Genomic DNA, 57,671 nt, shown 5'->3' on the forward strand with positions numbered 1-57,671 from the left:
CGTCGGTCGTGTCGACGAACCTCGGTTTGTCGCGGACCATGGTCAGCGCCCCGGTGTGCCGCTGCGGCACGGCGACCGGGCAGGACGTGATGCGGTCCGCGCCCCTCGGCAGGCTGCACAGCAATCCGGCCGTCGTGCGGAAGAGCCACAGCGTGCCGTCGGCCGTGGCCACCGGATCGCCGAGCGGACCGCCCGCGGCGATCGTCGCACCCGGATCACCGAGCCGGACGATCTGCCCGACATCGCGGTACACCAGGTACGGACCGCCCGGGATTTCCAGCGGATACGGCACTTCCGCGCTCGGCGGCGTGGACGTCGCCTCGACGGAGAGGGTCGACTTGCCGAACTCGGTGATCCGGGACCTGCCCACGACGAAACCGCTGCTGTCGCCCTGCACGACCTGGCTGCCCGCCTCGCCGGGCACCTGGGCCTGCGCGTCGATGTTCGCCGTGGCGCCGTCGAGGTGGAAAGCGGCTTGCAGCACGGAGTTGTAGACCCAGTGGCCCTGCGGCAGGAACTCCAGCCCGGACGGCGACATCGCGGCGCCGGTGACCGCGGCCACCACGCCGGATCCGCAGGCGATCACGAGCAGTATCACCGGAACGCGCTGTCGCCAGGACCGCGTTTTCGACCGCGACGGCCGGGTGCTGCTGGCGACCAGCTTCCGGCGCGGTCTCCCCTCTGTCACGCGGAGGAGGCTAGCGAGCCCGTTCGGGAGCGGTCCCGGACATGGCACCAAACGGCCGTCAGCGGGCGGGTTCGGCCAGCGGCAGGGTCAGTTCGAAGATCGCGCCGCCCTCGTCGGCGTTGTAGACGTCCAGCCGCCCGCCGTGCGCCTGCGCGACCCAGCGCACGATCGACAGCCCGAGCCCGCTCGATCCGGTCGAGCGGAACCGGTCGAGCACCTCGTCGGCCAGTTCGTCCGCCACCCCGGGGCCGTGGTCGGCCACCGTGACGCGGCCGTTCGCGACGGTGATGTGCACGGTCGCGGGCTGGCCGGGCTGGCGCCCGTAACGCAGGGCGTTGTCCAGCAGGTTGGCGATCGCCCGGCGCACCAGCTGCGGGTCGGCCCGCACCAGCGTCGGCGCCGCGGTCACCGTGACGCTTGCGCCCGTGGTGTCGGTGTCGTCGACCAGCACGCCGACGAGCTGGTCGAGCCACACCGGCTGCACGGCCAGCTGGTCGACCCCGGCGGCGAGCCGCGCCCGCACCAGCAGGCTTTCGATGATGTCGCCCATCTGGGCGGCGAGCTGCACCGCGCGCGGCACGAACTCCGCCTGGGTGTCGGGATGGCGCATCGCGGTCTCCGCCACCGCGCGCAGCGAAGCGACCGGCGTGCGCAGATCGTGCGCGGTCTCGGCGAGCAGGACCTCCTGCTGTTCCAGCGCCGCGGCCGCGGGCCGGATCGCCCGGGTGGACAGCACGTGCCCGACCAGGGCCAGGGCGCCGATCAGCAGGACGCAGCCGCCGACCACCAGCCACACGAACCGGACGTGCGCGGCGCGGGCGCTCGCGGTGTCCGCCACCGCGACGATCGCGCCGATGTGCTGCCCGGTGCTGTTGCGGATCGGGTCCGCGCGGACCCGGACCTCCCGGTCGTTGGTGAGCTGCACGGTCCCGTGCTGGGAGAAACCCGTTTCCGCGGCCTTGGCGGCGAGGCCGCCGAGGGTTTCGGCGGGAACTTGGACGCAGGTGCGGGCGCTGTAGTACGGCGCGAACGATCCGGCTCCCGCGGGCAGCACGGCGAACTGCGGGCACTCGTTGCTCGCGGGATCGGAGGGGAGGTACCCGGTGACGAGGGTGCCCTGATCGAGCTGGACCAGCCGGGACGCGACCGCGGTGACCCGCGACAGCTCCCCGTCCAGCTCCGACCAGGTCCGGTCGGAGTTGTTGGCGACGGCCAGCCCCGCGAACACCACCAGCCCCGCCGCGTTGATCGCGGTGAACATCCCGGTCAGCAGCAGCCGGAGCCGGCGGAGCCGGTCCGCCGCGGATCGCCTCATGAGCCCTCCCCGCCGAGCAGGTAGCCCCGGCCGCGCACGGCGTGGATCAGGTTGGGCGCGCCCAGTTTCCGGCGCAGCCGCACGATCACGGCGTCGACGACGTTGGACATCGGATCGGCGTCCTCGTCCCAGCAGTGCTCGATCAGCTCGGTGCGGGTGATGACCCGATCCGGCCGCACGGCGAGATATTCGAGCACGGCGAACTCCCGGTGGGAGAGCATCAGCAACGCGCCCGCCCGCCGGGTTTCCCTTCGGGCGCAGTCGATCTCGAGGTCGGCGTAGCGCAGGATCGGCGGCCTGCCGGGGCCGCTCCGGGTCAGCCTCCGCACCCGCGCGGTCAGCACCGCCATCGGAAACGGCTTGACCAGGTAGTCGTCGGCGCCGACCGCGAAACCGTCGAAGATGTCGCCGCCGGTGTCGCGCGCGGTCAGGAACAGCACCCGCACCGGCCAGCCGTCGCGGCGGCGGGCGCGCACGTAATGCAGGGCGTCGCCGTCGGGCAGCATCCGGTCCAGCACCACGCAGTCGGGGTCGCCCCGGCGCAGGATCGCGTCCGCCGCCGCGAGATCGGCCGCCGCGGCCACCTGGTACCCGGCCGCGCCCAGTTCGGCGCACACCGAAGCGCGCAGGTCGTTGTCGTCCTCGACCACCAGCACCCGCTCCGGACGGCTCGTTGTCATCGAATCCTCATGTTCGTGGTGATGGTATGCGGCTGCGCCGAGCCGCGATCGGGAAAGGAGGTCTACCGGTGTATCCCGAGGTGCCAGGTCCGTACGCTAACGCCAAGCCGGGCGAAGATGAGCCGATCGGGCGAACCTGGCCACAACCGGCCACCCCGGCCCGAGTCCCCGCCCCACCGGTCCTCGTGGTGTCGGCCGCGGCGGCGGCCGCGACGTCCCGGCCGGTCGCGGCGCCCCAGCCGCCCCCGCGGTTTCCCGGGCCACCGCGAACCCCGTTGGCCCGGCCGCCTTCCCCGCCTCCCCCGCCCGCCCCGGTCGCCCTCCCGCACGCGCCCGCTCCGTCGAAGGACCGGCTGGCCGAGTTCGCCGAACGCCTCGGGCTGGTCCAGGTGGTCTGGTGGCAGATCGCGGTGGTGAGCGTCCTGTCCTGCGTGCGGCAGCCGTGGCCGGTGCTGGCGGCCGTGTCCGCCGGTGCGGCCGCGGTGCTCGCGCTGACCGCGGTCCACGTCCGCGGGCACTGGGTGTACGAGCTGGCCGGGCTGCGCGCCCGGTTCCTGCTGCGCGGCCGGCGGCACGACCTGCCCGGCCACGACCAGACCGCGGCGAGGGCGCTGTCGCTGCTGGGCATGCTGCTTCCGGGCACGACCGCCGGGACGCTGGAAACCAACCAGGGCACCGCGCTGACCCTCAGCCATCCGGGCGGGGTGAGCGCGATCCTGCGCCCGCGCGGGACCGGCCCCGTCGCGGCGCTCCCCGGCCCGGCCGCGCTGCTGCCGCGCGGCGACGGCCAGGAGCACGACTTCGCCGTGCAACTGGTGTGCCACACCGGCACGAAACCCGGGACGCCGCCCAAGGTGTGGGTGGCCGTGCAGGCGGTGCGGACCGCCGGCACCCCCGCCGACGACGAACTCGCGCTGGCCCTGCGCAACGGATTGCGCCGCGTCCGGCGGGCCCTGGAGCGGGCGGGGGTGCCGACCGAGCCGCTCGCCGAGGACGCCGCGCTCGGCGCCGTCGCCGCGCTCGCGCACGTCACCGGCGGCCGCGACGAACTGCGCGAGGAATGGGGTTTCTGGCGCGCCGGCCCGGTTTCCCAAGCCTGCTTCACCCTCGAGGGGTGGTCCCGGCTGACCGGGGACCAGGCCGCGCGGCTGACCGCGGACCTGCTCACGCGCACCCCCGGCGTCGCGGTCACGGTGACCCGTCACGCCCGCCCCACCCCGGGTGGCATCCGCTCCGGCGCGGTGCTGCGGCTCGCCGCGACCACCGAATCGGCGGTCGACGTGGCCGCCGCGCACCTGACCCACCTGCTCACCCGCGCGGGCATCCGGCCCGCCCGGCTCGACGGCGACCACCTCCACGGGGTGGCCGCCTCCCTTCCGATCGGAGGTTCCCTGACATGACCGCAATCCTGGAACGCCTGCCGCAGGGCACCGGCGAGTCCGCCTGGTCCGGCGCCGGACCGCAGGCCCTGCTCGCGTCCGCCACCCGCGAAGTCCTGGTGATGACGACCCGCGCGACCGCGCGGCACGACCCGATCGGCACGCCGCGCCCGATCGACCACGAGAACCTGCGCCGCGGTGTCCGGTACCGGATGCTCGCCCCGGACTCGGCGCGCATCGCGCCCGGCGTGGCCCCGCAACTGGCCGGGCTCGCGATGGCGGGCGCGGCGGTGCGGACCGTCGCGAAGGTGCCCGGTGACGTGCTCGTGGTCGACGGGCACACGGTCGTGCTGCCCGTCGGCCGGACCGCGTCGGGCCACGTGTCCGGGGTGGCGAGCTTCCGCCTGCCCAGCGTGGTCGGGATGACCGTGGAACTGTTCGAGCGGACGTGGTCCGGTGGCGTGCCGATGGCGTCGGCGGCACCGGCCGAGGCGGACGAACCCCTTGCGCGGCAACGGCAACTGCTCGCGCTGCTGTCCACCGGGTGCACCGACGCCATGGTCGCCGACCGGCTCGGCCTGTCGGTGCGCACGGTCCGGCGGACGGTGTCCGACCTGATGAACCGGCTCGGCGCGGCGAGCCGGTTCCAGGCCGGGGCGAAGGCCGTCGCCCGCGGCTGGCTCGCGCCGTGACCGCCGCGGCCGCGCCGCGCGTGCTGCTCGTCGAACCCGGCAAGCACGGCGCCTACCCGACCATCGGCGAGGCGGTGTGCGTCGCGCCGGACGACGCCGTCATCTCGGTGGCGGGCGGCAGCTACGAGGAGACCTTCGAACTCCTCGACCGGCGGCTGACCCTGCGGGCGGCCGAGGGCGCCGAGGTGCGGCTCGACGGCTCCGGGGCCGACTGGCCGGTCCTGCGCGCCCGCAACGGATCCCTTACGCTGCAAGGGATCGAGGTAGTCGCCGGGGCCGTAGCCGTGCAGGCGGACGAAGTCGAGCTGACCGTCGACCGGTGCACGCTGAGTTCCCGCGTCGGCCCGGCGATCAGCATCCGCGGCTGCCGCCGGTTCACCGTCGAACGGTGCACGATCGCCGGCGCCGAACTCGGCATCGCGGTGGAGAGTTCCTCCGGCCACCTCGGTTCGACGTCGATCAGCGACATCGCCGGGGACGGGCTGGTGCTCGGGCTCGGCGCCGACCCGGAGGTCCGGGACTGCGCGGTGGACGGCTGCGGGCAGCGCGGGATCTACGTCTACCAGTACGCCCGGCCGGTGATCGAGAACTGCACGGTGGCCCGGACCTCCGCCGCGGGGATCGCCGTGACGCACCGGAGCGTGCCGACGATCCGGCGGACGGCGGTGCACGACGTCAACGGTCCCGGGATCGCGTTCGCCGCGGGTTGCGGCGGCCTGGTGGAGGACTGCGCGCTGGAGAACACCGCCGAGCCCGCGCTGGAACTCGCCGAAGGCGCGACGCCGGCGGTCGTCGCCGCGAAGCCGAAGTCGCCGGTGCGGGAGAAGGGATTGGACGGCTTGCTGGCCGACCTCGACGGCATGGTCGGGCTGCCCGCGGTGAAGGCCGAGGTCCGGTCGGTGGTCGACGAGATCCAGGTCAACGAGTGGCGCCGGAAAGCCGGGCTGAGCGTGGGCGCGGTGAGCCACCACCTGATCTTCGCGGGCGCGCCGGGCACCGGTAAGACCACCGTCGCGCGGACCTACGGCAGGTTGCTCGAGGAGCTCGGCGTGCTCAGCGGCGGCCGGTTCCGCGAGGTGTCGCGGCGCGACCTCGTCGGGCAGTACATCGGGCACACCGCGGAGAAGACGGCGGTGGTGTTCGAGGAGTGCAAGGGCGGCGTGCTGTTCATCGACGAGGCGTACACGCTGTCGCGGCAGGCCGGCAGCGGGGATTTCGGGCAGGAGGCCATCGACACGCTGGTGAAGCTGATGGAGGACCACCGCGACGAGGTGGCCGTGATCGTCGCGGGCTACACCGGTGAGATGGCGGACTTCCTCGCCGCGAATCCCGGCCTGGCGTCCCGGTTCTCCAAGACCATCGAATTCGAGAACTACACCCCGGACGATCTGCTGCGGATCACCGAACGAATGGTCGCCGACGGCGAATACGTGCTCGACACCGAGGCCACGCCGGTATTGCTCGAGCACTTCGCGCGGATCGCGAACACGCCCGGCTTCGGCAACGCCCGCGACGCGAGGCGGCTGTTCGAAGGCGCCCGCAAGGCGCAGTCGCGGCGGCTGCGTGCCCTCGGCCGGATGCCCGACACCACCGAACTTCGCACCCTGCTCGCCGAAGACATCGCCGCGGCCGCCGGGTGAGCTACGCTCGGTACCCGTGCGGGTACTGGTACTGGAGGACGACGCGGACCTGCGCCGCGCGGTCACCCGCTCGCTGCGCGGCGACGGCCTGGCCGTGGACGCCGTGGCGGATCTCGCCGCCGCGGACGAGGCGCTGGCGGTGAACGACTACGACTGCGCGGTGCTCGACCGCAAGGTGCCCGGCGGCGACGCGCTGCACTACGTGCGGGAGCGGCAGAGCCGGGGCTGGACCCTGCCGGTGCTGTTCCTCACCGCGCTGGACGACCAGGGCGACGTCGTGGCCGGGCTGGCGCACGGCGACTACCTGGTCAAGCCGTTCAAAATGGCGGAACTGGTCGCCCGGGTGCGCAGCCTGTCGCGCTGGTCCGCGGCGCCCGCCCGGCTGCCGGTGCTGCGGTGCGGCGACCTGGAACTGGACACCGCCCGGCACGAGGTGCGCCGCGCCGGCGCGCTGCTCACCCTGACCAGGACCGAATTCGCGGTGCTGGAACTGCTCGCCACCCACCAGGGCCGGGTCGTCTCCCGCGAAGCCCTGCTGCGCCACGGCTGGGACGATCCGCCGTCGGCCGACAGCCTGAACTTCGTCATCGGGCGACTGCGCAAGAAACTGCGCGACCCGCCGATGATCGCCACCGAACGCGGCTCCGGCTACCGCCTCCATTCGGCGTAGCGATGCGCGCGGATCCGCGTGGCACGCTGACCGGGTGAACCCGATCCTCACGCAGGTCCTCACCATCGCCGGCGTCCTGCTCGGCTCCACGGCCACGTTCATCGCGACGAGCGCGATAGAACGAACCCGGTGGCGGCGCGCGCACAGCGCGCGCTGGGACGACAAACGCCTGGAGGCGTACACCGAATACGCGAACGCGGTGAAGAAGATGGTCCGGCTGTGCCGCCGCATCGCCGAAACCAAGGACCTGCTCCCCACCGGGCGGCCCATCGACCTCGAGGCCGGATTCGCGGAAATAGCCGAGGCCGAAACCGAACGCGCGCTGAACTGGGAAACCGTTCTGCTGCTCGGGGAACCGGCGACCATCGCCGCCGCACGAGCGTGGCACGAACAGGTCTGGCGGCTGGAAATCCTGCTCCGCCAAGGGGATCCGGACACCTCCTCGTTCGCCGATGCCTACCAGCAATCCATGCGCCTGCGCAACGAGTTCTACGCCCGCGCCCGCGCCGACCTGAACGTCACCAGCGGCCCCCTGCCCGAACTCACCTGGAGTTCCTTCCGCCCCTAGGGTCGTGAGTGTTCCGGCCGGTTCCAACCGGCTTGGTTCCCATACAAGAGACGGTGACCGGTCTGGGCGTGCAGGCGCCGCCTGGCTGCCACCCCGATGCTCGTCGCACTTTGTCGGCCAAGAGGGACCGCAACGAGGCCGTGCTCGTCGGGGCGCCCGGGGGCCTACCGAAATGGGGGAACTCGGAGGACACCAATGTGGCTTTCGGGACGTTGAAGGTACCGAACGCCGCATTGGGTACCTCCGAGCACCACCACCCAGCGCGGTTTCGCACTTTGTCGGCCAAGTGCGGCTCGTCGAACGGAAACGCCAGGTCACCAGTAGGTGACCAAATAAAAGTCCGCTCTAACCGGTCTGAACACTCACGAGTTCAGGTAGGTGAGGACGGCGAGGACGCGGCGGTTGTTGCTGTCGTCGTCGGTGATGCCGAGTTTGCCGAACAGGGACGTGGTGTACTTGCCGATGGCGCTCTCGCTGAGGAAGAGCCGCCGGCCGATGGCCTGATTGGACAGTCCCTCGGCCATCAGGCTGAGCACCGAGTACTCGCGTTCGGTGAGCCGATCCAGGTGCCGGTTCGAGGATCCGCTGGACAGCAGTTTCGCGATGACGGCCGGGTCCATGGCGGTCCCGCCACCGGCGACGCGTTCCAGGGCGTCGACGAACTGATCGGCGTCGAACACGCTCTCCTTGAGGAAGTAGCCGACGCCGCTGGCGCCGTCGGCCAGGAGTTCGCGGGCGTACAGCTGTTCGACGTGCTGGGAAAGGATCAGGACCGGCAGCCCGGGCACTTCGCGGCGGGCCGCGAGCGCCGCCCGCAGGCCCTCGTCCGACTGGGTCGGCGGCATGCGGACGTCGACGATGGAAACATCCGGCCGCCACTTCAGCAGCGCGTCGAGCGTCTCCGGTCCGGTGGTCGCCGTCGCCACCACCTGGTGCCCGTATGCCTCGATGAGGCGGACCATCCCGTCGCGCAGGAGGTAGAGGTCTTCGGCTACAACGATTCGCACGGCACCATCATCCTCGCACGGGTCGGGCCACCGGCCGGGCTGGTGATCTCGAAGGTGCCGTCGAAGACCGCGAGGCGGCGGCGCAGCCCGTCGAGCCCACCGCCGGAGTGCACCTCGGCCCCGCCCCGGCCGTTGTCTTCGACCTCCACCACGAGGCCGGTTTCGTCCCGGGCAAGGGAGATCCGCGCCCGGGTCGCGTGGGCGTGCTTGACCGCGTTGGTCAGCAGTTCGGCGATTCCGAAGTAGACGGCGGTCTCGATCGGCGGGTCCAGGCTCAGCGGAGCGTCGGCGTGGACGGCCGCTTCCAGCGGGCTGTCCAAGGCCAGCGCGCGAACGGCGTCGACCAGCCCGCGCTCGTTCAGCACCGGCGGGTTGATTCCCTGGACCAGTTCGCGGAGTTCGGTCAGGGACGTGGTGGCGCCGGCCCGCGCTTCCCGCAGCAGCGCCTTGGCCTGCTCGGGATCGGTTTCCATCAGCTTCTCCGCGGTCGCCAGCGAGAGCCCGAGCGCGACCAGGCGAGCCTGCGCTCCGTCATGCAGGTCCCGCTCGATCCGGCGGATTTCGGCGGCCTGCGCGATCGTGGTGTCCGCGCGCTGGGCGGTCAGCTCGTCCACCCGGTCCGCCAGCGCCATCGCCGGTGACGCGCGCAGGAAGCGGGCGGCCACCGGCTCGACGGGCCGCCAGGCGTACGGGGCACTGGCGATCGCCACGGCCAAGCCGAGCACCCCGATCAGGCGCGCGGGGAGCCCCGGGTGGGAGAACCCGAGCACCGCCGCCACGACTCCGGCGGGCGGGACGGCCGCGAGCAGGCCCACGGTGACCGGCGCGAGCACCGTGAACCGCAGGTCACGCCAGGTGGCGGGATCGCGCCACCGGATCCGCAACCGCTGGTCCTGCCGGGCATCCCGGCTGGACCGCGAATAGGAGAAACCGTTCCACCAGTACCCGGTGGACATGCGCGTCACCGGCCCGGCCTGCCGGTATCCGGCGGGAATGGCGGTGCCCGTCCACTTCGCGACGAGGGCGCGGAAAATCCGGCAAACCGGCCGGGACAGGGCGAACGTGCCGATAACGGCCCAGATGAACGGCGCTATCCCCGCCCACGGACTTCCCCACCAGATCGTCAGCGCCACGGCGGCCGCCCACACGGCCGGGACCAGCATGCTGACGACCACCAGAACGCACGCCCGCACGAACCCCGCGCAAGCGCTCGCCACCCACTGTCGCATGACCCTTCCTTCGCACCCCGTAACCGGCTTGATGTGTCCACTGTGCACCACGCGGGGCCCGATTCCCGCCGGATCGGCCCCGGAGTGGGTCTAGCCCCACCCACCCGTGTGTCCAGGCCCATACCGGGCTGCCCCGGCGATTCCTAACGTCGACACCACTCCGGACAACACGAAGGGAAGAAAGCGAAATGGCAACCACCAACCACACCACGGCCACCCGCCACGACCACCCGCGCACCCGGCTCGGCAAGGTGCAGAAATTCGTCCTGGCCTACGGCGCGCTCGCCGTCGTGGTCCTCATCGCGGTCGTCCTCCTCTCGATCGCCGGGAAAGAGGTGACTTCGTTCATGTGGGGCCGAACCGGCGGAGTGCTCGCGAGCGCCGTGGCGACCTACTGGCTGACCGTCCTCGCCGCGCGGGGATCACGATCGGCCTTCCTCCGCGTGCGCGTCATCTCGGTCGTCGTGCCGATCGCGATCATCGCCATCGACCTGATCCCCGGTGCCCTCCCGCCGTGGTTCATCGCGCTGCAGATCGCCGGCGCGCTCACCCTCGCCCCGGCCGCCTTCATCGTCAACGGATCCGGCCTGCGCGCCGCCTTCCCGAAACCCCGCTGACCTCGCGGTTCCCCGACCTTTCGCGTTGGCCGGGTTCCGAAACGGGGAACTCGGGCTACCGAAACGGGGAACACACGCGACCAGAACGGGGGACTCGCGGGCGGGCGCGGCCCGCCGCCGCGAGTTGCACACTCAGGCACGCGAGTTGCACGTTCGGGTACGCGAGTTGCACACTCGGGCACGCGAGTTGTCCGCGGGTTCCCGATCGCGGTGGGCGCCGGGAATCCGACCGGTGTCGCGGGTGGTCCCGAGTGTGTATTTCACTTGCCCGAGTGTGGAGTTCACTTGCCCGAGTGTGGAACTCGGCGATCGGAACGGGGGACTCGCGGGCGATCCCGTCGGCATCAACCGCATCGATGCCACAACCCGCAGGTTGGGCCTCAGTTGTCCACTTTGACGTCCATGCGCACGGTGCCGCCGGGGTAGGACTGGAAGTACTGCTGCAGCGGGGCGCTGCTCGCCGTGCATCCGGCGGTGGTCACACCGTCCTCGGAAGTGGTCGGCAGGACGGCGGAACAGCGGGCGAGGAATTCGTTTCTGTCCGGCAACAGAACGTAGAACGTCGCCGACCCGTTGCCCACTCCGCCGTTGTTGCGGAAGACAGCGCTCATCGAGCACGAGGCATAACCACATGGCCCGTCCCATTGCGACGATCGCACGGAGAAATCGGGCCGCGTCGGCCGGGTGCTTTCGGTCGTTTCCGTTGTCTCCGTCGTCTCGGTCGTTTCCGTCGTGGTCGGCGTCGACCGCTCGGTCGATTCCTCCGCCGAAATACGCCAGGTCGCGGTCGTCTCGCTCACCGAAGCCGACGTGGCCGCCGACGTCGAAGAAGGAGAGGTGAGCTCTTTCCACAGATTGAAACCGGTCAAGCTGTTCAGCCCCACCAGGACGCTGACGATCCCGGCGACCATACCGATGCCGACGGCCCATTTCTTGTAGTCGGGCTCATCGTCGGAGTTCCCCGACTTACCCGACTCGTCCGCCATCGGCCCAGTTTACTGGATTGTCCGGTCCCCTGGAACCGGTTCGACCGCCGCGGAGGCCCCGGCCGGGAATGGACTTGATCGCGCGGCCGGTTGCCGGGATCGTGGATCTCGTGACGGCCGTTGACGACTATGCCGGTTCGGCGGGGACCCGCCGGATCCCGGGGTACTGCACGCTCTGCAAATCGCACTGCGGCTCGGTTTCCGTGGTCGACGGTGACCGCCTGCTCGCCGTCGAACCGCTGCCGGGGCATCCGACCGGCGGGGCGCTGTGCGCGAAGGGCAGGGCGATGCCGGAGCTGACCGCCAGCCCGAAACGGCTGCTGCGGCCGCTGCGGCGGACGAACCCGAAGGATGCCGACGATCCGGGCTGGGTGCCGATCAGCTGGGACGCGGCGCTGGACGAGATCGCCGGGCGCCTCGCGGCGATCCGCGCGGAAAGCGGGCCGGAAGCGGTCGCGTTCGCGGTGACCACCCCGAGCGGCACGCCGATGGTCGACGGCAGCGAGTGGGTCAACCGGTTCGTGCACCGGTTCGGCAGCCCGAACATCGTCTACGCGACGGAGATTTGCGGCTGGCACAAGAACTTCGCGCACGCGTTCACCTTCGGCCAGGGGATCGGGACGCCGGACTACCGCGCCGCCGAGCTGATCATCCTGTGGGGCCACAATCCCGCCCGCACCTGGCTCGCCCAGGCGAGCGCCATCGCCGAGGCGCGGCGCGACGGCGCGAAGGTGGTGGTCATCGACCCGAAACGCGGCGGGAGCGGCCAGCAGGCCGACCAGTGGCTGCGGATCCGCCCCGGCGCCGACGCCGTGCTCGCCCTCGGCGCGATCAATCACCTGATCGGCGGCGAATCCTACGATGCCGGCTTCGTCCGCTCCTGGACCAGCGCGCCCCTGCTCGTCGACGACACCGGCGAACTCGTCCGCGAACAAGGCGACTTCCTGGTGTGGGACGGCGGAACCGGGTCGGCACGGCGGTACGACACCACCCGTGCGCTGAGCGAACCGGACGCCGTCGCCCTGCGCGGCCGGTTCCGGTTGCCGGACGGCCGGGCCGTCCGGCCGGTGTTCGACCTGCTCGCCGCGCACGCCGCCGAATGGACGCTGGAGCGGGTCGCCGAGACCACCTGGATCGACCCGTCCGCGGTGCGCGAGTTCTACGCGATGCTGGCGAAATACCGGCGGGTCGCCTACTACTCGTGGACCGGGATCGGCCAGCACACCAACGCCACCCAGACCGAGCGCGCCGTCAGCGTCCTGTACGCGCTGCTCGGCTGTTACGACCAGCCCGGCGCGCTCCGCTGGGTGACCAAGCACCGGCCGAACCCGCTCGGGGACTTCTCGGCCCTGCCCCCGGAGCAGCGGGACAAGGCGCTCGGCAAGCGGGAGATGCCGCTCGGGCCGCCGCTGCAGGGGCATGTGACCGCGCGGGACTTCCGGCGCGCCGCGCTGACCGGCGAGCCGTACCGGGTCCGCGCGCTGGTCGGGTTCGGCGCGAACATGGTCGTCTCCCAGGGCGCCGCGGACGAGAACCGCGAGGCCCTGCGCGCGCTGGAGTTCCAGGTCCAGTGCGACATGTTCGAGAACCCGACCGCGGCGACCGCGGACATCCTGTTGCCGGTGTGCGCGCCACCGGAACGGGAAGGCTTGATGATCGGCTTCGACAACAGCGCGGACGGGGAGGAACTCGTCCAGCTCCGGCCGCGGATGGTGCCGCCGGCCGGGGAATCCCGGTCCGACTACGAGATCGTGTTCGCGCTGGCCGAGCGGCTCGGTATGGCCGAGGCGTTCTTCCACGGCGAACTGGACGCCGGTTGGAACCACCAGCTCGCCCCGCTCGGGGTCACCGTCGAAGAACTGCGGCGCCATCCGGCGGGCTTCCGCATCCCGATCCGGCAGCGGGACCGGAAGTACGCCACCGAGCACGCCGACGGCACGGTCACCGGGTTCGCCACCCGCACCCGCCGCGTCGAGCTGTATTCCGAACTGCTGCGCGAACACGGCCAGCCCGCCCTGCCGACCTTCACCGAACCGGACGACATCGCGCCCGGCGACGGGACGTTCCCCTTCGTCCTCACCACCGCGAAGAACGGGCACTTCACCCATTCCTCGCTGCGCTCGCTGGCCTCGCTGCGACGGCGTTCCCCCGATCCCGGGGTCGACATCAGCCCGGCACTGGCCGCCGAGCGCGGCCTCGCCGAAGGCGACTGGGCGGTGATCCGCACGCCGGAAGGGCAGGCGCGGCTGCGGGTGCGGTTCGACGACAGCCTGCACCCCAAGGTGGTGATCGCCGAACACGGCTGGTGGGACGACACGCCCCCGCCCGCCACCCCCGGCCTGGCCGCGCTGGGCGGGGAAACGAGCAACATCAACGCGGCCCTCTCCGACCGCAGGCGGGACCCGGTCAGCGGATCGGTGCCGCTGCGCGCGGTCGCCTGCGACCTCCGCCGGGACGAGGAGACCTCGGCCGGGAACTGGGCCGGCTGGCGCGCCTTCCGCATCACCGGCCGGTCACCGGTCGAGAACGGGGCGCTGTCGCTGACCCTGCGACCGGTCGACCGCGGCCCGGTGCCCGCCTTCCGGCCGGGACAGCACATCGCGGTCCGCGCCCCCGAACTGGGCACCCACCGGGCGTACTCGCTGACCAACGCCACCGAATCCGGGACCCTGCGGATCGCGGTGAAGAACATCGGCGGCCGCCTGTCCGGGCACCTGCACGCCGCCGCACCGGACGTCCTCGAGCTGAAAGCCCCGGCGGGCACGTTCACCCTCCCGGTCGGCGGGGACCGCACGGTGCTCTGCGTCGGCGGCGGCATCGGCGTGACACCGTTCCTCGGCTACCTGGAAACCCTCGCCCGCGCCCGGCAGGCGCCGCCCTCGGTGCGGCTGGTCTACACCCGGCGCCGGGCGGACACCGCGACCCCCATCGCCGACCGCCTGCTCGAACTGGCCGGGCAACTGCCCCAGGTCGAGGTGCGCCAGCACCTGACCGGCCCGGGCGGCGGCCGGTTCACCGCGGCCGACCTCGAGGAGGAGTTCCTCGCCACCCGCCCCCTGGTCTTCCTGTGCGGCCCCGCGGCCCATGATGTCCGAACTCACCGGCCAGCTCCTCGCCCGCGGCGTCAACCGGTTCGACATCTTCACCGAGGAGTTCTTCACCGAGGTCGACATCCCGGACACCCTGGCACCGGCCACGGTCCGCTTCGCCCGCTCCGGCCGGGAGATCACCTGGACCCCGGAATCGGGCACCCTGCTCGACGCCGCCGAAGCCGCCGGGATCCCGCTCGGCAGCGGCTGCCGCACCGGAGTCTGCGAATCCTGCCGCGTCGACGTGCGCGGCGGCCAGGTCGCCCATTTGTCCACAGTGGACAACACGCCCGGCACCTGCCTGACCTGCCAGGCCATTCCCCTCTCCGACCTCGAACTCGACGGCTGAGCGCGGCTACCAGTACTGGTGCCGCTTTCCGTCGGTGTCGGCGACGAAGATCACCGCGTCGGCGCCGCCCAGCTCCGCCGGGTTCAGCGGGAGGTGGCCGGGCAGGATCGGTGCGCCCGCGCCGATCGACGGGGGAAGCGCGGCGCGCAGGGCCGGTGCCGGGAACAGGGCGCGGCGGGTGGTCGCCCCGGCCAGCACGCCCTGGAGGGTGCCCGGGTCGCTGTCGGGGGCGGCGTCGGTCGCCAGGAACGCGTAGCGCTCGCCGAGGGTCAGCTCGACGAGGGCGCCAGCGCTCCCCCAGCTCACCTCGTCCTCGCCGACCGGCAGGTGGGACCGCGCGGGCTGGAGGTGCGCGTTGTGCGCGAACACCAGGCTCGGCCCGCGGTGCTGCTCCCGCGCGGCGATCGCGAGCAGGTTCTCGGCCATCATCTCGGCGCGCAGGCTGAGCAGGGTCGCGACGCGATCGGGCGCGGGGCCGGCCATGGCCGCGTGATAGCGGAGCAGGCCCTGGGCGGTGCGCGCGTGCGCGACGGCGCGGGCGTAGCCGGTCGGATCGGTGGGGCGCAGGCCGGGCGCCGCGCGGCGCAGCGCGCTGGCGAGGTCGTCGGCGACGACGCGCAGGGCGCGGGCGCGGCCGGAGTCGCCGATGGACGCCGCCGGGTCGAACATGGCCGCCTGGTTCGTCCAGTCCGCGTCCGCGCCGAGCAGCGCGTCGAGCTCGCGCGCCGATCCGGGTCGCAGCGCCGCGGGCAGGTAGTCGTGGACCGGGAACAGCGCGTGCCGCGGGCTCGGCGCGCCGGTGATCTCCAACGGCGCGTCGAAGCCGTGGAAGCGAACCCGGTCCCGCGGTGCGCGGCCGGCGTTGTGCGCGCGGAGCCATTCGACGAGTTCGCGGTTGGACGGCAGGGCGCCGAACCCGTGGCTGAACCCGGTCGCGAGCACCTGGTCGATCTCCGCCGTGCCCCCGCACACGTAGTCGTCCACGACGGACGCGGCGAAGACATCGGTCTCCAGCACGATCGACCGGTATCCCCGCTCGACGAGGTGGCTGAGAAGTTCGTTGCGCAGCAACGGGAACGCCTCGATCCCGTGGGTCGGCTCGCCGAGGGCGAGCAGGGTCGGCGGCTCGGTCCGGGCGGCGAGGAACTCGTCGACGGCACGGCCCAGGCTTGCCGGGTCGTCGAGCTGGCGGCCGATCCCGCGCAGTGCGGTGGCAGTGGACATGGACACCCCTTTTCCGGAAGGCACTGCCCTCGACAGTATCGTTGAAGAATCGAGTGAAACTTCTGCGACTTATCCCTGCACTAGCTGGATTGAAGCCTCAACCGGAGGTGCGAGCTGCGACCCATCGACCTGGCCCGGGAACACGGGTTGTCCGCGCAGGCGGTCCGCAACTACGACGACGCGGGCATCCTCCCGCCGACCGAGCGCAGCGAGACCGGCTACCGGCGCTACACGCCCCTGCACGCGCAGGCCCTGCGCGCCTTCCTCGCGTTGCGCCGCGGCCACGGGCACCAGCAGGCGATGGAGCTCATGCGCGCGGTCCACCGCGGCGACCTCGAGTCCGCCTACCGGCTCATCGACACCGCGCACGTCGCGCTGCTCGCCGAACGCGACACCCGCACCGAGTCCGCGACGGCCCTGGGCACCCTGTCCACCACGACGCCCGCCACGGCCAACGGCCGGCCGCTGACCGTGGGCGAGCTCGCGCGCCGGCTCGGCGTGCACCCGGCGACCTTGCGCACCTGGGAGACCGAGGGCATCCTGCGCCCCAAACGCAACCGGGCGACCGGCTACCGCGAATACGGACCGGACTGCGTGCGCGACGCCGAGATCGCGCGGCAGCTGCGCCGGGGCGGCTACCTGCTGTCCCAGGTCGCCCGGTTCCTCGATTCGCTGCGCGAGGCGGGCGGGGCGGACGCGTTGACCGCCTTCCTCGACTCCTGGCAGGACCGGCTGACCACGCGCAGCCGCAACCTCCTCGCCGGCGCGGCCCAACTCGACGCCTACCTCACCATGCTCGATCGGACGCGGCAGCGGCCGTCGGCGACGTAGTGGGCCCGACCCCGTGCGTTCCCACGGCCTCAGAAGGGACCGGTGAGTTCGCCGAGTTTGTCGGTGAGTTCGACGTTGTGCGAGTAGTCGACCGGCACGGTGACGACCGAGACGCCGTCGTCGGCGAGCGCTTTGCGCAGCGTGGGCAGCAGCTCGTCGGCGGCGGTGATCCGGTAGCCCCGGGCGCCGAAACTCTCCGCGTACTGGACGAAGTCGGGGTTGCCGAAGGCGATGTGGGAACTGCGGCGCAGTTCCAGGTCCATCTTCCAGTCGATCAGCCCGTAGGCGTCGTCCTGCCAGATCAGCACCGTGATCGGGATGTTCTCGCGGACCGCGGTCTCCAGTTCCTGGCTGTTCATCAGGAACGCGCCGTCCCCGGTGGCGGCCAGCACGCGCCGCTCCGGATGGGCCAGTTTGGCCGCGAGCGCGCCCGGCACCCCGAAGCCCATCGCGGACAGCCCGTTGGACACCAGCAGGGTGTTGGGTTCGTAGGTCGGGTACATCCGGGCCAGCCACATCTTCACCGCGCCGGTGTCGGCGAGCACGATGTCGTCGCGGCGCATGGCCTCGCGGATATCGGCGACGATCCGGCGCGGGGACAGCGGAAACCCGTCCTCGGCGCGTCCCTGGTCCAGCTCGTCGCGGATCAGCCCGCGGATCTTCTCCCCGGTGCCCGCGAGGTCGAACCGGCGGGGCACGGCGTCCGCCAGCGCGCGCAACGAGCGGGAGATGTCGCCCTGAATGCCGACATCGACCGGGTAGTGGTTGTCGACCTCGGCGGGGAACTGGTGAATGTGGACGATCCGCTTGTCACCCCGCGGGTTGATCTTGACCGGATCGAACTCCTGCAACTCGTACCCGACCGCGAGAAGCACGTCGGCCTCGTCGAAGCCGAAGTTGACGTAGTCGTGGCGCATGAAGCCGACCGCGCCGAGCGCGTGCGGATGGTCGTCGGGGAAGACGCCCTTGCCGTTGAAGGTGGTGGCGACCGGCAGCCCGAGCCGCTCGGAGAACTCCACCAGCGCCGCGGACGCGCGATCGCGGGTCGCGCCGTGCCCGGCCAGCACGATCGGCCGGGCGGCCGAGGAGAGGATCTCCGCGGCGCGGGCGACCTGGGACGGCGAAGGCTCCTGCGGGCGCACCACGTTGACCGGCAGCGGTTTCAGGTCGCCGGTGACCGGCGCGGCTTCGACGTCCTCCGGGATGGCCAGGTACACCGCGCCGGGCCGCTCGGTCTGGGCGGTCTTGAACGCCTTGCGCACCAGTTCCGGCAGCGCCTCGGCCGCGGGCGCGAGTTCCGCCCATTTCGTGATCGGCCGGAACAACCGCACCAGATCCACCACCTGGTGCGACTCCTTGTAGATCCGGTCCAGGCCGACCTGCGCGGAGATCGCGACGACCGGGGTGCTGTTCGTGGTCGCGTCGGCCACCCCCAGCTGCAGGTTGATCGCGCCGGGCCCCAGGGTGGCCGACGCCACGCCCGCCTTGCCGGTCAGCCGCCCGTAGATCTCGGCCATGAACGCCGCACCCTGCTCATGCCGCACCAGGATGTAGCGGATCGGCGAATCGTTCAGCGCGTCGACGAAATGGATGTTCTCCTCACCGGGGACGCCGAAGACATATTCGACGCCCTCGGCTTCCAGGATCCGGACCAGCAACCGCGCGGCGTTGTCCGGCGAAGCATTGGCAGGCAAGGAAATCCGCTCCCCACAGTCGTGCACCATCCGTACTTCCCATTGTCCGCCGCCGGCTCGGAATCTCCGTCGAATGTGACCGGACAGACTGCTCGGTCGTAACGCGGTTCTCATCGCCCTGGGGGTCGTGAGTGTTCCGACCGGTTGGCACCGGCCTGTCCACTCACGACCCCAGCACCCGGCTCCACGCGTACACAAGGGAACCGGTGTGGGTGGTCGCCTCAATCCCGCGCCAGGCCGACGCGTTCGGCGAGCCGCGCCAGGTAGCCGGTGACCACCTCGGGTTCCGCGTCCGGCAGTCCGAACAGGACTTCGGTCACCCCGGATTCCGCCCAGGCGGCCAGCGTGTCCGGGCCCGGCTTGCCCGCGAGGGCAACCACCTCGGGCGCGCCCTCCCGGCCCGACTCCGCCCAGAGTTCCCGCAACCGGCGGGCTCGCGCACCGATGTCGCGATCGGTGGGGGTGGTCATCCAGCCGTCGGCGTGCCGCGCGATCCAGGCGAGGTTGCGGTCCGTGCCGCCCGCGCCCAGCAACACCGGCACCCGTCCGGCGCGCACCGGCTTCGGCCACGCCCAGCTGGGCCCGAAGCGCACGAACTCGCCGTGGTAGCTCGCCTCCTCCTGGGTCCACAGCGCTCGCATGGCGCCGAGGTACTCGCGCAGCGCGGTCCGGCGCCGGCCGCCCGGAACGCCGTGATCGGCCAGCTCGTCGGTGTTCCAGCCGAACCCCGCGCCGAGCACCACGCGGCCGCCGGAAAGGTGGTCGAGCGAAGCGATCGTCTTCGCCAGCGCGATGGGGTCGTGCTCGGCGGGCAGGGCGACGGCGGTGCACAGCGTGATCCGCCGGGTCACGGCGGCGGCCGTCGCCAGCGCGACCCACGGGTCCAGCGTGCGCAGGTAGCGGTCGTCGGGCAGGTCCCGGGTGCCCGTACCGGGATGCGCCGCCTCGCGCCGCACCGGGATGTGCGTGTGCTCGGGCACCGCGAACGAATGGAAGCCCGCCTCTTCCGCGGCCCGCGCGACCGCCGACGGCGAGATGCCGCGGTCGCTGGTGAACAACACGACGCCGTATCGCACCCGCACTCCTCAGTTCGACGACCCGTCCGCCCACATTAGAACACGTTCTACTTCTTGGCGGAATAGGCGTGCTCAGCGAGTCCGATCGCCATGCCCCGCAGGAAGCGGCGGAGGCGCCATTGGACGAACCACCGCATCCCCCGGCGGGCCAGGTAGGTGCCGTGCCAGTGAATCCTGGTCCCGCCACCGGGCATTTCGTGCAGTTCGATCGCGGCGTGGTAGTCGGTCAGGTACGGGTTTTCCACCCCCTCGTACGCGAACCGGCGTTCGGGAACCAGTGCGGTGATCCGCTCCTTGGTGACGACCTTCCCGGTGCGGAAGGCGCGGGTCGCGCCGACGCCGTCTCGCCCGTCGGGTGCGAGGTCGCGCGACTGACCGGTTTCCAGCGCGTCGATCCGCGACCATTCGGGCCAGCTCCGCGGGTTGAGCAGCAACGTCCACACCGCCGCCGGGGGCGCCGCCGATTCGGCCGTGACGTCGTAGGACTGCATTCCAGGACACCTCACTTCGGGGAGTTCGGGGGAGGGCCGGTCCGCACCTGGCGGAACGCGTCCCTGATCTCGGAAACCAGCAGCTCCGGCTGTTCCAGGCCGGGAAAGTGGCCGCCGCGGTCGAGTTCGTGCCACGAACGGAGATCGTGGTAGCGGCGCTCCGCCCAGCGGCGCGCGGTCGGCCAGGGATCGGCCGGGAACAGCGAGCAGGCGGTGGGGGTGGTCACCGGCTGCGCGTTCTCTTCCTCCGCGCTGCGCGGCACCCACCGCATCGCCTCCCAGTACCAGCGGGCCGTGGCGGCACCGGTGCCGGTCAGCCAGTACAGCGCGATGTTGTCGACCTGCTGGGACACGCTCACCCCGCCACCGACCTCGGGCCGGGTGTCGGCGTAGGCGGCGAACTTCTCACCGAGCCACGCGGCCAGCCCGGCGGGCGAGTCGACCAGCGAGTAGCCGAGCGTCTGCGGGCGCGTGCCCATCAGCAACCCGAAGCCGTAGCCGTCCGCCAGATGCAGGTCACGCCGGTACAGCGCACGCTGTTCGGCCGGGTCCGGGGAGATCCGGTCCTCCGGCAGGGGCGAGGCCAACGGCATCGTCAGGTGCAGGCCCGCGACGCGCTCCGGAGCGAACCGCGCCAGTTCGGTGCTCACGTAGGCGCCCCAATCCCCGCCGTGCGCCCCGAACCGCCGGTAGCCGAGCACGGTCATCAACTCGGCCCAGGCCCGGGCGGTGCGGCCCGGATGCCAGCCCCGCTCCCGGGGACGGTCGCTGAACCCGAACCCGGGCAACGCCGGTACGACCACGTGGAAGGCATCGCGCGCGGAACCACCGTGGGCGACCGGATCGCTGAGCGGCCCGAGCACGTTCTCGAACTCGAGCACCGAGCCGGGCCAGCCGTGTGTCATCAGCAGCGGCAGCGCCGCCGGCTCCGGTGAGCGGACATGCCAGAACGCGATGCCCAATCCGTCCAGGCTTACCCGGTAGTGCGGAATCGCGTTCCACCGGGCTTCGCTCGCGCGCCAGTCGTGCTGTCGCCACGCATCCAGCAACGCCGTCAGGCGCCGCAGCTCGATTCCTTGCGTCGCGTCCGGGACGGTCTCGGGTTCGGGCAGCCGGACACGCTCCAGGCGGGCACGCAGATCGGCCAGCTCGTGCTCGGGGACGTGCGGGGCGAAGGGCTCGATTTCAGGCACCGTCGCCTCGCTCCGCGGAAATGTCGGTCATGGCCAAGACGCTAGGAGCGGATCGGCACTGACCCCATGCCCGAGATTGCGGTGCGGCGATCAGGAATTGCGGTACCCCGAGGGGCGCGCTCCGGTGTGCCGCAGGAAGGCGGCCGACAGGGCGCCGGGGCTGGCGAAGCCGCACCGCGGCGCGATCCGGTCGATCGCGAGGTCGGTGTCGCGCAGCAGCCGTTTGGCCTCCTCGATCCGCAGCCGGGTGAGGAACCGGTACGGCGTCTCCCCGGTCGCGTCCTTGAAGACCCGGACGAGGTGGTAGACGCTGAGGTGCACCTCGTCGGCGATGTCCGCCAAGGTGACCGGATCGGCCAGCCGCTCGCGCATGATCGCCACGGCCGCGCGGACGCGCGCGTCCTCCCGGGCCGGTGCCCGGAGATCCGACGTGCGCGCGTGGCGGGTGAGCAGGTGCACGGCCAGGAAGGCGGCCGCGGACTCGGCATACAGATCGTCGGCCTCGCCCGGGAAGCCGACCGCTCGGACGGCCGCCTCGAGCAGCGGGTCTCCCGCGGTCAGGGACGCGGCCATGGCCTCGAAGTCCACCGCGCGGCCGCCCAACTGCGCCGCGACCGAATCGACGGTGTCCCGCGGGATGTGCACCTGCACGCTCCGCATCGCCCCGTCCCCGCGATAACTACGCACGACGGACTGACCCGGAATCCCCAGCTCGAGCCGCCCCGGCGCCCACGTGGAGCGGCTCCCCCGGCCCCCGGTTCGCGTCTCCAGCACCGCCCGTCCCGCGACCGGCAGCACCAGGTGCAGATCCGCCGCGGCGGGCAACGCCATGTCCTCGGCGACCGGGACGTGCTCGAACCGCTGAACCAGCAGGGACCGCCAGCCACCGTCCTCCCAACTGCAATACGTCCGCCGAACGTAACGAGCCATGTCGAAACCGACATACGGCTGGAGATCGAAACGAGCGGAGTCGAACACCATGGCGTCGAGGTTACCGATTTCGCCCTTGGCGGAACGTGAATCCCGCGGTCTGCCGAGCTGTCTACTGTGGCCTGGCGACCCGGAGGAGACTTATGGAAACCATCACCGGCACCGCGGCGGGCGTGCCGTTCACGGCACTGCCACCGGCCGGCGGCGCCGACGGCCCCGCACCGTTGATCGTGACCTGGCACATGCTGGACGCGCCCCGCACGGACGCGGCCTTCGCGGCCGCGCTGCCGATGAGCCGGGTGCCCGCCTGGCGGGTGCACCTGGGCATGCCGATGTGCGGCGCGCGGATGGTCGACGGCCGCGTCGACGCCGTCCTCGAACTTATCCGCGAGGACCCGTTGCTGGCGTACCTGGCCCCGTTCCTCCGCCAGGCCGCCGAGGAATTCCCGGCCGCACTGGCGGCGCTGCGCGATCAGCTGCCGGTCGACGACGAGCCGGTCGGCGTCCTCGGCGGTTCGCTCGGCGGAGCCGTGGCGCTGGAAGTGCTGACCGCGGGGCGGATTCCGCTCAAGGCGGTCGCCCTGGTCAACCCGGCGGTGCGGATGCGGTCCGCGGTGGAACTGATCGAGGCCGCGTTCGGCCAGGCATACCCGTGGACCGCCGAATCCCGCGAGACCGCCGACGAACTGGACTTCGTCGCCCGCGTCGCCGGAGGCGTCCCGGCACAACCGCCGCTGCTCCTGGTCAGCGGCGAGCTGGACCACCCCGCGTTCCGGGCGGACGCGGCCGCCCTGGTCGGCGCGCTGCGCGAGCGGTACGCGCACCCGGACGACGTCGAGCTGACGAACGTGCCGGGCCTGCCGCACCCGCTGGCCGAGGAACCCGGCCTGGAACCGGCCCCGCAACTGCCCGCGGCCAAGGCGGTCGACGAGATCCTGACCCGGTGGTTCCTCCGGCAGCTCACCGCGACCTGACCGCCCGCCCACATCATCTCTCACTCATATTATATGAGTTGCATATCTTCTCTGCTACGCTGAGGCCATGACAGAGGAGACCCGCAAGGCGCGGAACTACCGCCGGATGGTCAACACCCTCAACAAGGCCATCACCGCACTCCAGCGGCTCGGCATCGCGTTCGGGCCGATGTACCTGCTCACCGTCGCCGGGCGGCGCACCGGGCGGCCGCGCACCTTCCCGATCGCCGTGTTGCCGCTGCACGGCGAGCGCTACCTCGTGCAGGCGTATCCGAAGGCGGCGTGGGTGGCCAACGCGCGCGCCGCGGAGACGGTCGAACTGACCCGCGGCCGGCGCTCGTCGACCGCGCGACTCGTCGAGTTGCCTGCCGAAGAGCGCGCGCCGGTGCTCCGGGAACTCGTCGCCACCAGCCCCGCCAGCGTCGGCAGGCGCTACGTGACCACCGGACTGGCGGACGCGCCGACACCCGACGCGGTGGCCGCGGCCGCGGGCCGGATCGCGGTCTTCCGCGTCGAACCCGCCTGAACCCGCGAACGAAGCCTGATCGGATCGGACCGCGATGATCGGGCGCCGGTGGGGCGCCTTCGGCCAGGGTTGACGTCGAAGGGAGGCCGCATGATCTCGGCACTCAACCGGCTCGGCGATCTCGTCGAAGAGCACCTCACCGAGGAGTTCGACGTCGGCGAACTGGCCAGGGCGCTCGGCACGACCGAATACCACCTGCGCCGGATGTTCTCGTCGCTGGCCGGTATGCCGCTGTCGGAGTACGTGCGCCGGCGCCGGATGACCCTCGCCGCCGCCGACGTCGTCCGCGGCGAGGACGACCTGCTGAGCATCGCCGTCCGGTACGGGTACGGCTCAACCGGGGCGTTCGGACGCGCGTTCCGGGCGGTCCACGGCGCCGGACCCGGTGACGTCCGCCGCGACGGAGGCCCCCTTCGCACACAACCACAGCTCAGGTTCCGCCTGACCGTCGAAGGGAGCATCCCCATGGACACCCGAATCCTCGACCGCCCCGCGTTCCGGCTCGTCGGACACGCGGCCCGGGTTCCGCTCACCCACCAGGGCGCCAACCCGCACATCCAGCAACACATCACCGCACTGCCGCGGCAGGAACATCTCCGGCTGAAGGCCCTCGGCGACACCGAACCCCAGGGCCTGCGCCCCGGTCCCTCGCTCGTCGCGATCCTCGAGCACGCGGACGACTTCACCACCGCGACCACCGCGCTGTGGCTACCCGTCGAACCGGTGTGACCGACCCCGCGGGCGGTTCCGCCGGGAGCGGAACCGCTGCCCCCGGGCGCCGGACCGGTGCCAGGATGGCGGTATGGCGGACATTCTCCCCTTCCACCAGAAGCGAACCCCGACGCCGGATCGTGCGCCGGAACCACTGTGGCGCGAGGTGCTGGGCCGGAGCCTGCGAACGGCCCGGGAGGAGCAGGGCGGCCGCCTCGTCGACATCGCGCAGCGGGCCGGCATCTCGCCGCAGTACCTGTCGGAGATCGAACGCGGCCGCAAGGAGCCGTCCAGCGAGATGATCGCCGCGGTCACCGGTGCGCTCGGGGTCGACCTGGCCGACCTGCTCACCGGCATCGCGGGCGCGATCCGGCTGCGCCACGGCACGGGTCCCGCGGTCGGGCGCCGCCCCGCGGGCCCCGTGCTGATGGCGGCCTGATCAGGTTCGGTATTCCAGGACGCGGTCCGCGAGCCCGTATTCGACGGCGCCCGCCGCGTCGAACACGCGGTCCCGGTCGGTGTCGTGCCGCAGGTCCGCGACCTGGCGACCGGTGTGCGCCGAGAGGATCTCCTCCAGCTGGGTGCGCACCCGCACCACCTCGTCGGCCTGGAGGATGAGGTCCGGGATGGCGCCGCGGCCCTGCGCCGCGGGCTGGTGCAGCACCACCCGGGTGTGCGGCAGCACGAAGCGGTGCCCGGCCTCGCCCGCGGCCAGCAGCACCGCACCGGCCGCGACCGCCTGGCCGACGCACCACGTCGCCACCGGCGCCTTGATGAAGCGCATGGTGTCGTACAGCGCGAGCATCGCGGACGGGTCACCGCCCTCGGAGTTGATGTACAGGTTGATCTCCCGTTCCGGGCTGTCCGCCTCCAGGTACAGCAACTGGGTGATCAACGCGTTCGCCACCCCGGAGTCGATCGCGGTGCCGAGGTAGACGATCCGCTCCGACAGCAGGTGCGAGTAGACGTCCATGATCCGCTCGCCACCCGCGCCGCGCGTGATGACGTTCGGGATGGTGTAGGTGCTCATGCCTTCCCTCCTGTCGCCGAGCCGAGCCCCAGCTGGTGGGTGCGCACGGGCACGACCTGGCCGAGATCGTCGACGATGTGGTCGAGGAAGCCGTACTCGCGTGCCTGCTCGGTAGTGAACCACCGGTCGTGCAGCGAGTCGGCGAAGATCCGGTCGATCGGCTGGCCGGTGTCCTCCGCGATGATCCCGAGCACCGTGTCCCGGGTGTGCCGCAGGTCGTCCGCCTGTACCTCCACCTCGACCGCCGAACCGCTGATCCCCGCCGAGCCCTGGTGCATCAGGATGCGGGCGTGCGGAAGGGCGAAGCGCTTGCCCGGGGTGCCCGCGGACAGCAGGAACTGCCCCGCACTGCAGGCCAGCCCCAGCGCGAGCGTGGCCACGTCGCACGGCACGAGCCGCATCACGTCGCGGATGGCCAGCATCGCGGGAACCGACCCACCCGGCGAGTGGATCCACAACGCGATGTCCTTGCGGGGATCCTCGCCCGCCAGCGACAGCAGTTGAGTCGCGAGCACGGTCCCGTTGTCGTCGTCGAGCGTGCCGTCGAGCACCAGGACCCGCTGGCTGAAGAACCGTTCTCGAAGCCGATGGTCGAACAGCGGCTGCTTCTCGTTGTTGCTCATGCCCCGACCATGCCGCCGCCCCGGAACCGCTCGCCGCTTTCTCTGCTGTGAGCAGATCCGCCCTCAGCAGCCCGGAACCTGTCCCTCCACTGTGGACCGCCTGGTGGCACGCACTGATCGCGCGAACCGCCGAATGTCGTCGGCGAAGAGTTCCGGCTGTTCCAGGGAAGCGAAGTGCCCACCCCGGTCGAACTCGCTCCACTGCGTGATCGAGGGATAGTCGCGCTCGGCGAAGCTCCGCACCGGGGCGAAGTCCGGGGTGAAGACCAGAACTCCTACCGGGACGGGCACCGGGTCGCGCTGGTTGCCGGGTGTGAAGATGTCCTGCATGAAGCCTCGTGCCTCATAAAACAGGTTGGCCGAGGATGCCGCGGTCGAGGTGAGCCAATAGATCGTGACGTTGGCGAGCAGCAGATCCCGGTTCACCGCCTCCTCCGGGAACTCCTTCGAGTCGGTCCACTCCCGGAACTTCTCCACGATCCAGGCGAGCTGCCCTACGGGTGAATCGGTGAGGCCGTAGGAAACCGTCCACGGGCGAGTGGCCTGCACCTTCATGTAGCCGGAAAGCTCGGCGTCGAAACGCACCAGCTTCTCCACTCTGGCCTGGTCGGACGCGGACAGCCCCGCCAGGTCTTCCGGACCGGCCGGAATCGCGTGCAGCATGTTGACGTGCACGCCCCGCACCTGCTCCGGTGCGACGCGGCCGAGCTCAAGGGAGACGTAGGCGCCGTGGTCGCCGCCCTGCGCGACGTAACCGCGGTACCCGAGCCGGCGCATCAGCTCGGCCCAAGCACGGGCGACGCGCCGGTAGTCCCAGCCCGGCTCGGTGATCGGTCCGGAGAACCCGTGGCCCGGGAGCGACGGGATGACCAGGTCGAAGGCGTCGGCCCGATCGGCTCCGTGCGCGGCGGGGTCGGTCAGCGGCTCGATGACGTCCAGGAACTCCACCACCGAGCCAGGCCAGCCGTGTGTCATCACCAGCGGCATGGCGTCCGGCTCCGGCGAACGAACGTGCAGGAAGTGTACGTCCGCGCCATCGATCTGGGTGGTGAACTGCGGGTAGCGGTTCATCCGCCGCTCGGTCGCCCGCCAGTCAAAGGTCGTTCGCCAGTACTCCGCCAGCTCCTTGAGGTAACCGAGTGGCACGCCGCGTGACCAGCCGTCACCGGGCGACTCCACCGGCCAGCGGGTGTCCGCGATCCGTCGATGCAGATCGTCGAGCGCGGCTTGCGGGATCTCGATCCGGAAAGGTTGCATCCCCATGCCTTTCGTCGCGTCAGCCGGCCAGCCGTTCGAGCAGGTGGCCGATCTCGGCCGGAGAAGGTTGTGCGGCGATCTCGTCGGCGATGTTCGCCGCCGCGTCGCCGAACGTGGACGCGTGCAGCAGTTCTCGGCAGCACCGGGCCACCGTCGGCGGATTCATCTCGTGCGACGCCAACCGCAGCCCGGCTCCCGCTTTCACCACCGCGTCGGCGTTGTCGAGCTGGTCGTCGAACTGCGGCAGCACCAACTGCGGCCGGCCCGCTTCGAGCGCGGTCAGCGCGGTGCCCTGGCCACCGTGGTGGATGGCGAGGTCGCAGGCCGTCAGCACCTCGGACAGCGGCATCCGGCCCGCCTGACGAACAGCCCGCGGCAGTGGCGGCCAAGCCTCGGCAACCTCGTCGTCGACGGCCACCACCAGCTCCACGTCCAGCCGGGCGAGGCTGTCCAGGATGGGCAGCACGACCTCGGGGAGCCCTTCGACACCGAGCCGGGGCAGCAGTGTGCCCAAGGTCAGGCAGATCCTCGGCCGTTCGCGCGGCCCCAGCGCCCACTCCGGCACCCGGGCGTCGCCGTTGTAGGGCACGAAACGCATGCTCTGGTGGCCGACGGTGTGAGACAGGCGGAGGCTGGGCGGCCAGGGGTTGAGCACCTGGACCGGGTCCGGCAGGCGATCCAGGCCGAGCCGGGTCAGGTCCGGGTCGAGTTCCGCGCCGGCGCCCAGCCGGTACTCTTCGAGTTCCGCGACCCCCCACTGCAACTCCACACCGGGTAATTCGCGAGCAGCGGCCACGATCGGACCGGCGAACTCCGCGCGTTCGCTCACGACCAGGTCCGGCCGCCAGCCGTCCACCAGGCAAGTGAGGTCAGCGAGGTTGCGGGCGGCGATGCGGCCGAACACGCGCCCGTGCGCATACCGCTGCTCCGCGGGGCTGTGGGTGACCGAGCGGTTGTCCGCGAAGCCGGTGAAGTCGGCTCGCGGTCCGCAGGCCGTGACGGCCAGCCCGGAACGCAGTGCGGTCGGCACGAAATCCGCGGTGGTGGCGATGAGTATGTCGTGGCCGAGGGTGCGGCAAGCCCAGGCCAGCGGCACCAGCGGGAAGAAGTGGCCGGAAAGGGCAGCGGTGGTGAAGAGGATTCGCATCGACGTCTCACCCCGCCTGGCGGGCGGCGTTCTCCGGGACCGTTCGCCGCTCCTCCGCACTGGATCCGGTTTCCGGGCGTGGTCGGCAGTTCCGCAGCACCCGTAGCACGGTCCCCGGACGCATGAGTGCCGGCGGTGGGTCCACGAGCCCGGCCACCCGCATGAAGGCGCCGGTGATCCGGCCTTCGTTCGTGGCCGCGGCCTGCAGCCGGCGCAGGTAGGCGTTCCCCAGCCGGACTTTCGCCGTTCGGCGCCCCTCCACACCCGGCCAGGCGAGGTCACCGCCCGCCGAGATGTCCCACGGCGCGTCGACGACCTTGGCGATGTCCTGGAAGAACCGGCGCGGTTGTGGCGGGCCGTGGCGCAGATGCCGGAGCAGGCTGAGCGATTCCAGGGCGGCAACCGTCATCCCCTGGCCGTAGACGGGGTTGAAGCTGCACACGGCGTCCCCCAGCACCAGCAGTCCGTCGGGGAATCGGATCAGCCGTTCATAACGGCGCCGCACGCTCGCCGGAAATCGAATGGCGGCCGGCCCGCCGATCGGCTCGATATCGCGGATCGCTTGGTAGACATAGGGAATCGGCAGGGTCCGGGCGAACTCGCGGAAACCGTCCAGACCGCTCGCCGGGTGGTCGCCAAGCATGCTGGTCAGCGACACGATGTGCCGGTCGCCGGCCACTCGCCCGAAAAAGGCGCCGCGCGGCTGCTCCGGGGTAGCCAGCGGAATGATCGAGCGATCCCTTTCCAACGGGCTCACCGGAAAACGGTACTGGCAGGTGGTGTACGACAGCCGGATCGTCACCCGTTCCTCGGGCGGTCGCGAGTAGCCGAACGCCTCCAGCCAGGAGGGCGTCCGCGACCCCCGGCCGGTGGCGTCCACGACGAGATCCGCCTCCAAGGTCTCGTCCGCGCTGTTCCGGGCCTGCGGCCGGATACGCACCCCGGTAACCCGGGAATGATCCTTAGTGGTCACCAAGCCGAGAATGTCGCAGCGTTCCCGGAGCCGGACGTTGGACAGCGCGGCAACCCTGGTGCGAATGCGACTCTCCAGATCCGGGCGGGCGACGGTGGCCGCGACCAGGCCGGTCTTCGCGGGCCGTAACCGGCGGCCGTTGAGATACCAGTGCATCTCGGCCATGTCCACCATGGGTATTCCGGCCGTGGCCAGTTCTTTGGTGAGCCCGGGGAACAACTCTTCCAGCACCTGCTGTCCGCGGGCCAGGAGTGCGTGCGCGTGCGCTCCCTGTGGCACCCCCCGCCGCGGCTCGGTCACCCCTTTCACCGGGTCGCGGTCGACCACCGTGACGTCCACATGGGACTCGGCGAGCGCGCGTGCGGCAAGTAGTCCGGCCATGCTGCCGCCGAGCACTACCGCACGACGACCGCTGTGTTCGGCCATTGCGGTCACCTCCCCTGGGCGCCTGCTGGCTTTCCGAAAAGGACAGACCACGAGTAACCACATCGTGCCGCCGTTTCGAATTCCGACAGGAGGATCGTCACACCGGGGCGTTCCGCCGCGCATCTTTACCTGTGCGGTATTCCCCAACCGCAAGGAGAAACAACGGGAAGTGCGTCAGGCTTGGAAAACCGCCTCTGCCGGGTTACCGCTGCGGCCGCATTCGAACCGCTCCGCGAACAGGTCCTCCCCCAGCGCCGCTTTGACCTTGGCGGTGATCCGGTGGACATCATCGGCTTCGGTGGGCGCGAGGGGGGCATTCCCGGAATCCCTTGCCGCGGCCGCGGCACCCAGTAACTCGGCGGCACGAGCGTGGCGCCCGGCCAACGACTCGGCGCCGGCCAGACCTTCCAGATTGAGCGCCACCGGCCGGCGGTCGCCGACCAGGTGCCGCGCCACGGCGAGGCCCTCCTCGTGCAGCGCGCGAGCCGTGGCCGGGTCGCCGCGCTGTTCGGCGAGAAACCCGAGTTCGGCCAGCACGAAACCCAGGGGCAGGGTGTTGCCCAGTTCGAGGTTCTCGCGGGGGAGTTGGTCGAGGACGGTGCGCAGATGTGTCTCGGCGATGTCGAGCTTGCCCTGCCGCCGCGCCGAGATGCCGAGCCCCATCTCGGCGAAGATCTGCCCCGGCTTGTAACTCTGGTCGGTGGCCAGCCGCAGTGCCTGCTCGTGGAAGTCACGAGCCTGCTCGTAGTCGCAATTGAGCATCGCGATCCGGCCGAGCCAGGACAGCCTGCTGGTCGCGTCCGGCCACAGCCCCAGCTCCTCGGCCGTGCGCAGCCCTTCCCAGTGCAGTTGGGTCGCCTGTTCGAAGTCACCGACGACCTCGGCGAGGTATCCGAGCGAGTCGGTGGCCTGCAGTTCGCCCCACCGGTCGCCGAGTTCGCGGAACAACGCGACACTTCGCTCGCCGTTGCGTTTGAGCGCGTCCAGATCGCCCCGGACCATGGCGATCTTCGCCGTGGTGCTCAGCGCCGCCGCCACTCCCCAGCGGTCCCCGAGAGCCCGGAAGCCGACCAGCGCCCGGTCCACCAGGTCCTCGCTCGCGGACAGATCCCCGAGATCGTTGCCGACGAAGCCGAGGAACCACTGCGCCTTGGCACGACCCGCGGTGTCGTCGACGCCCTCGTACAGCTTGAGAACGGAATCGCCCTGTTCCAGCGCGGCGCTGTCGCCCGCCAGCAACCCGATCCCGGCCTGCCAGGCCCTGGCTCTGAGCCGGGCGGTGTCCGACGCCGGACCGGGCGTCTCCAATGCCATCGCCAGCCAGCGGCGCGCTTCCACTATCCGCCCGCGGAGATACCAGTACCACGCGAGCGCATTCACCATCCGCAACGCCTCGTCCGCGGCGGCGCTCCGAACCAGCCCGTCGATCGCGGCGCGGAGGTTGGCGGCTTCGTTGTCCAAGCGCCGCAGCCACTTTCGCTGGCCGTGCCGGTAAAGGTGCGGCTCGGCGAGCTCCGCCAGTTCCAGGTAGTAGCGATGGTGAGCGCACCGGAGCCGGGCGAGGTCGTCCTGTTCGCGCAGACGCTCGACGCAGTACTCCGCGACCGATTCGAGCAGCCGGTACCGGACCCCGTCCCCGACCTCCACCGCGACGACCAGTGAGCGGTCGACGAGCCGGGCGAGCAGGTCGAGCACGTCCGCGCCGTCCACCGTGTCGCCGGCACAGACCCGCTCGGCCGCCTCCAGCGTGCAGCCGTCGGAGTGGATGGCGAGGCGGCGCAGCACGACGCGTTCCGGTTCGGTGAGCAGGCCCCAGCTCCAGTCGATCATCGCGCGCAAGGTCTGCTGCCGCGGCGGCGCGCCTCGATGGCCGGTCGCCAACAGCCGGAATCGGTCGTCCAGACGCGTGAGCAGGCCTTCCACCCCCAGCGCCCGCACCCGGGTGGCGGCCAGCTCCAACGCCAGCGGGATACCGTCCAGCCGTCGGCAGAGCAACCCCACCGCGCGGGCGTTGTCCGCGCTGAGCTTGAAACCGGGCGCCGCGGCGGCCGCCCGCGCGACGAACAGCCGCACCGCGCTGGACTGCCCGAGCACCGCGGGCTGGTCGGCCGCGCGATCGGGCAGTTCCAGTGGCGGAACCGCCCATCGCACCTCGCCGGCCAGCCCCAGCGGCTCGCGGCTGGTCGCCAGCACACGCAGCGCCGGGGCGGTCCGGGTCAGCAGGTCCACCAGCTCGGCGACCTCCGAGACCACGTGCTCGCAGTTGTCGAGCACCAAGAGCAGTTCCTTGTCCCGCAACGCCGCGGCGAGCTGGCCGGCGACCCCGCCCGGTCCTCCGGCCGCGTCTTCCCGGATGCCGAGCACCGCCATCACGGCCTCGGTCAGCGCATCCAGGACGTTCCCTTCACCCGACTGGCCGAGCGCGGCCAGCTCGACCAGCCAAACCCCGCCGGAAAAGCCGGAGACCAGCCGGGTGGCCGTCTCCACGGCAAGCCGGGTCTTGCCGACACCGCCGGGTCCGGTGAGCGTCACCAGCCGGCCCGATCCGAGCAACGTGCACACCGCGGACACCGCGCCATCCCGCCCGATCAGCTCGGTCACCGGGGCGGGCAGGTTCGTGCGTGGCGGTTCCGCCGGAGCGGCGACGCCCGCGGCGGCGTCCAGGGCGGGATCCTGGTTGAGGATCGCCTCGTACAGTCCGGCCAGCGCGGGCCCGGGGTCGACGCCCAGCTCGTCGGCCAGGCGTTCCCGCAGCTCGCGGTAGCTTTCCAGCGCGTCGCCCTGCCGCCCGGCACGGTAGAGCGCGCGCATGTGCGCGGCACGCAGCCTTTCCCGGAGCGGGTACCGGATCACCAGGTCACCGAGCTCACTGGCCAGTCGGCCGTGCTCGCCGAGTGCCAACCGGGCTTCGACCTGCTCCTCCAGGGCGTCCAAGCGTTCATCTTCGAGCCGGGCGGCCAGTGCGCGGGTGAACGGATAGTCGCCGAAGTCCGCGAAGGCCTCGCCCCGCCACAGGGAGAACGCGCTGGACAGCAGCTCCACCCTGGCCCTGGTGTCCGCGGTGCCGCGCGCCCGCTCGACCAGGTCCTGGAACCGTGCCATGTCCACCGAACCGGCCTCCGCCCGCAGCAGGTAGCCGGGTGGCCGCGAGACCACCAGGTCCCTGCCACCCGGCTCGGCGTCCTCCAACACCCGCCGCAGCCGGGAGACCTTGAGCTGCAACACGGCTGCCGGGTTGACCGGTAACTCCTCGCCCCACAGGTCCTCGACCAACCGGTCGGTTGACACGGGATTCCCCGCGTGCGCCAGGAGATCGGCCAGCAGGGCGCGGACCTTCAACTCGGGCACCACGACCTGGTCCCCTTTCGTGGTCCACACGGCCAGTGGGCCCAACACCCCGAAGCGCATACGCAACGATAACGCAGCGGTACGACGCGCACCGCCTCGAAGACTCTCGCGATTCGGCCGATAACCGACCGACAGGAAACCGACAGCGCCGACCGGCAGAGTGGGAATGCAGCGTTTCCGACGGAACCGATCTTCCGCGTTAGGGTCTCCGATGTCTGATACCGACAATCTCCGGATCTTGGTGCTGATCGGCAGCACACGGCATGGCAGATTCGGGCCCAGGGTGGCCGACTGGTTCACCGGACACGCTCGTCGTCGCGCGGAACTTGAGATCGATCGGGTGGACCTGGCCGAAACACGGCTGCCGGAAACCCTGGTCGAGTACGACGAGCCCGCCCCCGCACCGGTAGCCGCCCTCGCCCCGCGATTGGCCGCCGCCGATGGGTTCGTGGTGGTGACACCCGAATACAATCGGAGTTTTCCCGCGCCGCTCAAGACCGCCATCGACTGGTATTCACACGAATGGAACGCGAAACCGGTCACCGTCGTCTCCTACGGCGGCCCGTCCGGCGGTCTGCATGCGGCGAGCCAGCTGCGCGAGGTGTTCAGCGAGGTCCACGCGGTCACCATCCGCGACACCATCAGTCTCCGGAACTACTGGGACTACTTCGACGCGGACGGCAGCTGGCCCAAGGCATCCGCGGAATGCCACTCGATGGTCAAGAGCACTTTGGATCAACTCATCTGGTGGGCGTACGCCCTTCGCGAAGCTCGCGCCAAACGCCCTTACACCGGTTGAGGCGAGCAGCGAACGATCCGCCTGAACGCAAGGAGTCGCACCATGAACCTTCCACCGGTCGTATCAGCGGACGAATGGCGGGTGGCGAGGAACGCCCTGCTCGCCAAGGAGAAGGAATTCACCCACTCGCGTGACGCACTGAACGCCGAGCGGCGCAGCCTGCCGATGGTGAAAGTCGTCAAGGAATACCAATTCGAGCACCCTGACGGCAGGGTTGGCCTGCTCGACCTGTTCGACGGTCGCCGGCAGCTCATCGTCTACCACTTCATGCTGGCACCGGGCACGGATTACCGGTGCTCGGGTTGTTCGATGGTCGTCGACCACATCGGCGAACTCGCCCACCTGCACGCGCGGGACACTTCCCTCGTCGTGGTGTCCCGGGCTCCCCTGGCCGAGATCATGCCGTTCAAGGAACGCATGGGATGGACCGTCCCCTGGGTCTCCTCGGAAGGCAGCGACTTCAATTTCGACTTCGGCGCCACGACGGCAGCTGGAGAGGAGCCGGGGCTGAGCGTGTTCCTCCGGGACGGCACGGAGATCTTCCACACCTACCACACTTCCGGACGCGGGCTGGAACTGCTCGGCAGCACCTGGAGCTACCTCGACCTCACGCCGCTGGGCAGGCAGGAGGACTGGGAGAAGCCACCCGGTCGCGGCAACAGCCCGGCCAGCTCGTGGTGGCGACTGCACGACGAGTACGACACCTGACCGGCACGCGAAACGGCGAACAAAGAGGAAGGATTTCCGATGGACACCACTGGTCCGAACGAATCCGCGGCACCCGCCGGCGGCCGGGAGTGGCTCGGATTGGCCGTGCTGGCCCTACCGACCCTGCTGCTGTCGCTCGACATGAGCGTGATGTACCTGGCGCTCCCGCACATCAGCACGGACCTGGCGACGACCAGCACGGAAACCCTGTGGGTGATGGACATCTACGGGTTCATGATCGCGGGTTTCCTGATCACCATGGGGACGTTGGGCGACCGGATCGGCCGCCGGAAGCTGCTGCTCATCGGGGCGGCCGCGTTCGGCGTCGCTTCGGTGCTCGCCGCGTACTCGGTCAGCGCCGAGATGCTGATAGCGACCAGGGCGCTGCTCGGCATCGCCGGCGCGACGCTCATGCCGTCGACGCTGGCACTGATCAGCAACATGTTCGCCGACCCCAAGCAGCGCGGTCTGGCCGTCGGCGTGTGGATGAGCTGCTTCATGGTGGGCTGGGCGCTCGGCCCCGTGGTCGGTGGCGCCATGCTGGAACTGTTCTGGTGGGGTGCGGTGTTCCTGCTCGGCGTTCCGGTGATGCTGGTGCTGCTCGCCGCCGGGCCGCTGCTGCTGCCGGAGTACCGCGATCCCGAGGGCGGCAGGCTGGATCTGACCAGCGTGAGCCTGTCCCTCGCCGCCATCCTGCCGATCATCTACGGCCTCAAGGAACTGGCCAAGGCCGGACCGGACGCGGTCAACGTCATCGCGATAGTGGCCGGGCTGGCCTTCGGCGTGGTGTTCGTTCTCCGGCAGCGCAAGCTGGCCAGCCCATTGCTGGACCTCCGGCTGTTCAGCAACCGCACGGTGCGGTCCGCGCTGGCGATTTCACTGCTGGCCACGGTCACCATGGGCGGCACGACGCTGCTGGTCAACATGTACCTGCAGGAGGTCGCCGGCCTGTCCCCCTTGCAGGCGGGCCTGTGGATCGTGCCTTCGGCCCTCTGCGCGATCGCCGGGAACATGGTGGCCCCGGTATTGACCCGTCGAATCCGCCCGGCCTACGTCGTGGCGGGCAGCCTGGTGCTTTCGGCGGTGGGGCTGGTACTGCTCATGCGGGCCGAAAGCGTTGGCGGGCTGGCCATGGTGGTGGCCGGCTACACCATCGCGTTCGGCGCGATCAGCCCGACCGGCGCCGTGAACACCGACCTCGTCGTGGGATCCGCCCCGCCGGAGAAAGCCGGTTCGGCCGCCTCCCTGTCGGAGACCACCGGGGAGTTCGGCATTTCGCTCGGCGTCGCCATCCTCGGCAGCATCGGGCTCGCTGTTTACCGCGGCCAGGTCCACGACACCGTCCCCTCCGGCGTTCCCGCCGACGTGGCGGACGCGACCAGGGAGACCATCACCGGCGCCACCGCCGCGGCCGACCGGCTCCCCGACCCGGTCGGGAACGCCCTGATCGATCCCGCGCGGGAGGCCTTCACCAGCGGGCTGAACGTGGTCACCGGCATCAGCGCCGCCGCGGTGATCGCCTTCGCGTTGCTCTCGCTCGTCACGCTCCGGCACGTGCGTCCCAGCGGGGCACGCGCCGAGCAGGGCGACGCGGCCGATGGCGGCGAACCCACCATCGAGGCGGCGGACAGCGCCCCGGTGGGGACGGACGACTCGCGGCGGAGCTGATCGCTCGCGGGGAAAGGGGGCTCTCGGTGCCAGCCGGGAAACCCCTTTCCCCGCGCGGTCACCGCGTGGTCGTCACGACGCTCGGCTTCGCGGGCGCCCTGCCCAGCAACGGCCGGAGCCGCATGAACGGCCGCTCCACCAGCTGGAAACTCAGCGTCCCGGCCGTCACGCTCCCGGCCAGAACCACCGCCAACGCCTTCCAGAAACCGGTCGCCCCGAACAGGCTTCCATGCCAGACGTAGAAAACCAGCAGGTGCCAGAGGAAGACGCCGTAGGAGATCCGGCCGAGGAACCGCGATACCGGATTGGCCAGGACCGCCTCCACCAACCGGGACCGCGCCCCGGGCACGGTCAGCGGAGCGACCAGCAGCAAGGTGAACAGCTGGTGCAGCGCCTGATCGACCAGTGCGGCATCGACCGCCGGGTACTCCGAACTGGCCGGCTCGCCCACCGGTGACAAGCAGAGCATGACGAACACCGCCAGCGCGGCGAGCCAGCACCGGACCGGGTGCCCGGCCACCAACCGGTACGGCCGCGGCACGGCGCCCGGAAACAACTCCGCGCCGGCGGACAGCGTCGCCAGCGCCATACCCACCGCGAAGAAGCCGACGTACTCGAGCGGCCACAGGTGCTCCACCGGGAACGGGCCCCTGGCCGGAAGATGCGTATACGCCACCGCGCCGAACCCGGCCAGCACGGCGGCACCGAGCGGAAGCACGATTCGCCGCATCCGGCGAGCGGGATCGTCCACCCCGCGCGCGAACCAGCCGAGCAACCCGGCCAGCAGGGGCAACGTCAAGTAGAACGCGACCTCGGTGGACAGGCTCCAGGTCTGTTCCAAGCCGGCCGGAAGTGCCGCACCGGCGAACGTTCCGTCCTGTTCGTAGACGTGCAACAACAGCAGCGGGCGCAGCACCTGCCAGGCGCCGTCGATCCGGTCACCGTTGAGCAGCGGCAGCGCGACCGCGCACAGCAACCAGTACGCGGGCAGGATGCGCAGGGCCCGGCGCCAGAAGTACGGGCGCGCGGCGGGTTTCGCCGCGCCGCCCAAGGTCGCGAGCGCGAACGGGCGATACAACAGGGCGCCCGAGAGCACGAAGAAGATCGGCAGGCCGACCTCCATTTTGTTCAGCACGGCGCCGGTGAGTCCGTCCGGCGCCGGTTGGCCCGCCCAGCCGACCTGCCCGGTACTGATCGCGACATGGCTCAACAGCACCATGATCGCCGCGAATCCCCGCAGTCCTTCGAGTTCGGGAAAGAACCGCCTCGTCCGCTCGCGGGCCCGGCCCCCGCCATCGGAGATGTTGTTCACCGCGCACTCAGCCTCGATGCTGCGCGGTCAGTCTCTCCAGTGTCGGCACGACATCGTTCGGTGCCGGCGTGGCGAGGAAATCCTGGTATACCCGGGCCGCGCCGTCCTGGAAGGCGGGCTCGTTGAGCACCCGGGCGATCTGTTTCCGCGTCCCCTCCAACGAAGGGCTCCCGATGTCCAGAGCGACACCGGCCCCGCGCTCGACCACGTGTCGCACGGTGGCCGGCGAAGCCGCGTGCTTCGTGGCTCCCATGCCCCCCTTCTCCACAACCGCCGCGACGTCGCTGTCGGACGAGTCGGTGACGAGCTGGGGCACCTTCAGCGCCGCCGCGGCCGCGTAGCTGGCGAATCCGCCGTGGTGGATGAATGCGGCACAGGTGGGCAGCAACTGGTTCAGCGGCACGTAGTCGACCGCGCGCACGTTGTCCGGGATCCGAGTGACATCCGCAAGCTGGGTTTCGTTCAGCGTGGCCACCACTTCGATGTCCAAATCCGACACCGCATCCAGCAGGCCGGGGATGTGGTCCCAGCCGCCTTTGAGGTACTTCCGCCAGGACAGCCCCAGCGAAAGCCCCACCCGTGGCCGTTCGGGCAGCGGGTACAACCAGTCCGGCAGCACCGCCTGTCCCGAGTACGGGATCCACCGAACCGGTATCGTCAGCGTCCGCGTGTGCGGGCGCATTCCCTCCGGCACCGGAGTGACGGTCCACTGTCCCAGCAGGATGTCGTCGTCCATCTCGACGCCATACCGTTCCGCCACCGGTCGCACCGTCTCGGCCAAGGGGTTGTCCACCTTGACGGCCCCGGGACCGGTGGTGCGTTCCTGGAACTTCTCCATCGAAACCGCGAAGTAGTCCGGTCCGGTCCACCACCGCGCCTGCGCCGCGCCGCACGCACGCGCCGCCACCGCGCCGCCGGGTACGCAGGGGTCCCACAGCACGAGGTCCGGCCGCCAACTCCGGGCGAACTCGACCATCGCGTCCATCGTCGGACGCGGTTCCTCCGGCGGGGCCTGGTAGGGGTGGAAGTCCCACATCGCGGGCAGCATGAACTGGCTGAAGATGTCCCAGTCTTCCCGGTCGGCGGGATCGAGCGCCAGCGCTTCGGTGATCCGCGCGACCTTCTCCCGCTCTTCCCGGTATGCGCGCCCCGGTCCCATCGGCACCGGCATCAACTCCGGATCCCCGAGCGAAACCGCGGCCAGGCCGGAGGCGGCCGTCGAGGGGGCGATTTCGGGATGGGACGCGACACAGACTTCGTGTCCCGCGCCCTGCAGGGCCCAGGCGAGAGGCACCAACGGGTACAGATGCGACGGATTGGGCCAAATGACGAACATGACTCGCATCGAGAACGCTCCTTGCACTGATCACTGGCGAGGTGCCGCTCGGCGCCGATGGCACGGTCGCCGCTGTCTCATCCGCGTTGTCGGCCCATGATTCCGGGGAAGCACTCCGCACGCATCTTTCATGGTGCGGTAAGTAAGCACAACGAGAGGTGACCGCAAAGACTCTCCTGACGCATGCTTGATTCACTCCGAAGCCCAATACATCAAGAGCCGCCCTGAACATTTCATCCGGGGCACGGCAGGTTCGGCCGAACTCACACGAGACTCGCTCTCCGCCGGACAGACAAATGATGCCGAAGGGTGGGCAGCTGTGAATCAAGACGAGGCGCCGTCCAAATCATCAACATGCCGCATTTGCGGTGAAGCCGTCCAGGAATGCTTCGATTTCGGTCGGCAGCCCGTGTCGAACGCGTTTCTGACGCCGGACCAGGTCGGCACGGAGTCCTTCTTCCGCTTGGCCATCGGTTTCTGCACGGCCTGCACGATGGTGCAGCAACTCGAAGAGGTCCCGCGCGGCAAGATGTTCCACACCGACTACCCGTATCGGTCGTCCGGTTCCGCGCTGATGCGCAAGCACTTCGAGCAGGCCGCGCTGCACCTCCTCGAGACCGAACTGACGGGGAACGACGCATTCGCCGTCGAAATCGGCAGCAATGACGGGGTAATGCTGAAGACGGTCAAGGAGGCCGGGGTACGCCACCTCGGCGTCGACCCCTCGGGCGGCGCGGCGGACGTGGCGACCCGGAAGGGGATCCGAGTACGCGTCGATTTCTTTGAAGAGTCGTCGGCACGCCTGATCCGCGAAACCGACGGACCGGCAGATGTCATCTACTCCGCCAACACCATCAGCCACATCGCGTACATAGATTCGATCCTGCGCGGCGTCGAGGTGTTGCTCGCACCCAACGGTGTCTTCGTGTTCGAAGACCGATACCTGGGTGACATCATCGAGCACACCTATTTCGACCAGATCTACGACGAGCATTTCTACCTGTTCGCGGTCCAGTCCGTACAGGCGCTGGCCGCCCGATTCGGATTCGAACTGGTCGACGTCGAACGCTTGGCCGTGCACGGTGGCGCCGTGCGCTACACCCTCGCCCGGGCAGGCGCCCGCACCCCGCGCAGCAGCGTGCGGGAAATGCTCGCCAGGGAGCGTGCGCTCGGCCTCGCCGACCCGGCGACCTATGCGGGCTTCGCGAACAACATCGCGAAGATCCGTGCGGATCTGGTGTCCCTGCTGCGGAGCCTGCACGAGACCGGTCACCGGGTCGTCGGATACGGCGCCACGTCGAAGAGCGCCACGGTGACCAACTACTGCGGAATAGGGCCCGAACTGGTCGCGTTCGTCTGCGATTCCACACCGGAGAAGCAGGGCCGGCTCACCCCGGGATCGAACATTCCGGTGTGGTCACCCGCCGCCTTTTCCAACCCCTACCCGGACTTCGCCCTGCTGTTCGCCTGGAACCACGCCGACGAGATCATGGCCAAGGAGCGGCGGTTTCGAGCCGGGGGCGGGCGATGGATCTTGTACGTCCCGGATGTGCACATCGTTTGACGCGGCGCGAAAGGAACGGTCGCCATGCCGGAGAAGCTCAGCTTTGATCGACCCTTGCACGTGGGACGGCCCAATCTGGGTGACCAGGACCGTCTCTTCCAGCGGCTGCGGGGTGCGCTGGACCGGTTGTGGTTGAGCAACGACGGTCCGCTGGTGCGCGAGTTCGAGGCGCGGATCGCCGCCATCACCGAGACCAGGCACTGCATCGCCACCTGCAACGCGACCAGCGGCCTGCAGATCGCCGCCAAGGCGTCCGGGATCTCCACCGGAGACGAGGTGATCGTTCCGTCGTTCACCTGGGTGGCCACCGCGCACGCGCTGGACTGGGTCGGCATCACGCCGGTGTTCTGCGACGTGGACGAGGAGTCCGGATGCGCTGACCCGAAACACGTCGAGCGGCTCATCACCCCGCGGACCCGGGGAATCCTGGGCGTGCACGTCTTCGGCTATCCGTGCGATGCCGACTCGTTGTCGAAACTGGCCCAGCAGCACGAGATTCCCCTGCTGTTCGACGCCGCGCACGCGTTCGGATGCACGCGCCAGGGAAAACCGATCGGCGGGTTCGGCAACGCGGAGGTGTTCAGCTTCCACGCCACCAAGTACGTCAACAGCTTCGAAGGTGGCGCGATCATGACGAACGACGACGACCTGGCCGAGCGCGCGCGTGCCATGCGGAACATGGGCCTGTCCGCCGAACACGAAGTAGCGTTTTGCGGCACCGTGGCCCGCCTGAACGAGGGCGCCGCGGCCATGGGCCTGACTTCGCTCGAGCGGATGGACAGGTTCATCGAAGTGAACAAGCGCAACCATGAACTCTACCGGGAAGCCCTCGCCGGGGTGCCGGGTGTCACGGTGCGGCCGCAGGCGGTCGGTGAGCGGGCCAACCACCAATACCTGGTGATCGAGGTGGATGCGGCGGAAGCCGGTGTCCACCGCGATGCCATCCATTCCACGCTGTACGCCCACAATGTCCTCTCGCGACGGTACTTCTACCCCGGCTGCCACCAGATCGCGCCGTACCGCGCCGATCCGGGCCGGCACACCCCGCTCCCGCTCCCGCGCACCGAAGCGCTGACCGAGCGGGTGCTGGCCCTGCCGACCGGCACCGCCATCGGTCCGGACGAGATCGCGGGCATCGCCCGGATAATCCGGCGGACCGTCGGCGCCGCGCGGGGGTAGGCCATGTACGACCAGGACTTCGCCGAAATCTACGACGATGTCTACCGCCGCCACCGGAACTATCCCCGGGAGGCGGCGCACACCAAAGAGCTGGCGCTGGCCCACTGCCCGGCCGCGGCCTCGTTGCTGGACGTGGGATGCGGCACCGGAGAACACCTGAAGTACCTGCGCGAGGACTTCGAGGTCGCCGGGGTCGACCTGGCCGAACCCATGGTGGAGATCGCACGCCGCAAGCTCGGTGACGTTCCGGTTCACCAGGGTGACATGCGGACGTTCGACCTCGGCCGGACGTTCGACGTCGTGTGCTCCGTCTACAGCCCGGTCGGCTACCTGCGGTCCGCGGACGATCTGTGCACCGCGGTCTTGCGGATGGCCGCGCACCTCTCCCCCGGTGGGGTTCTCATCGTCGAGCCGTGGATCCTGCGGGAGAACTGGAACGGCGGTGACCTGGCCACGGCGACGTTCGAGGTGAACGGTCGCCGGGTCGTCCGGATGGGGAAATGGAAGACCCGCGACGACCAGAGTTACGTCGAGATGCACTACCTCGTGGGGGATTCCGAAACGGTCCGGCATTTCGTGGACCGCCAGGACCTCACCCTGTTCTCCCGCGAGCAGTACGAGAAGGCGTTCATCGGGGCAGGCTGCTCGGTCGAGTTCCTGGAGCAGGGTTACGGCGATCGTGGCGTGTTCGTCGGCACCAGGCTCGACGGGCGAGCCGGAGAAACGAACGGATCCACAAGGAGGTGACCGGTTATGCGGAACAAGACCGGAGGCCGGGCGGTCGTGCTCGGCGGCGGAATGGCCGGACTGCTCGCCGCACGGGTGCTCGCGGAATCCTTTGCCGAGGTGCGGGTGGTCGATCGGGACGTGTTGACCGGCGTTACCGGGCCGCGGCAAGGCGTTCCGCACGGGCGGCACGCGCACGCGCTGCTGGCTCGTGGTCAGGAAATCCTGGCGGACCTGTTTCCCGGACTCACCGAGGAGCTGGTTGACGCGGGCGTGCCGGTCGGCGACCTCGGTGGCGACTTGCGCTGGTACTTCAACGGCCGCCAGCTGCGCCCGGCTCGTACCGGGCTGCTCAGCGTCTCCTCCACCCGGCCGGTGCTGGAGTACCACGTCCGGGCCCGGGTCAGCGCGCTGCCCAACGTGCGGTTCCACGAGCAGTGCGATGTGCTGGGCCCGGTCGCGAATCCGAGCCGAACCCGGATCACCGGGGTACGCATACGCGCCAAAGCCGCGTCCGGCGCCGAGCAGGTGCTGGACGCTGATCTGGTGGTCGATGCCACCGGGCGCGGCTCCCGGACGCCGGCTTGGCTGGACGAACTCGGCTACCAGCGTCCTGCCGAGGAACGAGTCAAGGTGGGGCTGGCGTACACGACCAGGCACTACCGGCTCCGGTCGGACCCGTACGGTGACGATCTGACGATCAATCCGGTGGCCTCGCCCGCCTGTCCGCGGGGCGCTTTCTTCCCGAAGCTCGAAAACGGCAGCTCGATGCTGTCGCTGACCGGCCTTCTCGGCGACCATCCGCCCACCGACCCCGACGGCTTCGTCGAGTTCGCGCGTACCCTCCCTGTCCCGGACATCTACCACGCGATCCGCGACGCCGAGCCACTCGACGACCCGGTGAGTTTCCGGTTCCCGGCGAGTGTGCGCCGCCGGTACGAACGGCTGGCGCGATTTCCCGACGGGTTCATCGTCACCGGCGATGGCGTATGCAGCTTCAACCCCGTGTACGGGCAGGGCATGACGGTCGCGGCGATGGAAGCGATGGAACTGCGCGCGCACCTGCGCGACGGCACGCCCATCCGCCCGCGCCAATTCTTCCGGGACATTTCGCGAGTCATCGACGCGCCGTGGGAGATCTCCGCGGGCGGCGACCTGGCTTTCCCCGGAGTGGAAGGCCGGCGTACCGCCAAGACCAGGCTGGGCAACGCCTACCTGACCCGGCTCCACGCCGCGGCGGTGCATGATTCCGCCGTCACGGACGCGTTCTTCCGGGTGGCCGGCCTGATCGACCCGCCTTCCGCGCTCATGCGGCCCAGCCTGGTCACGCGGGTGCTCCGCGGATCCCGGCGACGACCGGCCGCTCCCAGCGCGGGTGCTGTCCCCGATTCGGTGGCCAAGCCGTCCAGGTGAGCCGACTCGGGCGGAAACTGACTCTCGCGGCCGCGCGGTGTGTGAAATCGAGGCCCTGGTCGACGGGGTACGACCAGGGCCTCGAAAGCGAAAGCGGCTTCAACCGTCTCCGGCCGGGCTGTTCTGGTAGGCGACCAGTTGCCACCGGCTGTCCTGCTGCCTGGCGACGACCCAGGTCGCCCGGATGGCGCGTTCCGCGGCCACCTCGGTCTCGCCGGGCTGGAGCACACCGCCCTCGGTGACCAGCAGCGCCGTGTCGTCGCCGAGGAACGTCACGTCCAGCGGCGTGCCGGTCACGCGGGTCTTCCGGTACGCACCCTGGAAGCCATCGGCCATGAACGATCGGATCTGCTCGCGCCCCTTGCGGTAGAGCCCGGGCAGGATCATGCTGCCGTCCGGAACGAACACCTCCGCGAAGGCGTTCGCGTCCTGGGCCGCCCATGCCGCGATGATGCGGCCCGGGACGGCGGCCACCGCCGCCAGGTCGGTCTCCTTGTCGCTGCTCGTACGCTTCTGCGTGGTCATGCCGTCCCTACTTTCCTAGCGGTCAACAGGTTTCCATCGTCCACAACGGACTTCGCTCAGAGGTATGCGGTGTTGGGCTCGAGGTTGCACAGCACCCGTCCGTAGAGTTCGGCGTTGGTGTCCGGATGCATCAGCGCGTGCAGGTTGATGGCCTGGATGTCGCGATTGATCCGCTGGATCCGGACGTCCTGATAGATCGACGAGCCACCGCTGGCGGTGGCGAGCACGTCCACCGCCTCCTTGGCCAACCGGCACACCGCACCCATGTCGGCGCGAGCCTTCACCCGTTCTTCCACCGTCCACGGCGCCCCCTCGGCGCCCTTCTCGTCGACTACGCCGGTCAGGCGCTGGGCGTGGAACTCGGCTTCGTCGATCTTCATCGCCGCATCGGCAACCTGCAAGTGCGTCAACGGCGCCTCGTTCTGGTTCTCGTAGCTGGTGTAGGTGATCTTGCGACCGGGGAGTCGCTGGAGGAACTCCTCCTTGGCACCCATGGCCAGGCCGAGCGCGGTCCCCACTGACGAAGCCGAAGCCACCGGCAGCAGCCGGGCCCGATAGGCCGGCGAGCCGGCGTTCGTTTTCGACGCGTGCTTCCCTTCGAGTACCGCGGGAAGCGGCAGCACCCGTTCCTTGGGAACGAACAGGTCCTCGGCCACCGTGCTCACGCTTCCGGTCGCCTTCAGCCCGGACGTGTGCCAGTCGTCGACGATGGTCAGGTCGGAGATCGGCACCAGAGCCATGATCGGATATGGCTCGTGATCGTCGCCGGCGAGGATGGCGATGACCTCCTGCCAGTGGCTGTGCAGCGCCCCGCTGATGAATCCCCATTTGCCGTTCACCACCACACCGCCGTCCACCGGCGCCGCCATCGCGCTGGGGCTCAGCGTGCCGCAGATGCGGACGTCCGGCGTGGCGAACACCTCATCCTGGACCTCGTCCGGGAACAGGCACGCCATCCAGGTGGGGATCCAATACACCGACGCCGTCCACGAATGCGAACCATCCGCCTTGCCCAGCTCGGTGGCCACCTCGAGCAGCGTGCGTGTGTCGCACTCGTAGCCGCCGTACCGCCGCGGCACCCGCATCCGGAAGACGCCCGCGTCGGCGAGGGCTTCGATCGACTCCTCGGGCAGCCGCCGTTCCTCCTCCGCCGAGGCCGCTTTACCGCGTAGTACGGGTGCCAGCTGGGCCACCCTTCGCACAATTTCCTCTCCGGTTGGAACCTGGGTCGTGGTCAACACCATTTCCTCCTAAGAAAGAATCACCAAGCCGCAAGTTTCCGGCCGTGCCCAGGGACATTGCGAAACCCCGTAAAGACCGTCCCATCACCGGCCGATGGCGCGCATCTTTGGTAGTGCGGATTCTCACCTGGCAGGCCCGCGGCTCAAAGCGGCACATTGCCATGCTTGCGTTGTGGTGGCGCCTTGCGTTTGTGCCGGAGCGTAGCCAGGCCGCGGGCGACGGCGGCGCGAGTCCACACCGGATCGATCACTTCGTCGACCAACCCGTGCTCCGCCGCGTAGTAGGGGTGCATGAGCTGGCCGGCGTACTCGTCAGCGAACGTGGACCGGAGCGATTCCGGGTTCTCCGCCGCAGCCAGTTCGCGGCGAAACAGGACGTTGACGGCCCCTTCCGCACCCATTACCGCGACCTGGTTCGTCGGCCAAGCCAGGGAAAGATCAGCGCCGATGGAGCGCGAATCCATGACAATGTAGGCGCCGCCGTACGCCTTGCGGACGATTACCTGTACGCGTGGCACAGTGGCCTCACAATAGGCGTACAGCAGTTTCGCACCATGCCGGATGATTCCGGCCAACTCCTGTTCAGCACCGGGCAGAAAGCCGGGAACGTCGACCAGGGTCACGAGCGGGACATTGAACGCGTCGCAGAATCGGATGAATCGCGACGCCTTTTGCGCGGCCGGACCGTCCAGCACTCCGGCCAGCATCATGGGCTGATTTCCCACCACTCCGACCAGGTCGCCGTCGATCCTGGCCAGCGCGCAGACGATGTTCGTGGCCCAGTGTTCGTGCAACTCGAAGAACTCCCCGCCGTCCACCAGCTCTTCGATTACCAGACGCATGTCGTACGGCTGGTTGGGCTCGACCGGAACGATCCGCGCCAACGCCGGCCGCTCGTCCCCGGTCGCACCGCAGGACGGCGCCGCGGGCGGCGGGTCGAGGTTGTTCGCGGGCAGCAATGAGACCAGGTACCGCACCTCTTCGAGGCAGCTTTCCTCATCCTCGCATACGAAAGTGGCTACGCCGGAATGTCTGCTGTGGACCTCCGCCCCGCCGAGTTCGTCGTGGCTCACCCGCTCACCGCTTACCGCCTGCACGACGTCCGGCCCGGTCAGATACATCTTGGCGGTGTCCCGGACCATGAAGGTGAAGTCGGCCAGCGCCGGGGAATACGCCGCTCCTCCCGCGCACGGCCCGAGCACCACGCTGATCTGCGGCACCACCCCGGACGCCTCGACGATCCGGCGGAATATCCCGCCGTACCCATCGAGCGCCAGCACTCCTTCCTGGATTCGCGCTCCGCCGCTGTCGTTCAGCCCGACTATCGGCGCACCGGTGGCCATCGCCAGGTCCATCACCTTGTGGATCTTCGCCGCGTGCGCGGCGCCGAGCGAGCCACCGAAAATCGTGGAGTCCTGGGCGTAGACGAACACCTGCCGCCCGTCGATGGTGCCGGCGCCAGTCACCACGCCGTCGGTGAACGGGCGCCGCTCGTCGACCTTCACACCTCGCGCCTGATGTCGGCGGTACGAGTCGATCTCGGCGAAAGAACCCTCGTCCAGCAACAGGTTGAGCCGTTCCCGCGCGGTGTGCTTGCCCAGCCTCCGCTGCCGTTCGACCGCGGCTCGATCCCCTGCCCGAATACGGTCGCGCAGCCGGTTGTTCTCCTCCACCAGCCTCGCCATGGAACGTTCGCGTTCCGCCCCTGCCGACCACGTGCGGGAGCGGCCGTCGACCGGGCCGCTCGGCGAGCCCGAATCGGTTTCGGCGGTACTCATCCCCACCTCCGGATTTCGGCCGTCACCTCGCGGCCGTCGAATGGAATCCGCCGGCGAAGAACAGCAGCGCCTGCCGGTCGCTCCCCCAGCTCGAACCCACCACCTCGCCCACGAAGATGGAATGGTCGCCCCCGTCGTAAGCCTCGGTCAGCTTGCATTCCAGCCACGCGAGGCAGCCGGACAGCAACGGCGCGCTGGTGTACGGGCCTGGCCGGCAGTCCACCTCGTCGAACTGGGCCGGGCCGCGCGGCCGACGCCGGTCGGTGAAGTACCGCGCGAGGTGCTCCTGATCGTCGCTGAGTATCGATACGGCAAAAGATCGGACCGCCGTGATCGCGTCGTGCATGAACGCGGTACGCGCAACGCAGCACAGCACCAGCGGCGGGTCCAACGACACCGAACTGAAGGCGTTGGCGGTCATGCCATGACACCGCTCGCCACCAGTGGTGAGCACGGTTATCCCGGTGGCGAACCGGCGCATCACTTCGCGCAGCGAGGCTGGTTCCGCCTCCTGCGATCTGCTCCGGACCGCCGGTTCTTCGCCGGTCAAGCCGTTGCGGACCACGTCATCCCCCCGCGCTCGGCACGGGCAGGTGACCGTTGCCGCCGGGCGCGGCGACGGAGTAGGGCGCCAGCGCCACTCGCAGGTCCTCGGGCACCCGCGTCGGAGCGGTGCCGGTGTTCGGCCCGCGCATGCACGCGATCCGCTGCCTGCCGCGCGCGACGAGGTGTTCGCCCTCTCCGGTCAGCTGGGCGTAGTCGAAGGTGAACTGGAGCTGGGTCTGGGTGAGTTCCTCCAGTCGCATCCGGATGGCCAGCTCGTCGAACGCGGTGATCTCCGCGAAGAACTCGCATTCGACCTTGAGGGTGAACAGCTTCAGATCGTCCCACAGGGCCTCCAGCACCCTCGGCGCTTTCTCCTTGAGGAACAGCTCGCGGCATCGGCCCTGCCAGCGGAGGTAGTTCACGTAGTACACGTTTCCGACGAGATTGGTTTCCTCTAATCCGACGGTATGTCGAATCTCGTAGTATCCCGGCACGGCAGTCCTTTCCTTCGTTCGCGCCATATCACCGTCACCCGGCCTCCGCGAGCACGGCGAAGACGATCGGATCGGGCCGATCGAGGACGGAAGTCACCCAGGTGGCGATCCTCGCCGGGCCGGCCGAAAACACCGCCCAGCCGTCCTTCCCCACCCGCTCGACGGTCAGGGCCTGCGCGGTTCCACCCGCTTTGCGCAAGCATTCGATCGCACACCAGGTCCGGGTGTTCGCCACCGAGGGCTCCTCGCCCGACTCGGCCGCCAGCAGTTCGCGAATGGCGAGCTCGGCCGGTCCGAGCAGTCCAGCCCAGTCCGAATCGGACCGGCGCACGACGGTTTCCACGTCACAGCTCAGTTTTCCACTGCCGGCGACGACCAGGGTGAGCTCCGCGCCGTGCGCGGCGGACACCACCGCTCCAGGTGTCTCCGGCCTGCCGTCCGGGCGGTAGCGCAGGCGCGCCGGGCGGTTGAGCGCCCTGGTCGCCGCCAGCTCGGTTTGCGCGCGCCGGTCCGGTTCCGGGCCGGCAGGTCCGGTCTTCGGGTCCGGCTCGACCACCACCTGTCGGGTGCCGCCCAGCACCTCTTCCAGCGCACGTTCGAGATGAGGGCCGAGCAGGGCGGGCGCCCATGCCGCCTCGGCGCTGCGCCCGCGCACCGCGCGCAGGGTCACCTTTTCCCAGCGCTCTACCGGGATTCCGGACGGCGTACGCACGTCGATGTCGTAGGTGTAGCTGTCGCCGTCCTGGCCCACCTCACGCGCGTCCAGCACCACATGACCGGTGTCCTGATCCGCTCTCCGGGCCAGGTACAGCCGCTCCACCCGCTGCGGCAACAACGTCGCGTCGGGCACGCAACACTGGATGGCGTGCATCATCGCGTCCCGCGTTCCCGGATCGGCGAGGGAGAGCTCCTGCGGCAGGAATGCGGCGAACCAGGATGCCGGCCCACTCGTGGATATCTCCGCCACGGCGCGCCGGGCACAGATCGCCCGGTAGGCGAGCACCCGCTGGAAACGCTTGCCTTGGAACAACACCTCGCCGTAGAGCTCGGTGACCGGGTCGAGGGGTACGGCGGGCGCCTCGGCTACCGGTGGCGTCGCCACGGCGGGCAGCTCCGGCCGGGGGAACCGCACCCTGGCACGGAAATGGTCGGCGCTGAAACCGGTTTCGGCACTGCGCAGCACCACCTCCACGGTCTCGTCCGCACGAACCAGTGCGGCCAGCCGGATGGTTGTCGTGGCACCGGGACGCACCACCACGGGACGCAGGAACTCGATACCGTCCAACAACGGCGGGCCTTGCCGGCCGGTCAGTGCCGACGCGACCTGGGTGATCGCCTCCATCCCGAGTACGGCGGGAAACAGCAGGGCATCGTCGAACACATGGTCGTTGAGGTACGGGTCGCTCCCGGTGGACAGATCCGCTTCGGTGATCAGTTCGGTGTCCGGATAGTGCACGAGGACCCGGTCGCAGAACCTGGTCAGCGGCAGGTCGCGCCGTCGCATGGTCATCGTCGGCAGCCCGCCCGTCCGGCCGGTGATCACCAGCACAGGCCCCGCCGAAGGATCCGCGAGGACCCGCCGGAGCACGGCGATGCCATCGTCGACCGAGATGGGCGTGATGCCCTCGCGCAGGAGCGCCTCCACCACCCCGAGCCGCTCGCCCATCCCGGCGCCGGACCACACCGACCACTCCAGAGCGAGCACCCGCGTGCCGGGGTGTTCCCGGCCGAACCGCAGCGCGAGCTCGGACAGCCGGTCGTTCGCGGTGGCGTAATGCGCCTCGCCGCGCAACCCGGCACGGCCGATGATGCTGCCGAAGGTGACCAGCAGCTTGATCCGGGACGGGTCGACCGCGGCGAGCACCGCGCGCAGGCCGTCGATCTTGGGAGCGAGCGCCTGCCGGAACCCCTCCTCGGTGAGATCCGCCAGCGCCCTGGGTTCGTTTCGGCCCGCGCCGTGCAAAATCGCGGTCACCGCGCCGAACTCGGACCGCGCCTGGTCCACGGCCGCCCGTACCTGGCCGGGATCGGTGACATCGGCGCGTTCATACCGAAAGCGCACCCCCGCCGCGTCCATTCTGGACAGATTCGCGGCCAGCTCGTCGTCCTCCGCGGGATCGGCCCGGCCGACCAGTACGAGACGCGCGCCGGAGTCGGTCGCGATGGCGAGGGCGCACTCGGCGGTGATGCCCTTGCCGCCACCGGTGACCAGCAGCACGTCCTGCGCGGTCAGCGGGGTCTCCGCCGCCCGTGCCGAGGGCAGCGGCACCGGGCACAGCTCCGGCACGGTACGGGTGCCGGCCTCGTCGTAGCACGTCTCCAGGAACGTCGTGGTCGCCGCGACATCGCCGACCACCTCCGCCACCGTGGCCCGCACCGCGGTGGGCTCGACGTCCGTCAGGGTGACCACGGTCGTCGGCACCTCCGGGTGTTCCAGGTGCAGCGTCCTCGCCAGACCGGCCGCACCGGCCCGCTGCTGGACCACGACGAACCGCGGCTCGTCGGCACGGGCGAGCACCGCCTGACCGGCGGCGAGCATGAGCGCGACGTGGTCCGCACCGTCCGGGGGCAGGCAGAGCAGCACACCGTTGCCGACTCCCGCATCGGCCAGTGCGGCACGCAGCGGCTCGGCGAGCGGATGCGTGCCGGGCGCGTACACCACCCAGTCGCCGTCGCCGGGTTGCGGCGGCCGGCCGGACTGCCGCGCGGTCTCCACGTGTTCCAGCGAGAAGGCCCGCACCCAGGGCGCCACACCGGGCACCTCTCCCGGCTCCGCATCGCTTGCGCGCCCGGTCTCGGCGAGCTGGTCGATCATCCCGGCCAGCTCGCCGAGCCGGACCGTGGCGAAGTTCGGCGTCGCTTCCAGGGTGCGCCCTCGCTGCCGGGCGACCTCGTTGACGAGCTGACCGACCGTGATCGAGCTGAGGTGCAGGTCGTCGAGCGGATGGGTGTCCGCACTGATCATCTCCACCGGCAGCTCAACCCGGTCGGCCGCCAGTCCTCGCAACAGGTCGAGCGTGGAAGTGCATTCCTCGGCCGCCGACGTACTCGCCGAGCCGTCGCGGACGGTTTCGGCCGGTGCCTCCGCGGTGCGACCGGTGTCGAGAACCGGCGCCATTTCACACGGACTCGTCAGGAACACCGGCTCGCGGTCCAGCGGCAACCGCCGGACAACGCGGCCGTCGAACAGGGCCGAGGTGCGCACCGGGACACCGAGCGCGAAGGCGGCGCCGACCGCCCGCAACAATCCGGCCAGCGAAGGGCTGCCCGTGTCGACGGGCAACACCGGGCGATCCGGCGCGATGCTTTCGAGCAGTCCCGTGAGCACGCGCCCGGGACCGACCTCGAGCACCAGGTCGGCCGCCGCGACCGCCTTGGCCGCGGCTTCGTGAAACCGCACCGGGCGCAGGATCTGGTCACGTAACAAGGCGGGAACGTCGGTGGCCGGGTCGAGGACGTCACCGGTCACCGTGGACACCACGGGCCGGCTGAGCCGCGCGAACTCGAAGTCGGCGAGCCGCTCGGTCATGGCCAGCGCGGCCGGTTCCACCTTGGGCGAATGGAAGGCGTGGGAAACGTTGAGGGCGGTCGCGGTCACTCCTTCGGCACGCGCCCGGTCACACACCCGCTGAACGGCATCAGCCGATCCCGACACCACTGTCTGCTCGGGACCGTTGTAACCGGCGATGACCACCTCTTCGCCGGCAGCGAATCGTTCCACCCGCTCGGGCGTGGCCGCCAGCCCCGCCATCGCACCGCCACCCTCGCTGGCCCGGGCCATCACCTCGCCCCGCACTCCGGCAAGCCGGAGCAGCGCCGCCTCCCCCATCGCGCCGCCCCAGTGCAACGCGGTCAGCTCACCAAGGCTGTGCCCGACCGCGATCTCGGCCTCGATGCCAAGATCGCCCAGCACGCGCAACGCGGCCAGGGAAGCGGTGACGATCCGCGGCTGGGCCACCTCGGTAGCGGTCTGGTCCGCGCCCGCGGGCAACGCCGCGGTCTGGAAAATCTCGTCGGCGGCGAAGAATCGGCGACGCAACGCGCCGGTCCGGCCATCTCCCGAGCCCTGCCCCGGAAAGAGGTAGACGATCCGCGCGCCGGATGTCCGGTGGTCGGCGAAGATCCCCTCACTCGCGGAGACCACCGGGCCGCGGGCGTCGTCGAGGAGCGCGCCGAGCCTGGTGAGCTTGTTCCCGGCATCCTCGGGGGAAGTCGCCACCACGGCGGCGCGAAACGGGCGATCGTCCAGCTCGTGCTCCAGGGTGCCCGCCAGATCCGCGAGCTCGGCGAACGCCAGCTTCGGCACCAGGTTCGCGAGCGCGGTCACCCGTTCGCGCAATCCGTCCCGTGTGGACGCGTCGAGCAGCAGCAGCTCGGCGTCCTGCCGGGTGGTGACCAGCGTCCTTGTCCGCTGGTCCAGCCCGTGCCGGCGTTCGGCGTCCGGCGCCTGCTCGATGGCGACGTGGGTGTTGATTCCCCCGAACCCCATCGCGGACACCCCCGCCCGCAGTGGCAGGCCGACCGGCCACTGCCGCGCGGTGCCCGGCACGTACAGGGCCGGCTTCTCCCCGAGTAGTTTCGAGTGCGGGTTTTCGTGCCCCGTGGCGGGCGGGATCACCTGGTTGTACACGGCGAGGGCCGCCTTGACCAGTCCGGCGACTCCGGCCGCTGCCTTGGTGTGCCCGAAGTTTCCTTTGATGGTCCCGAGCGCGGCTGGTGGTGCGGCCGGATCCGCGGCCAGCCGGGCGGCCGAGAGCGCTTCGATTTCGGTGGCGTCGCCCACCGCGGTCCCGGTTCCGTGTCCTTCGAAGTACGACACCGTGTGCACGCCATAGCCCGCCCGGTCGTAGGCGCGGGCCAGTGCGAGCCGGTGTCCACTCGCCTCGGGTCGGGTGATGGCGCCCTTGCCGTCCGAGGACACGCCCCAACCGGTGATCGAGGCATAGATCCTGGCACCCCGCGCGAGCGCGTCGCGTTCCCGCATCAACACCAGCACCCCAGCGCCTTCACCAGGCCAGAACCCCGAAGAATCGCGGTCGTACACCTTCATGTCACGAGGAGCCAGCGCGCCGGTCTTGGCGAAGCCGATCACCTCGAAGGGATCGATGGACAAGTCCACCCCGCCGGCCAGCACGACGTCGCTGTCCCCGTCCGCGAGCGCCTTCGCCGCGGTGATCACCGACAACAGGGACGACGAGCACGCACCGTCCACGGTGTAGCCGCCGCCGCCGAGATCGAAGTGGTTGCAGATCCGGCCGGCGATCGTGTTGGCCAGCCCACCGGCCAGGCTGTCCTCGTCGATTGGCGGGAACGGCGACTTGTATCGCTTCTCCAAGCCGCCGAGGAACACGCCGGCCTGCTGCTGGGTCCATCCGGCATCGGCCAGTGCCGCGGCGACCGTGCGCCTGACGTAGGGCCAGCGCAGGCGCATCTGGTTCGCCCGGGCGAACTCGCCCGTCAGGGTGTTGCCGAGGACGACACCGGTGGCCTGTTTCGGCAGGCCCGCCCCGTCCGGGAACCCGGCGTCGGCCAGCGCGACACCGGCCACTTCCAGCGCAAGCCAATGGGTCAGGTCCGTCGATCGGTAGGTGCTACCGGCCACCCGGTACTTCACTCGGTCGAACTCGAAGTCACGCAAGACCGCGGCCTTCTCCGCGTAGAACCGGTCCGGGGCGTCCGGATCCGGTGACCAGTAGTCCGCGCGGTTCATCCGCTCGTCGGGCAGCCGCCGGAACGCCCGGCGTCCGGCCAATACGTTCTCCCAGAGTTGGTGGGGATCCTCGGCATCAGGATAGCGAAGACCGATCCCGACTATCGCGATTCTCTCACCATTCATCGTCTAACCATCCCCATCCATACCGGCAATTTCTGGATAGGCGCGAGAGATAATCTCGCCACCCCGTCGTCAACAACGGACCGGAGGTGACCGAGCACTCGCACGAATGTGGTTGACCAGGATGCAACAAGGTGCCAGGGCTGAACATCTCTGAGTGTGCGGACCCGTACTGCCGGGCTGATTATGCGCCGCAGTTATCCGATTTTGCGCTCAATAGCGCACGGCCGAAGATGCGCTTCCCGCTCGCCGTGGCCGAAGATGAATTTTCGTCCTGACCGAAGCCTGGTGCGGGTCGGGCACCCGCGGGATGGGAGGTATGATGCCGACCACGTTCGGTTCACTACGAAGGCTCCTGCTCACGCCTTCGCTGTCCGATGTGACCTTTCGGCGCCGAGGATTCCCCGCCATACCGTCGAAGAGCACCGAACACCTGGAGGCCATTCCACAGGCTGTGCTCTGTGGATTCGAATGGGGCATCGACGCACACGACCTCTGGGAGGTGCGCTGCCGGCTGGACATGGTGGAACCGGAACTGCGCGGCTTCGCCTACGAAGGCGCGACAATGGCCTGCACTCTCCTCGACGCCCTGGGCCGCGGGCGCCGCACCCGTGATCTCCTGCGCGGGCCTGGGCAACCGCACCTGCTACTGGCCTACATCGGCATCGGTTTCGCCATGGCGCGATTGCCGAGACCGTTGTGGAAGAAGGTCGTCCCCGATCTCGAGGACTCGATGTTCCATCCGACGATGAGCTGGCTCGCGGTGGACGGCTACGGCTTCGACCGGGCCTACTTCGACACCCGCCGCTGGGTGGACGAGCAGCGCGTGCCCGCCGCTTACCCGTGGCAGGGTGCGCCCGGCTACTTCCTCCGCGCGGTGGACCAAGGCATCGGGCGGGCGCTGTGGTTCATTCACGGTGCGGACGCGTCCGCGGTCTCCGCCGCGGTGTCACGTTTCGCCGGAGCCCGGCGCGCGGATCTGTGGAGTGGCGTCGGCCTGGCCGCGACCTTCGCCGGCGGCTGCGACGCCGATTCCCTGGCCTGGTTGCGCGTCGATGCCGGAGAACATCGAGCGCAGCTCGCCCTCGGCGCGGTCTTCGCGGCCACCGCGCGGGAATGCGCGGGGTTCACCCCGGAGCACAGCGAACTCGCCACCGCCACCCTGACCGGGCTGTCCGTGAACGACGCCCGCGCCCTCGCCGCGGCCACCGCGGTGCACCGGACCACCGACCAGGCGACACCGCCATACGAACTGTGGCGCCGCGGGATTCTCGCACACTTCGCCGGGGACTCGGAAACCGTCCCGCGCAAACGCCGGGCCGGTTGATTTACCGCGCTGCACTTTCCCCCATCTCTCCCAACCGCGATAGGCACTTCTGACGGGAGTGACACAATTGTCCAATCATTGGCGCGCGCTCAGACGACGCATTCTTACCCCAAGTGTCTCGTCGACGCTGCTGGACGTTCGTGGATTTCACAAGAAGACTCCGGCCGCGCAGGAACTCCTGGAGGCGGTGGGCCGAACCTTCCTCACCGGCTACGGGCACGCCGCCGAGGCGCGATCTCCGGACGAAGCCGAAGAGCGCCTGGAGGAGGTGCCCACCCAGTTCCGCGGTTTCGCCTACGAAGGCGCCGCGATGGCGTTCACCATCCGCGACCAGCTTCCCCTCGGCGGAGGCGGGCGGGTCACCCGGTTCCTCACGGGGCGGGGCGCGGCGCATATCTACATGGTCTACATCGGAGTCGGCTGGGCAATGGCCCGGCTGCCCCGGTTCCGCTGGCCCGACCTTCGCGTCACCGACCCGCTGCTGCGCTGGCTCGTACTCGACGGCTACGGCTTCCACCAAGCATATTTCCGAACCGGAAGATACGTGCACGAACGCCATCAGGATCATCGGTTTCCCTGGCCTCCGGCCGAGCACTCCTGGTACACCAGCCACGCCATAGACCAGGGCATCGGCCGGGCCCTGTGGTTCGTGGGCGGCACCGACGCCGACCGGGTCGCCGCGCTCATCGGAAGATTCGCCGAGTCGCGCAGGGGCGACCTGTACGGCGGAGCCGCGCTGGCCGCCACCTACGCCGGAGGCGGTCAGGCCGAGGAACTCCAAAGATTCTGGCAGCACGCCGGACCGTACCGACCGCAAGTCGCGCAGGGTTGCGCGTTCGGGGCCGAGGCACGGGTACGGGCCGGGCTCCTGGTGCCGCACACCGAGACGGCGACCGAAGTGTTCTGCGGCATGACCCCGGAACGCGCCGCCGACCTCGTCCGGCAGGCCCGGCCTGCCACGCCCATGACCGGCGAGGTGCCCGCCTACCAGGTGTGGCGCCAACGCACCGCCAACGAATTCGCCACCCTCGGGAGGTGTTAGCCCATGACCGCGGCAATAGGCTGGTTGCGCCGCCAACTACCCGGAATCGTGGCCCTCGCACTCGTCGCGGGCACGTTCACGGTGGCAAGGCTGCCCACGACGTCTGCCGACGACGAAGCTCGGCTGGCCGGCGGCTACCAGTTCGCACCGATGTCCGTCGCCATGCCGAGCGGCTTTCCACAACGCGAAATCCGAAAGGTGAATCAGGACTACCGGCACATTGACGGATGGATCTCCTCCGTCGGGGCCGGTGTCGCGATGAACGACCTCGACGGTGACCGGCTCGCCAACGATCTGTGCGTCACCGATCCCCGCATCGACCAGGTCGTGGTGACCCCGGCGCCCGGCGAACGTGCCGACCGCTACGCGCCCTTCGTGCTCACTCCCGGCCCGCTGCCGATGAACGACCACATCGCGCCGATGGGGTGCCTGCCCGGCGACTTCAACGAAGACGGCCGCACCGACGCACTCGTGTACTACTGGGGCCGCACACCGATCGTATTCCTGGCCGGCGGTGCTCCCGGCCGGCTCAGCGCGGCGACGTTCACCCCGACCGAGTTGGCTCCGGGGCAACCCGTCGCGGACGGCCGTTACGCGGGACCGCAGTGGAACACCAACGCGGTCGCCTTCGACGATTTCGACGGTGACGGGCACACCGATCTCCTGATCGCCAATTACTTCCCAGACGGCCCCGTGCTCGATGACAAGGCCACCGGCGGAGTGGTGATGAATCGGTCGATGTCCGACGCGCAGAACGGCGGCGAGAACCACTTCTTCCGCTGGACCGGCGCCACGGCGGGTGACCGGCCGTCAGCCA

The 57,671-nt window shown here is 70.1% G+C and carries 47 protein-coding genes and 1 pseudogene (2 of these 48 running past the window's edge); 22 read left to right on the forward strand and 26 right to left on the reverse strand.

The window, feature by feature from the left end:
* The 3 genes in view from FXO23_RS10375 to FXO23_RS10385 are tightly spaced (at most 58 nt apart) and all read right to left on the reverse strand, a layout consistent with a single transcriptional unit that may run on beyond the window.
* On the reverse strand, positions 1-688 hold the start of the coding sequence (locus FXO23_RS10375; protein WP_158883345.1) for a fibronectin type III domain-containing protein. Its footprint begins 1,478 nt before the window's first position; 688 of the gene's 2,166 nt are visible here — the first part of the coding sequence; its start codon is at positions 686-688; its stop codon lies off the left edge, out of view.
* Between the two features lie 58 nt (positions 689-746).
* Entirely contained in the window at positions 747-2,003 is a 1,257-nt protein-coding gene (locus tag FXO23_RS10380) for a sensor histidine kinase (protein ID WP_158883347.1), read from the reverse strand.
* On the reverse strand, positions 2,000-2,683 hold the full coding sequence (locus FXO23_RS10385; protein ID WP_179956738.1) for a response regulator transcription factor: 684 nt from the start codon (positions 2,681-2,683) through the stop codon (positions 2,000-2,002). Before FXO23_RS10385 ends, FXO23_RS10380 begins: the two co-directional genes overlap by 4 nt.
* 26 nt (positions 2,684-2,709) lie before the next feature.
* Between FXO23_RS10385 and FXO23_RS10390 the strand changes: the two genes are divergently transcribed.
* From FXO23_RS10390 to FXO23_RS10410, 5 genes are read left to right on the forward strand one after another with little or no spacing between them, the layout of a single operon-like run.
* Entirely contained in the window at positions 2,710-4,083 is a 1,374-nt protein-coding gene (locus tag FXO23_RS10390; RefSeq protein WP_218951942.1) for a hypothetical protein, read from the forward strand.
* Positions 4,080-4,754, forward strand: a complete 675-nt coding sequence (locus FXO23_RS10395; protein WP_158883351.1) for a helix-turn-helix transcriptional regulator — start codon at positions 4,080-4,082, stop codon at positions 4,752-4,754. Before FXO23_RS10390 ends, FXO23_RS10395 begins: the two co-directional genes overlap by 4 nt.
* The gene (locus tag FXO23_RS10400; RefSeq protein ID WP_158883353.1) at positions 4,751-6,394 is read left to right on the forward strand and encodes a right-handed parallel beta-helix repeat-containing protein; all 1,644 of its coding nucleotides are present in this window, start codon (positions 4,751-4,753) and stop codon (positions 6,392-6,394) included. Before FXO23_RS10395 ends, FXO23_RS10400 begins: the two co-directional genes overlap by 4 nt.
* Positions 6,395-6,410: 16 nt before the next feature.
* A complete protein-coding gene (locus tag FXO23_RS10405; RefSeq protein ID WP_158883355.1) occupies positions 6,411-7,064 on the forward strand; it encodes a response regulator transcription factor in 654 nt (217 codons plus the stop codon).
* A gap of 34 nt (positions 7,065-7,098) precedes the next feature.
* Entirely contained in the window at positions 7,099-7,632 is a 534-nt protein-coding gene (locus FXO23_RS10410; RefSeq protein WP_158883357.1) for a hypothetical protein, read from the forward strand.
* Between the two features lie 362 nt (positions 7,633-7,994).
* On the opposite strand, the gene FXO23_RS10415 is transcribed toward FXO23_RS10410, so the two are convergent.
* Together FXO23_RS10415 and FXO23_RS10420 are read right to left on the reverse strand one after the other, a co-directional pair.
* The gene (locus tag FXO23_RS10415) at positions 7,995-8,639 is read right to left on the reverse strand and encodes a response regulator transcription factor (RefSeq protein WP_158883358.1); all 645 of its coding nucleotides are present in this window, start codon (positions 8,637-8,639) and stop codon (positions 7,995-7,997) included.
* Positions 8,624-9,868, reverse strand: coding sequence for a sensor histidine kinase (locus FXO23_RS10420; protein WP_158883360.1), 1,245 nt, complete (start codon positions 9,866-9,868; stop codon positions 8,624-8,626). Before FXO23_RS10420 ends, FXO23_RS10415 begins: the two co-directional genes overlap by 16 nt.
* 188 nt (positions 9,869-10,056) lie before the next feature.
* Here FXO23_RS10420 and FXO23_RS10425 point away from each other — a divergent pair, with 188 nt between their 5' ends.
* Complete coding sequence (locus FXO23_RS10425) at positions 10,057-10,485, forward strand: hypothetical protein (RefSeq protein WP_158883362.1); 429 nt, start codon at positions 10,057-10,059, stop codon at positions 10,483-10,485.
* Positions 10,486-10,865: 380 nt separating this feature from the next.
* Here the strand turns inward: FXO23_RS10425 and FXO23_RS10430 are convergent, their stop codons facing one another.
* A complete protein-coding gene (locus FXO23_RS10430; protein WP_158883365.1) occupies positions 10,866-11,471 on the reverse strand; it encodes a hypothetical protein in 606 nt (201 codons plus the stop codon).
* Positions 11,472-11,539: 68 nt separating this feature from the next.
* On the opposite strand from FXO23_RS10430, the pseudogene FXO23_RS10435 reads away from it, so the two are divergent.
* Positions 11,540-13,846: pseudogene (locus FXO23_RS10435) on the forward strand (molybdopterin-dependent oxidoreductase); the annotation flags it as partial.
* Positions 13,847-14,915: 1,069 nt separating this feature from the next.
* On the opposite strand, the gene FXO23_RS10440 reads toward FXO23_RS10435, so the two are convergent.
* Positions 14,916-16,133: an erythromycin esterase family protein gene (locus FXO23_RS10440; RefSeq protein WP_158883367.1), complete on the reverse strand. Its 1,218-nt coding sequence runs from the start codon at positions 16,131-16,133 to the stop codon at positions 14,916-14,918.
* Positions 16,134-16,247: 114 nt separating this feature from the next.
* On the opposite strand from FXO23_RS10440, the gene FXO23_RS10445 reads away from it, so the two are divergent.
* A complete protein-coding gene (locus FXO23_RS10445; RefSeq protein WP_158883602.1) occupies positions 16,248-16,964 on the forward strand; it encodes a MerR family transcriptional regulator in 717 nt (238 codons plus the stop codon).
* Between the two features lie 29 nt (positions 16,965-16,993).
* On the opposite strand, the gene FXO23_RS10450 is transcribed toward FXO23_RS10445, so the two are convergent.
* The 5 genes from FXO23_RS10450 to FXO23_RS10470 all read right to left on the reverse strand — a co-directional run bounded on the left by FXO23_RS10450 (position 16,994) and on the right by FXO23_RS10470 (position 22,399).
* Positions 16,994-18,658: an acetolactate synthase large subunit gene (locus FXO23_RS10450; RefSeq protein ID WP_246257107.1), complete on the reverse strand. Its 1,665-nt coding sequence runs from the start codon at positions 18,656-18,658 to the stop codon at positions 16,994-16,996.
* Between the two features lie 221 nt (positions 18,659-18,879).
* Entirely contained in the window at positions 18,880-19,734 is an 855-nt protein-coding gene (locus tag FXO23_RS10455; RefSeq protein ID WP_158883371.1) for an LLM class F420-dependent oxidoreductase, read from the reverse strand.
* 47 nt (positions 19,735-19,781) lie between these two features.
* Positions 19,782-20,225: an SRPBCC family protein gene (locus FXO23_RS10460; protein ID WP_158883373.1), complete on the reverse strand. Its 444-nt coding sequence runs from the start codon at positions 20,223-20,225 to the stop codon at positions 19,782-19,784.
* An 11-nt stretch (positions 20,226-20,236) separates the two neighbouring features.
* On the reverse strand, positions 20,237-21,418 hold the full coding sequence (locus FXO23_RS10465; protein WP_158883375.1) for an epoxide hydrolase family protein: 1,182 nt from the start codon (positions 21,416-21,418) through the stop codon (positions 20,237-20,239).
* A 90-nt stretch (positions 21,419-21,508) separates the two neighbouring features.
* A complete protein-coding gene (locus FXO23_RS10470; RefSeq protein WP_158883377.1) occupies positions 21,509-22,399 on the reverse strand; it encodes a helix-turn-helix domain-containing protein in 891 nt (296 codons plus the stop codon).
* A gap of 92 nt (positions 22,400-22,491) precedes the next feature.
* Here FXO23_RS10470 and FXO23_RS10475 point away from each other — a divergent pair, with 92 nt between their 5' ends.
* From FXO23_RS10475 to FXO23_RS10490, 4 genes are all read left to right on the forward strand, one after another.
* A complete protein-coding gene (locus FXO23_RS10475; protein WP_158883378.1) occupies positions 22,492-23,322 on the forward strand; it encodes a prolyl oligopeptidase family serine peptidase in 831 nt (276 codons plus the stop codon).
* Positions 23,323-23,389: 67 nt separating this feature from the next.
* Positions 23,390-23,848: a nitroreductase family deazaflavin-dependent oxidoreductase gene (locus tag FXO23_RS10480; RefSeq protein WP_246257108.1), complete on the forward strand. Its 459-nt coding sequence runs from the start codon at positions 23,390-23,392 to the stop codon at positions 23,846-23,848.
* 90 nt (positions 23,849-23,938) lie between these two features.
* On the forward strand, positions 23,939-24,577 hold the full coding sequence (locus tag FXO23_RS10485) for a helix-turn-helix domain-containing protein (RefSeq protein ID WP_158883386.1): 639 nt from the start codon (positions 23,939-23,941) through the stop codon (positions 24,575-24,577).
* Between the two features lie 73 nt (positions 24,578-24,650).
* The gene (locus FXO23_RS10490; protein WP_158883388.1) at positions 24,651-24,998 is read left to right on the forward strand and encodes a helix-turn-helix domain-containing protein; all 348 of its coding nucleotides are present in this window, start codon (positions 24,651-24,653) and stop codon (positions 24,996-24,998) included.
* Here FXO23_RS10490 and FXO23_RS10495 read toward each other — a convergent pair whose 3' ends face one another.
* The 6 genes from FXO23_RS10495 to FXO23_RS10520 all read right to left on the reverse strand — a co-directional run bounded on the left by FXO23_RS10495 (position 24,999) and on the right by FXO23_RS10520 (position 33,411).
* Positions 24,999-25,589, reverse strand: a complete 591-nt coding sequence (locus FXO23_RS10495; RefSeq protein WP_158883390.1) for a ClpP family protease — start codon at positions 25,587-25,589, stop codon at positions 24,999-25,001. It lies immediately after the preceding gene.
* Positions 25,586-26,212, reverse strand: a complete 627-nt coding sequence (locus FXO23_RS10500; protein ID WP_158883392.1) for a ClpP family protease — start codon at positions 26,210-26,212, stop codon at positions 25,586-25,588. Before FXO23_RS10500 ends, FXO23_RS10495 begins: the two co-directional genes overlap by 4 nt.
* A gap of 63 nt (positions 26,213-26,275) precedes the next feature.
* Positions 26,276-27,469 carry an epoxide hydrolase family protein gene (locus tag FXO23_RS10505; RefSeq protein WP_158883606.1) on the reverse strand — a complete coding sequence of 398 codons (1,194 nt, stop codon included), beginning with the start codon at positions 27,467-27,469 and terminating at the stop codon, positions 26,276-26,278.
* A gap of 19 nt (positions 27,470-27,488) precedes the next feature.
* Positions 27,489-28,616: a glycosyltransferase gene (locus FXO23_RS10510; RefSeq protein WP_158883394.1), complete on the reverse strand. Its 1,128-nt coding sequence runs from the start codon at positions 28,614-28,616 to the stop codon at positions 27,489-27,491.
* A 7-nt stretch (positions 28,617-28,623) separates the two neighbouring features.
* Complete coding sequence (locus FXO23_RS10515) at positions 28,624-30,015, reverse strand: FAD-dependent oxidoreductase (protein WP_158883396.1); 1,392 nt, start codon at positions 30,013-30,015, stop codon at positions 28,624-28,626.
* 174 nt (positions 30,016-30,189) lie between these two features.
* A complete protein-coding gene (locus tag FXO23_RS10520; RefSeq protein ID WP_343034466.1) occupies positions 30,190-33,411 on the reverse strand; it encodes an AfsR/SARP family transcriptional regulator in 3,222 nt (1,073 codons plus the stop codon).
* A 163-nt stretch (positions 33,412-33,574) separates the two neighbouring features.
* On the opposite strand from FXO23_RS10520, the gene FXO23_RS10525 reads away from it, so the two are divergent.
* The 3 genes from FXO23_RS10525 to FXO23_RS10535 are packed head-to-tail and all read left to right on the forward strand — an operon-like array spanning position 33,575 to position 36,538.
* Entirely contained in the window at positions 33,575-34,162 is a 588-nt protein-coding gene (locus tag FXO23_RS10525; RefSeq protein WP_158883400.1) for an NADPH-dependent FMN reductase, read from the forward strand.
* A gap of 42 nt (positions 34,163-34,204) precedes the next feature.
* Positions 34,205-34,870, forward strand: a complete 666-nt coding sequence (locus FXO23_RS10530; protein WP_158883402.1) for a DUF899 domain-containing protein — start codon at positions 34,205-34,207, stop codon at positions 34,868-34,870.
* A 39-nt stretch (positions 34,871-34,909) separates the two neighbouring features.
* A complete protein-coding gene (locus tag FXO23_RS10535; RefSeq protein WP_158883404.1) occupies positions 34,910-36,538 on the forward strand; it encodes an MFS transporter in 1,629 nt (542 codons plus the stop codon).
* Between the two features lie 58 nt (positions 36,539-36,596).
* Here the strand turns inward: FXO23_RS10535 and FXO23_RS10540 are convergent, their stop codons facing one another.
* Together FXO23_RS10540 and FXO23_RS10545 are read right to left on the reverse strand one after the other, a co-directional pair.
* Positions 36,597-37,850 (reverse strand): acyltransferase family protein, encoded by a 1,254-nt coding sequence (locus tag FXO23_RS10540; RefSeq protein WP_158883406.1) that lies wholly within the window; start codon positions 37,848-37,850, stop codon positions 36,597-36,599.
* 7 nt (positions 37,851-37,857) lie between these two features.
* On the reverse strand, positions 37,858-39,195 hold the full coding sequence (locus FXO23_RS10545) for a nucleotide disphospho-sugar-binding domain-containing protein (protein WP_158883408.1): 1,338 nt from the start codon (positions 39,193-39,195) through the stop codon (positions 37,858-37,860).
* A 310-nt stretch (positions 39,196-39,505) separates the two neighbouring features.
* On the opposite strand from FXO23_RS10545, the gene FXO23_RS10550 reads away from it, so the two are divergent.
* From FXO23_RS10550 to FXO23_RS10565, 4 genes are read left to right on the forward strand one after another with little or no spacing between them, the layout of a single operon-like run.
* On the forward strand, positions 39,506-40,750 hold the full coding sequence (locus FXO23_RS10550; RefSeq protein WP_158883410.1) for a class I SAM-dependent methyltransferase: 1,245 nt from the start codon (positions 39,506-39,508) through the stop codon (positions 40,748-40,750).
* 24 nt (positions 40,751-40,774) lie between these two features.
* Positions 40,775-41,929 carry an aminotransferase class I/II-fold pyridoxal phosphate-dependent enzyme gene (locus FXO23_RS10555; protein WP_158883412.1) on the forward strand — a complete coding sequence of 385 codons (1,155 nt, stop codon included), beginning with the start codon at positions 40,775-40,777 and terminating at the stop codon, positions 41,927-41,929.
* Positions 41,930-41,932: 3 nt separating this feature from the next.
* Positions 41,933-42,676, forward strand: a complete 744-nt coding sequence (locus tag FXO23_RS10560; RefSeq protein WP_158883413.1) for a class I SAM-dependent methyltransferase — start codon at positions 41,933-41,935, stop codon at positions 42,674-42,676.
* Positions 42,677-42,682: 6 nt separating this feature from the next.
* Entirely contained in the window at positions 42,683-44,068 is a 1,386-nt protein-coding gene (locus FXO23_RS10565) for an FAD-dependent oxidoreductase (protein ID WP_158883415.1), read from the forward strand.
* Positions 44,069-44,167: 99 nt separating this feature from the next.
* On the opposite strand, the gene FXO23_RS10570 is transcribed toward FXO23_RS10565, so the two are convergent.
* The 6 genes from FXO23_RS10570 to FXO23_RS10595 all read right to left on the reverse strand — a co-directional run bounded on the left by FXO23_RS10570 (position 44,168) and on the right by FXO23_RS10595 (position 54,488).
* Positions 44,168-44,593 carry an SgcJ/EcaC family oxidoreductase gene (locus tag FXO23_RS10570; protein ID WP_158883423.1) on the reverse strand — a complete coding sequence of 142 codons (426 nt, stop codon included), beginning with the start codon at positions 44,591-44,593 and terminating at the stop codon, positions 44,168-44,170.
* 56 nt (positions 44,594-44,649) lie between these two features.
* Positions 44,650-45,831: an acyl-CoA dehydrogenase family protein gene (locus FXO23_RS10575; protein WP_343034467.1), complete on the reverse strand. Its 1,182-nt coding sequence runs from the start codon at positions 45,829-45,831 to the stop codon at positions 44,650-44,652.
* A 146-nt stretch (positions 45,832-45,977) separates the two neighbouring features.
* Positions 45,978-47,519, reverse strand: coding sequence for an acyl-CoA carboxylase subunit beta (locus tag FXO23_RS10580; RefSeq protein ID WP_158883608.1), 1,542 nt, complete (start codon positions 47,517-47,519; stop codon positions 45,978-45,980).
* Between the two features lie 115 nt (positions 47,520-47,634).
* On the reverse strand, positions 47,635-48,093 hold the full coding sequence (locus FXO23_RS10585) for a flavin reductase family protein (protein WP_158883610.1): 459 nt from the start codon (positions 48,091-48,093) through the stop codon (positions 47,635-47,637).
* Between the two features lie 85 nt (positions 48,094-48,178).
* Positions 48,179-48,652: an acyl-CoA thioesterase gene (locus FXO23_RS10590; RefSeq protein ID WP_158883427.1), complete on the reverse strand. Its 474-nt coding sequence runs from the start codon at positions 48,650-48,652 to the stop codon at positions 48,179-48,181.
* A 34-nt stretch (positions 48,653-48,686) separates the two neighbouring features.
* Positions 48,687-54,488, reverse strand: coding sequence for a type I polyketide synthase (locus FXO23_RS10595; protein ID WP_158883429.1), 5,802 nt, complete (start codon positions 54,486-54,488; stop codon positions 48,687-48,689).
* 319 nt (positions 54,489-54,807) lie between these two features.
* On the opposite strand from FXO23_RS10595, the gene FXO23_RS10600 reads away from it, so the two are divergent.
* The 3 genes from FXO23_RS10600 to FXO23_RS10610 all read left to right on the forward strand — a co-directional run.
* Complete coding sequence (locus FXO23_RS10600; RefSeq protein ID WP_158883430.1) at positions 54,808-55,812, forward strand: DUF1702 family protein; 1,005 nt, start codon at positions 54,808-54,810, stop codon at positions 55,810-55,812.
* Between the two features lie 67 nt (positions 55,813-55,879).
* Complete coding sequence (locus FXO23_RS10605; RefSeq protein ID WP_158883432.1) at positions 55,880-56,854, forward strand: DUF1702 family protein; 975 nt, start codon at positions 55,880-55,882, stop codon at positions 56,852-56,854.
* Between the two features lie 3 nt (positions 56,855-56,857).
* Positions 56,858-57,671: the beginning of an FG-GAP repeat domain-containing protein gene (locus FXO23_RS10610; RefSeq protein WP_158883434.1), read on the forward strand. 1,145 nt of this gene lie beyond the right edge of the window; 814 of the gene's 1,959 nt are visible here — the first part of the coding sequence; it begins with the start codon at positions 56,858-56,860; its stop codon lies off the right edge, out of view.

Origin of the sequence: Amycolatopsis anabasis (genome assembly GCF_009765355.1) — a bacterium.
Taxonomy (GTDB): Bacteria; Actinomycetota; Actinomycetes; order Mycobacteriales; family Pseudonocardiaceae; genus Amycolatopsis; species Amycolatopsis anabasis.

Coding starts and splice junctions, on each gene's coding strand:
- FXO23_RS10580 (WP_158883608.1), bottom strand. CDS start 47,519: ATGGCGAGGCTGGTGGAGGAGAACAACCGGCTGCGCGACCGTATTCGG.
- FXO23_RS10560 (WP_158883413.1), top strand. CDS start 41,933: ATGTACGACCAGGACTTCGCCGAAATCTACGACGATGTCTACCGCCGC.
- FXO23_RS10390 (WP_218951942.1), top strand. CDS start 2,710: ATGCGGCTGCGCCGAGCCGCGATCGGGAAAGGAGGTCTACCGGTGTAT.
- FXO23_RS10570 (WP_158883423.1), bottom strand. CDS start 44,593: ATGACCACGCAGAAGCGTACGAGCAGCGACAAGGAGACCGACCTGGCG.
- FXO23_RS10600 (WP_158883430.1), top strand. CDS start 54,808: ATGCCGACCACGTTCGGTTCACTACGAAGGCTCCTGCTCACGCCTTCG.
- FXO23_RS10530 (WP_158883402.1), top strand. CDS start 34,205: ATGAACCTTCCACCGGTCGTATCAGCGGACGAATGGCGGGTGGCGAGG.
- FXO23_RS10595 (WP_158883429.1), bottom strand. CDS start 54,488: ATGAATGGTGAGAGAATCGCGATAGTCGGGATCGGTCTTCGCTATCCT.
- FXO23_RS10490 (WP_158883388.1), top strand. CDS start 24,651: ATGGCGGACATTCTCCCCTTCCACCAGAAGCGAACCCCGACGCCGGAT.
- FXO23_RS10500 (WP_158883392.1), bottom strand. CDS start 26,212: ATGAGCAACAACGAGAAGCAGCCGCTGTTCGACCATCGGCTTCGAGAA.
- FXO23_RS10475 (WP_158883378.1), top strand. CDS start 22,492: ATGGAAACCATCACCGGCACCGCGGCGGGCGTGCCGTTCACGGCACTG.
- FXO23_RS10380 (WP_158883347.1), bottom strand. CDS start 2,003: ATGAGGCGATCCGCGGCGGACCGGCTCCGCCGGCTCCGGCTGCTGCTG.
- FXO23_RS10555 (WP_158883412.1), top strand. CDS start 40,775: ATGCCGGAGAAGCTCAGCTTTGATCGACCCTTGCACGTGGGACGGCCC.
- FXO23_RS10515 (WP_158883396.1), bottom strand. CDS start 30,015: ATGGCCGAACACAGCGGTCGTCGTGCGGTAGTGCTCGGCGGCAGCATG.
- FXO23_RS10460 (WP_158883373.1), bottom strand. CDS start 20,225: ATGCAGTCCTACGACGTCACGGCCGAATCGGCGGCGCCCCCGGCGGCG.
- FXO23_RS10505 (WP_158883606.1), bottom strand. CDS start 27,469: ATGCAACCTTTCCGGATCGAGATCCCGCAAGCCGCGCTCGACGATCTG.
- FXO23_RS10470 (WP_158883377.1), bottom strand. CDS start 22,399: ATGGTGTTCGACTCCGCTCGTTTCGATCTCCAGCCGTATGTCGGTTTC.
- FXO23_RS10525 (WP_158883400.1), top strand. CDS start 33,575: ATGTCTGATACCGACAATCTCCGGATCTTGGTGCTGATCGGCAGCACA.
- FXO23_RS10440 (WP_158883367.1), bottom strand. CDS start 16,133: ATGTCCACTGCCACCGCACTGCGCGGGATCGGCCGCCAGCTCGACGAC.
- FXO23_RS10395 (WP_158883351.1), top strand. CDS start 4,080: ATGACCGCAATCCTGGAACGCCTGCCGCAGGGCACCGGCGAGTCCGCC.
- FXO23_RS10585 (WP_158883610.1), bottom strand. CDS start 48,093: ATGCGCCGGTTCGCCACCGGGATAACCGTGCTCACCACTGGTGGCGAG.
- FXO23_RS10545 (WP_158883408.1), bottom strand. CDS start 39,195: ATGCGAGTCATGTTCGTCATTTGGCCCAATCCGTCGCATCTGTACCCG.
- FXO23_RS10420 (WP_158883360.1), bottom strand. CDS start 9,868: ATGCGACAGTGGGTGGCGAGCGCTTGCGCGGGGTTCGTGCGGGCGTGC.
- FXO23_RS10565 (WP_158883415.1), top strand. CDS start 42,683: ATGCGGAACAAGACCGGAGGCCGGGCGGTCGTGCTCGGCGGCGGAATG.
- FXO23_RS10535 (WP_158883404.1), top strand. CDS start 34,910: ATGGACACCACTGGTCCGAACGAATCCGCGGCACCCGCCGGCGGCCGG.
- FXO23_RS10430 (WP_158883365.1), bottom strand. CDS start 11,471: ATGGCGGACGAGTCGGGTAAGTCGGGGAACTCCGACGATGAGCCCGAC.
- FXO23_RS10480 (WP_246257108.1), top strand. CDS start 23,390: ATGACAGAGGAGACCCGCAAGGCGCGGAACTACCGCCGGATGGTCAAC.
- FXO23_RS10495 (WP_158883390.1), bottom strand. CDS start 25,589: ATGAGCACCTACACCATCCCGAACGTCATCACGCGCGGCGCGGGTGGC.
- FXO23_RS10510 (WP_158883394.1), bottom strand. CDS start 28,616: ATGCGAATCCTCTTCACCACCGCTGCCCTTTCCGGCCACTTCTTCCCG.
- FXO23_RS10425 (WP_158883362.1), top strand. CDS start 10,057: ATGGCAACCACCAACCACACCACGGCCACCCGCCACGACCACCCGCGC.
- FXO23_RS10485 (WP_158883386.1), top strand. CDS start 23,939: ATGATCTCGGCACTCAACCGGCTCGGCGATCTCGTCGAAGAGCACCTC.
- FXO23_RS10385 (WP_179956738.1), bottom strand. CDS start 2,683: ATGACAACGAGCCGTCCGGAGCGGGTGCTGGTGGTCGAGGACGACAAC.